Genomic DNA, 57,671 nt, shown 5'->3' on the forward strand with positions numbered 1-57,671 from the left:
TGCATTTTCCTTAAATTCCTTATCATACTGTTTACTCATTTCAATTCCTCCAATTCATCATATTTTTATTATAACTCTTTTTGAGAAATATCCACTTTTAACTTGTACTATTTATATTCTAGCTCCACTATGCCGCCAATGTTTTGAACTCTGTATAATCGTAAGTCTAGGGTGTCGTAATTATCTGAGATGTAACTTTGTACGGTAGCAAACATCTCATTATAGAATCTTTCTGCCACATAATCTTTAAATGAACGATTACCTGCCAAGACACTCCCCCCTCATCAACAATCAATTTGATATATAAGTTTGCATTACTTCCTTTACATTAAGATACTGTTCAATAATTTTTGTTCCTATTTTTCGGCCACCTAAATAAGCAGGAGATAATGAAAAGTGCAAGTTTGAACAAATAGAATTATTTGGTAGTATTAAGGCACTATATATTTTAGTGCTCTTCGAAATCCCACCTCTAAGTATCTCATTATATGAAAATTGTTTATAATTTAAATCCGAGACGTTGTAATAATATTTCGAATCAAAAATATAAATAGAATCATCTTGTTTTGCATAATGATCTAACCGTATTTTAAACCGGTGTGGAGAATCATCGATAGAAAATTCTTTAGCTTCAAATCTCAAGGGCGATGCTACTAAACTTTTATCAAATGTGATAGAATCGGAAACTTCGTCAACACATTTAAAATATTTATTCAGGTACTTTGAAACCATCTGCTCCCAAATTTTATCAAAATAATTAATTTTGATATGGATATTACCGCCTTTTGGCGATTTCTTATATTGTTCAAAAAAATTAATTAAGTGCGCTATCAATTTTTTTTGAGTATCTTTAAAGGTTTTACTATTAATTTGTCGCAATTGTTGCAATGTATATTCTCGATGTTTGATAAAGTCAAAAGAACTTATTTTGTAACCAGTTTTTGGTAAATGAATAAAATATGGAAAACTATTAATCGTATGATCGATAACAAACACCATGCATTCACTAAGGAAAACATTCTGTTGCCTTTTTTTCTTTCTATAAAGGGGAGAGAAAATTAAGTTACCATTACTAACTATCACCTGTGCCTTTTGAATAGTTTTTTTCCATGCTACTGATCCATTTGCATTGGGTTTAACTTCAATATTATTTTCACGATAAATACCATACTGACGAAAATATTTATAGACTTCGAAAAAAGAAGCAAAAGGGTAATCAGATACAAACTCAGGTTTTGCTCCGATGTACTTAGTCGCTTTGGCAGTAGTAGATACTTCCTTTGTATATTTTACAAACACGTCAAATAACAGCTTAATATCTTCTAAATTCGTCTTTTTATCACGATTCAAATCTTTTAACTCTAAATCACTGTAAAAATGTTTCGGGAAAACAGATAATAAATTACCTTCATCTAAAACAAACCCTACAAAATCAAACACTTCTTTATTAGCAGATTTTAAATATTTTGTATCACCTTTTTCAAGGCCAAAAGGTGATACATCTATGCCATCAACGTTATAATAATCTTGTCCATAATGAAATTTCATTAGATTAGCACCACCCCTATTCACCAAGAAATCATAAACTACCTCTTAGCCACAGCTCTATGCATTCTAAAAACTTATCGCTAAAAACCTTTTTATCATCTTCATAAGCATCATACAGTTCGGAAAAACTTGTAACTGATGAATCAAACAAACTAATTTCAGTGCTATAACTTGATTTATGAATATCACTCCATAAATAATGTAATAGTTTATTTTTAAATTGATTTTTATAATCGCTTGGTGTGCCACCAATTTTAAATTCTATAAAGAACTGGCCCAACTGCTTATCTTCACCAAGTCCTAAAAATCGTGAGTCCGAAATGAATTTATTTAAAGTGCCATAAATATCAACCCACTTAACAGTTTTTTTTGTACCTGCATTGTCTAAAACAACTTCGATGTCGATATTGTTTTTATATGGGCCCCCTATTGGTTCCGGCTTAGTACTTATATAATGCCATTCAAACCTTCTTTTAAAAGCAGTATCCATTACAAATACATTCTGATCACTCGTATTAACAGTTCCTAAAATATTGAATTTAGGTGGTAGTTTAATTTTATCATCAGTGATTGCTATTATGTCTTTAGCAATGATGTCGTTATTAATAAAGTATTTACTAAAACCTTTATCTACACCTTGAGATTCCCTATCCAATAATTGAAAAATATCCCCAAAAATGGCTGCACAGTCTCCTCTTGACATTTCTTCAATTATTAAAAATACCTCTTTTGCAGTATCTTCGTATGCTTTTTCTAATGCTATTGTAAATACTCCTTTTGTAAATTCATAGCTGATATTAGTGGCACCACTAGCTGTTTTCTCGACTTTAGGTAGCAATTGTCCTACGAAATCGTTATATGTATACTCTGGATGGAACGTAGTTCTAAAAATTCTATCATCACCAACACCAGATGCTTTTACCAGTTCATCTACACTATAACTTTTTCCTGTACCTGGGGCACCATAATAAATTATCTGCATTTATTTTACCTCCCAATTTTCTTGCGTTAAATTTTAGAAATATAGGTTCTAATGACATCAAACATACTCAAGTGTACATTATCAAAATCATCTATATTAACTTGGTACCCCGCATCAATTGCCATATAGATTGCTGGTAATACCTTCAAAAGATATCTATACATTTCAGCAGATGGATTTGATGACGTAGTAACTTTAGTTGAAAGTAGCTGCAATACCTTCTCCTCATCATTAACCACGAATAGTTCATTATTACCATTCGTTGCAAATAACTGATTAAAATCAGCTAAAGAAGATATCTGAAATTCATCATCTCCCTCATTGAGGCTCGTTATAACATCTTGGAACTCTCGTCCGAATATATCCAGATATTTAAACCCAAGTAATTCTGCACATATAAAACTTACTTTTACGGCTCTCTGTTCTGATCTATTTGTCTCATTTATATTTACAATATATACTGGTCTATTATTAAAATGTAAATCAACCATATCCTGAGATATTCCTTCATAGATTCCTAACAAACTAGGCATAACCTGTCTGGTTAGAAAATCATTTCCCGAGTTAAGTGAAGGTGGAATATAAAAAAACAGCCCGTCTACATTACCATCTTCAGTTTCGAAATATCCAGAATATATAGAATCACTCCATCTATTTCCAATAGTCTCTTTTATATTATCTTTATTATCAGCCCTATAATTGGTAATTTCTAATTTAGGAAATCTTTCGTTCAGTTCAGATATGACCCTATTTATCATATCTTGAACTGTGTCGACACCAATTTGAAGCCATTTTGCATGAATATCATTATCTGCATGTGCTTTATTCAGTTTAGCTTCAAATTCTTCTGGCAAAACAAGAATATGATTCATTAATATCCCCCTTAATAATTCACTATTAGGACTTCATTTTTTGCATAACGCCATCCACTTGTTCCTATATCAATCACGCGGTATTTATGCTCTTCGGCCCATTTTTGTAGTAAATGATTTGTTCTATCTTTGTGATGCATAACATTTGAAAGCATGAATTTATATCCTAATGAATCAATATGGCTTAGGATATTTAACAGCTCTACCTCTTCATCTGCAGACCAACCTTTCATTCCTCTCTTACCATCATTGTAAGCAGCACTTGTAATAAAGTAAGGTGGATCAAAATAAAAAACTGTGTCTGAAGGAAACTCGCTCCAATTTATTGATGTATAGTCATCATTCATCATTTTTAGATTTTTCGCTTTAACTTTAAAGTTAAGTATTCTTTGCTTTATATCTTCACTGTAACCTGCTACTCCAATCGGTGTATTAAATTTATGTTTTCCATTAAATCTGATCATATTTTGGAATGAATACATGTGGAGCAAATACAAATTTAATGGGGAATTATCCACTTCATTATAATCTCGTCGAAGTTTGTCAAATGGTTCCTTCTCTCCTTTTTCCAACTTATATTTAGCTATCCCTTCCTCTATAGCTTCTATGATTTCAGCTTTATCAGTTTTTAGAAGCCATTCAATAATTTCGTAAATAAAAGGGTTAAGTTCATTATAAACAACGCAGTCTGTAGCAATGATATTTGCCCCGACATTAAATGCGCCTCCCATAACATCAACAAAAGTATTAACAGAAGGAGGAAGCTCTTTGATTATAGCAGGAAGCAAAGTGTCCTTGCTGCCAGAATAATTAAGTGGGGACTTATTTAAAGACATATCTTTTTGAAAATATATTACTACTTCGTTGAGGGATTTACCGTTCCTCTTGTTGCTTGATCTATGATTCTGGTACTCCCTGTAATCGGTACTTTCTATGTATACCTTGCCGTCCTTAGCAAATATCTTTGCCAATTCAACCAGTTCGTCTATACTAACAAGTCCCTGATTACTATAGCTCACCAGTATATGCTTGTAATTAATCTGTCTAAATAAATCCTCAAAGGCTTGTAATGCCTTTGTTCTCTGAGCATATAATGAGTTTTTATTACCCCTTCCTCGTTTTCCACCTACGCCTTTTATTTCGGGTGAATCATACTTAGCGATAGTATCTAGCATATGATAAGCTGAAACATATTGAGTTACGGTATATGGAGGGTCAATATAAGCTATATCGCCTTCAATTCGCCTTACTAAACTATTCGTTTCTTCATTATAAACATCATTTTTAGCAAAAAGTTCTTGTTCATTCATTTCAAGTGGTTCCAAGACAAAGTCTTTTGTTGCTCTTGGGTCCCAGAATTTAAAGAATGCTTCGTAAGTGCCAGAAGTGTTTGAAAACCTAGTGGTACTTTCAATAAGAGACGCTAGTAAGAAAAAATACTCATTTTCAGAAATAATTTGTTCTCTATAAAGTTCCTCAATCTTTATTCTAATACCATCAATTTTTTTTCCGTTATCTTCCGTAAAAAACATTCTTTCACCAATCGGGGTATAATTGTTATAAATAAAATAATTGCTGTCTGCAGTAAATTCAAGGGAATTTAGCCAATCAAAAATGTTCCTTTTATACTCTTTAGTAAAGTTTGAAAAGGATGGAATTCTACTATTATTTAATTTTGCTTTGCTTATAACATAGGAGAAATATAGAAAGTCGTTGGCCTGAATTTTATACCTATCTTTGAAATAATCTCCAACGCAACTAGTCCCTGCAAATAAATCTCCAAATGTTTCCCCATCAATATCATACTTTTCAATAATATCTTCTATAGTATTCAGCAATTTTACTTTGCTGCCTAAATATCTCACTTTATCACCTTTTCTAGTTGTGCTATTTTTCTTCTTCATCGTCTGGTTGATATTCTAGTAGGTCACTTAGGTCACAACCGAGAACCTTACAAATATTATCAAGCAAATCCAAATCGACCCTTTTAACTTTCTCATGGTATAAATCACCAATTGTGTTTGGGCGTACACCAACTAACTCTGCAAGGGCTTTTCTTGTCATCTTGTTTTTACCTAATAACTCTGATAATTTTATTCTAATCAACAATATCACCTCAAGGGGATTAAATAACGGTTTTCGTTATAAATTAACATTTATCATTATATCATAACGATATTCGTTTCTCAATACAAGAAAAATTAATTCTAGTTAACATCTATCCTATCTCTACAACCCCACAAATTAATCTAATCTGTCAACTCAACCCTAAGCACTTTTTTAATGTCGACTTGTTTCCTCAATAAATAAAAATAAGGACTTCCAAGATTAAAAGGCACTGCCAGACATCGGGCAAAAAATCCTCCAACCTTTGAAATCCTTCATTTATCAGCGTTTTTAATACTCCTATTTATCAACCCTTGACATCAATACTACGGTCTCAACATGACTTGTCTGTGGGAACATGTCTACTGGCTGTACTTTCTTTGTTTTGTAGCCTAATGTATCTAATATTCCTAAATCTCTTGCAAGTGTTGATGGATCACATGATACGTAAACTATTCTCTTTGGTCCTACACCTGCGATAGCATGAAGCAGACTTTCTTCACATCCTTTTCTTGGTGGATCTACTACCACTACATCTGGTTTTATTCCCTTGTCTAATAATTGAGGAATCACTACTTCTGATTCACCAACAAAGAATTCTGCATTATCAACATTGTTAGCTGCTGCATTTTCATTAGCGTTATCGATAGCTTCCTTTATTATTTCAACTCCATAAACCTTCTTGGCTTTTCTTGAAAGGAAAAGAGTTATTGTTCCCGCACCACAGTATGCATCAAATACAGTTTCATTTCCGCTTAAATCTGCATATTCTAATGCTTTAGAGTATAATACTTCTGTCTGCACAGGATTGACCTGAAAGAATGATAATGGAGATATATTAAACTTAAATTCTCCAATATAATCACTGATTGTATCTTCACCCCATAAAGTTACACACTTCTGACCCATTATAACATTAGTCTTCTCAGTATTTATATTCTGAATTATACTGTGTATTCCATCAATATTATTCTTAATTTCTTCTACCCACTCTTCTTTATGAGGAATTTTACTGCCATTAGTTACAATTACAACCATGACTTCATTAGTTGTAAAGCCCCTTCTTACCATGATGTGTCTTACTACTCCGCTTTTATCGTATTCACCATCTTTAATATAAGGCTTAATTCGATACTTCTTTATCCAATTTCTTGTTATCTCAATTACCTTATCAGCAGTTTCATCCTGAATATTACATTCATTCATATCGATTATGTTATGTGATCTTGCAGCAAAGAATCCTATCTTAAGCTCACCATTAAAAACACCAACCGGTAACTGAACCTTATTTCTATATCTGTAAGGATTGCTCATTCCTAAAGTATCCTTTACAATACTTCCATCAAGCTTACCTATTCTTTCTATACAGTCAACAACTCTCTGCTTCTTAAACTGCAGCTGACTTTCATAAGAAGCATGTTGAAGTCTGCATCCTCCGCATCTGCTATATATTCCGCATACAGGTTTAGCTCTGTGTTCACTTTTTTTGATGACTTCTACAAGTTTACCATAAGCAAAACTCTTCTTAACCTTGATTATTTTAACCTTAACTCTTTCACCAGGAAGAGCGCCTTCTATAAAAACAGGATATGTATTATCAACCTTGGCAATACCTTCCCCCTCGTAACCCTGAGACACTATATCTAATATGTATTCTTTATTCTTTTCTAACAAATCAATCTCACCTTTATTCTTTAATAATAGTATATTAACTAAACGTATATGTTTTAACAATTAACATGCTTTGTAGTAACGCACTATTGTTTGCTTCTTAATTATAAAGTATATATAATTACTAGGCAATCGAGTATTTCTTAGCTTATTCATTATTTGATGATATATTCCTTTGTTATGTTATCACGCATACATAAATTTTATCATAATATATTGATGTATATAATCTATTTAAAGGAAGTAATATAATGGCTGGTAAAATAAAACACTATTTTGCATGTGCTAATACATCTAAAGGATTCAAAAACTTTTTCTCATCTAATCTTCAGAACATAAAAAAGGTTTTTATTCTTAAAGGAGGCCCTGGTACTGGTAAATCTACTCTTATGAAAAAGATTGGAAACCTTTATTGTGCTAAAGATTTTGATATAGAATTCATTCACTGCTCATCTGATCCTGACTCTCTAGATGGCGTAATAATACGTGGTATGGGTGTGGCAATTGTTGATGGAACTTCACCTCATGTTATAGAACCAACAGCGCCTGGAGCCTTAGAGGAGTATATAAACCTAGGTGTAGCTTGGAATACAGATGAACTTGCAAAATATACTGATGAAATTCTATATATAAACAAAAAAATTCACCCTCTTTATGAACTGACTTATAAAAAGCTTTCAGAAGCTCTTGATATTCATGACGAATGGGAGTCAGTATATATTTCAAATATGAGTTTTAAAAAAGCTAATACTTTGGCAAACGATATAATAAGAACTCTTCTAGGAACTGTATCTTATCCAAAACAAAGTGTAACTTATCATCGTTTCTTTGGTGGTTCAACACCAAAAGGTGCACTAGACTATGTCGAAAATATAACTGAGCCTTTAAAGAAAAGATATTTTCTAAAAGGAAGACCTGGTTCTGGCAAATCCACTCTTCTAAAAAAAATACAAGAGGCAGGAGAAGCCAAAGGACTTGTTACAGAAGTTTATCACTGTGGATTTGACCCAGATAGTCTTGATATGATTCTGTTCCCAGAACTTGAATTATGCATATTCGACAGCACTGCACCGCATGAATATCAAGTATCAAGACCATCTGATACAGTAATTGATCTCTATTCTGAACTGATAAATAAAGATACTGATCAGAAATTCTCTAAAAAGATAAATAATATAAAATCAAGATATGCAAAATGTACTTTTGAGGCAATATCATACCTTAAAAATGCAAAACAGCTTCATGATCAGCTTGAAAAATTCTACATCCAAAACACTGACTTTTCTATATTAGATAAAATTTACGATAATCTAGTAGAAAGAATAGATAAACTAAATAAATAACCTTACTTCTTTATATAAAAATGGCTGAAAGACATATTTTAATTCTAAATCTCTTTAATTTGGATGCCCTTCAGCCATTAATAATCATATAATAGATTATTTAAAATTATACTTCAGGTAGAAGTAAATCAAGCTGCATATCAATAAATTCAGTAAGTTGTTTCTCATCATTTATATCAATTCCTGCGTACCTATTAAACTCTTCATCTCTATAAAAAACTAATTGCAATAAACAAACTATATCAAAAGCAATAACTCTACATTCTTTATCGGTCTTTGTAGAATTAAAATGTTTTTTTATAAGCGATAATATTCTAAGTGGAATTTTAATTTCTTCTTGTAAAAGCAAATATGGCATTGATGCCTTAGTTAATTCCTTATACTTAACTGTTATCCTACTTGTATATATTAGCAGATTACGAAGCCTAATTTTTGCAGATCCATTGTCATCATTATGATAATATTCTTTAAATTCTCTAGAAATAATATTATCAACAGCAATCTTAATAAGTTCATCCTTTGACTTAAAACAGTAATTAATCATAGCAAGATTTGTCCCTGCTTCACTAGATATTCTTCTAGCTGTTAACTGCTTTACATTAACCCCATTTAAAAGCATCTTTTGTGTAACTTCAATTAATTTATTCCTAGTGTATTGATTTTCCATTTATAATCCCTTCTTACAATGTCTACACTTACGCATATTCATTATTATAACTACTAATGAAATTATAACAGATATTGCAGAAAAAACAGCATGAAAATGCACATTTCCTTTCGGATGCTTCTCAATCCATGCGCCGCATATCAAAGTACAAACTAATAAAATAATAGATATATAATTCATAAATTTCATTACTATAGCCATTTTAATTTCTCCTTTTTATATAATTATATTTTATACTTGCTATTTAACTTAGTTGTTATACAATAACCTCCTTGTTCTTATTAAACGTGTTTAATACATGTCTAATTTAACTCTAAAAAAAAAACAAAAGTCAATATCTTTTTATAAATTTTACCTTTTAGCACAATTTCCTGTGCATAAAAAAAACACCTCAAATGAGGTGCAAGTAATAGATTATTCTTAGAATCAGTTGCCATTGATTCCACATTATCATTGTTGCCACAACAACAATTGTAATATACATTATAATACAACTTTCGTATAAATAAATGTTAACATTTTGTTAACTTTATTTTTTTTTAGTTGTTAGAGACCTTTTTTTGTTTATTCTCACAACTTATTATTATTCAGTTATGCATTATTACATATTATTCATAACTCATCTGAGCAATATCACAGTCATACATAGCTACTATATTCTCTGCTGCATAAATAAATTTGCGTAAAAAAAGGACTGTTTCCAGTCCTTTTTATTAAAAGTTAAATTATTTAACTTCAGCAACCTTCATTAAGTTAGTAGAACCTGTCTTGTCAACTGGAACTCCAGCAGCAACAACAACAGTATCTCCAGCCTTAACAACTCCAGCCTTCTTAGCTATTTCTACTGAGTTTTCTAACATTTCGTCTGTTGACTTAAATTCGTCAGCAACTACTGGTAAAACACCCCATGAGAATGCTAACTGCTTAGCAACTCTTTCGTTTGGAGTAACAGCAACAACTGGGCAAAGAGGTCTGCACTGAGAAATTCTTCTTGCAGTAGCGCCTGATTGAGTTGAAGCTATAACAGCTGAAGCCTCTAATTCTTCTGCAGCGTTGCAAGTAGCTCTTGCAATAACTCCTGCTACAGCTGGTACGTGATGTTTAGCGTTTGAAACTGAAACTTTGTAAGTTAATTCTCTTTCAGCAGCTTCACATATTCTAGCCTGAGTCTTAACAGCTTCTACTGGGTAAGTACCGTTAGCACTTTCTCCTGAAAGCATAACTGCATCTGTTCCATCAAATATAGAGTTAGCTATATCTGAAACTTCTGCTCTAGTTGGTCTTGGGTTTCTAATCATTGAGTCTAACATCTGAGTAGCAGTTATAACTGGTATTCCTGCTTCGTTACACTTTCTGATTATCATCTTCTGAACAGCTGGTACTTCTTCTATTGGAATTTCAACACCAAGGTCTCCTCTAGCAACCATGATACCATCTGAAACAGCGATTATTGAATCTATGTTGTCAACACCTTCTTGGTTTTCTATCTTAGGGAAGATCATTATGTCTTCTCCACCGTTAGCCTTTAATACTTCTCTTATTGCTATAACATCTTCAGCTTTTCTTACGAATGAAGCAGCAACCATGTTTACTTTCATTTCGCATCCGAAGATTAAGTCTGCCTTATCTTTTTCAGTCATAGCAGGTAAGTTAACTTTAACTCCTGGTAAGTTAACTCCCTTATGAGTTCCAACTAATCCAGTGTTCATAACTTCACACTTAACAGCGTTTCCTTCGATTGACTTAACTTCTAATCCAACTAAACCATCATCTATTAAAATAGTGTTTCCTGGCTTAACGTCGTTAGGTAAATTTTCATATGTAACTGCACACTTAGTTGTATCACCTACAACCTCAGCCATAGCTTTTTCACCAGCATATATAGTGAATTCAGTTCCCTTTTGTAATTCAACCTTATTTGGTTCGAATTTACCAGTTCTTATTTCAGGTCCCTTAGTATCAAGAACTATAGCAACTTCTTTGCCACATTCTTTAGCTAATCTTCTAACACTTTCTATTCTTCCTCTATGTTCTTCATGATCACCATGAGAGAAGTTGTGTCTTGAAGCGTTCATTCCTGCTTCTATTATTTGCTTTAATATTGCTGGATCTTCACTTGCTGGTCCGATTGTACAAACCATTTTTGTCTTTCTCATTTAAATAACACTCCTTATTCTAGTTTTTTAATCCCAAAATATATTAATAATTTTAAATTACATAATTTAAAATTAAGAATAACTAAATTACAAATAATTTGTTGTTACTAATATGAAATAATCTTAGATATCTCATATAGCTTTTCATCAAATTTTCTTTTCATTGCTAGTGCATCATCAATATCATCATCAATTATCTTATTGTCTCTGATACCAACTACTCTTGATGTTTTTCCTTCTAATAGAAGTTCAACTGCCCTAAATCCAAGCTTTGATGCCAGTACCCTGTCACAAGCTGTTGGACTTCCGCCCCTTTGGATGTGCCCAAGAATTGTTGCTCTTGTTTCTATACCAGTTCTTGATTCGATATACTTTGCAAGTTCCTCGCTTCCACCTATTCCTTCAGCAACAAGAACCAGATTATGCATCTTACCACTAGCCTTTCCACTTTTTATCAATCCACATAATTCATCTTTGTCATATTCCTTTTCAGGTAAAAGTACTGATTCCGCGCCTCCTGCAACACTTGCATAAAGAGCTAAATCACCACAATTTCTACCCATTATCTCTACAACAGAAACTCTCTCATGTGATGTTGAAGTATCTCTTAATTTATTAATAGCATCAAGCGCTGTATTAAGAGCTGTATCAAATCCTATGGTATAATCCGTATAAGGCAGGTCATTATCAATTGTACCTGGAAGTCCTATAGTTTTTACTCCAAGCTTTGACAAAAGCTTGGCTCCCATAAAAGATCCATCGCCACCGATAACTACAAGTGCATCTACCCCATTTTTTTTAAGGATATCTGCCGCTTTTTTTCTATACTCTTCCTGCTTGAACTCCAAACATCTGGCAGTTCTTAGGATTGTACCACCTCTCTGAATTATATCTGATACACTACTTCTATTCATAGGCTTCAATTCATTATTCAAAAGTCCTGCATAGCCTCTTTCGACTCCCATGACTTTCAAACCATTATGAAGTGCAGTTCTTACAACCGCCCTTATAGCAGCATTCATACCTGGTGCATCTCCACCACTTGTCAAAACCGCAATTTTATTAATGCTCATAGATAAATACCTCCTATGCTTACCATGGACAAGTTTTGTCCCACGCTTAGTATTATTTATCCTACATTAATCTACCATATTGATTTTACAAAAACTACTGAAATTTTTCAACCTAATTTAGACTTTAAAATTAATTTTAGTACTTATTTGTACTTAATCACATTAAAAATTATTCCCCATTTACAATTTTATATGACCTTCATCATTAAAATAAGGTTTATTTTCAATGTACTATTTTTATTTTAACATTTATCTATGCAAAATACCATTACATTATTTTACATACCTTAATCTACCACTTTGACATTGCTTTCTCCAAATCTTTCCTTAAGCATATCGATGCCATCACTCTCAATGTCAAGCCACATTTCCTTACCCATTCTAAATTTCTGTTTCTGTTTTTCTGCATAAACATATAATGGACTAGATCCTCTGTAAGGCATAAGAAGTACCTTAAGTGCCGGTATTGCTTCTTTAAGCTTCTCAGCGCTCTCCACTCTAAGAAAAACTTTAGATGAATCAATCTTTTCAAGTGGTAGTATATCTTCGCATAAAATTTTAGGTTCTTCGTCTTCTCTTATGCTTACTCTTCCTTTTACCACAACTAGTTCATCCTCATTTACCATTGAATTAACCTTTTTTAAAGTTTTAGGAAAAACTATAACTTCCATTGATGCTGTAAGATCCTCCACTATCATAAAAGCCATTATGTCATTGCTTCGAGTGACTTTTCTATTAACAGCAGAAATAATTCCACCGATTATTACTCTCTGACCATCTGATACAGTATTATCATCAGTAATAAGCGCAGATTCTTCAGTTTCATCCATCATTTCTGATGTCTGTAGTATTTTTTCTATATCAACACTAGTCTGCATCTTTAAACTCTTTTTATAATCATCAAGAGGATGACCACTAAGATACAAACCAGTCATTTCCTTTTCTATAGAAAGAATATTCCTTTTATTAAACTCTTTTATATTAGGGTACTGTATTCTAGGTTCTTCTACTATTCCTCCAAAATCAGCCCCAAAAAGACTCATCTGTCCTTCTATATTTTTCTTTTTTTGATTTGTTGCACTATCAAGTAACTTCTCATAAACAGCTAAAAGTCTTGATCTAAATACGCCAAATTCATCAAAAGCCCCAACTTTTATTAGGCTTTCTACAGCTCTTTTATTTATAGTTGTAGTATCTACTTTATTGCAGAAGTCAGGAAGATCCTTAAATAATCCTTTTTCATTTCTGCATTTTACAATACTTTCAACCACATTTTCTCCAACGTTCTTTACAGCAGCTAAGCCGAATCTGATGGTATTACCACTTACTGTGAATTTTGAATAACTCTTATTTATATCTGGTGGAAGCACTTTTATTCCAGAGCTTTCAGCAAATCTTATATAATATGCAACCTTTTCGTTGATACCCATAACTGAATTAAGCATTGCAGCTGTAAACTCAACAGGATAATATCTCATAAGATAAGCCGTCTGGAATCCTACAACTGCATATGCAGCCGCATGCGATTTGTTGAATGCATATGAAGCAAAGTCCATCATCTGATCGAATATCTTGTTTCCAGCCTCTTCTGAAATGCCGTTTCTTATACATCCAGGTACTTCAATACTGCCATCATCATTAACAATTCCATGTATGAAGTTCTGTCTTTCCTGCTGCATTACCGCATGTTTCTTCTTTGACATGGCTCTTCTTACAAGGTCAGATCTTCCCAGTGAATATCCAGCAAGATCTCTAACTATTTGCATAACCTGTTCCTGATATACCATAACTCCATAAGTAACGTTAAGAATATGTTCAAGCTCTGGAGTTATGTACTGTATATTATCTGGATGATTTTTGTTCTGAATATATCTTGGTATTTCAGCCATTGGACCTGGTCTATATAGTGAAATTCCGGCGATAATATCTTCTAGTGAGTCTGGCTTAAGTTCCTTCATGAATGAAGTCATTCCTGGTGATTCAAGCTGGAATATACCAACTGTCTTACCTTCACCTATCATCTTATAAACTTCCTGATCATCAAAATCTATCTTATCTAGATCAATGTCAATGCCTCTATTCTGCTTAATCATCTCTACAGCATCTTTCATAACTGTAAGTGTTCTAAGCCCAAGGAAATCCATCTTAAGCAGTCCAAGCTCCTCAAGAGTTGTCATGTCAAACTGCGTTACTATGTTATCTTCATTTTTCTGAAGCGGTACATATTCCATAAGTGGTTTTGAAGCTATAACAACACCTGCTGCATGTGTTGATGAATGTCTTGGAAGACCTTCAAGACTCTTACTTATATCTATAAGTTCTTTAACTCTATTATCTGACTCATAAAGTGAGTTAAGTTCTGGATTTAATTCAAGAGCTTTTTCAATAGTAATATTCTTTCCTTGTAATGATGGTATCATTTTTGCTACTTTATCAACTTCAGCATATGAGTAATTCATAGCCCTGCCTACATCTCTTATACACATTCTTGCTGCCATAGTACCAAAAGTAATAATCTGTGAAACATTGCTGCTACCATATCTTCTGACAACATAATCAATTACTTCCTGTCTTCTTTCATAACAGAAATCTGAATCTATATCGGGCATGCTGACTCTTTCCGGGTTAAGGAATCTTTCAAAGATAAGATTGTACTTAATAGGATTTATCTTTGTTATACCAAGTGTATAGGCTACTATAGATCCTGCTCCTGAACCTCTTCCTGGTCCTGTAGGTATATCATGGTCATTTGCAAACTTAATAAAATCCCATACTATAAGAAAATAATCTACATATCCCATCTGCTTTATAACACCAAGCTCATATGTAAGTCTGTCTACATACACTTTTGCTTCTTCATTTTCATTTCCAAGCTTGATAACTTTATCTATGTCAAAATTATTTCCCATAAAATCTTTAAAAACATCATATCTCTCTACTAGCCCTGCAAAACATAACTTTTTTAAATATTCATATGGATCATGTTCATTTTCAGGCAGTGGGAATTTAGGAAGTTTTGAAACATGAAACTGATAATCAAAATTACACATTTCAGCAATCTTTTCTGTGTTCTCAAGTGCTTCCGGCACATATGAAAACATATCATACATTTCTTCCTGTGACTTTAAATAAAATTGATCTGATGGATATCTCATTCTCTTTTCATCATCAACAGTCTTACCTGTCTGTATACATAAAAGTACATCATGTGCCTTTGCATCTTCCTGTTTTATATAATGAACATCATTTGTAGCTACAAGAGGTATATCAAGTTCTTTTGACATCTGTACAAGTACTCCGTTTACTTTCCTCTCTTCATCTACTCCGTGATACTGCAGTTCAAGATAGAATCCATCTTTAAATGTATCCTTATAAAATAAAGCTGCTTCTTTTGCTTTTTCAATCTGTTCGTTAAGGATACACGACTGCACTTCTCCACCAAGGCATGCACTTAAGGCAATTATTCCTTCACTATGCTGTTTTAAAAATTCATGGTCAACTCTTGGCTTATAATAAAATCCGTCAATAGATGCTGTAGATACTATCTTCATCAGATTATTATATCCAGTCTCATTCTTTACAAGCAGAACAAGATGATGAGTTCCATTGCCATCTTCATTGCTCTTTGTCTTCATTGACTTTGCAACAACATAAACTTCACATCCAAGTATGGGCTTGATGCCAGCTTCCTTTGCTGCTTTATAGAAATCAACACAGCCATACATAACTCCATGGTCAGTTATTGCTATGCTTGACATCCCAAGTTCTTTAGCCCTTGCCACTACCTGCTTTATCTTACCTTCACCATCAAGAAGACTGTAGCCTGTATGCAAGTGTAAATGCACAAAGTTTTTTTCCATCAGATTTCACTCCCTTTCTCTCTTTTTCTATCTATTAATTATATCCTTACTACGGCATTTCTTCAACAATGTAAAATTTATAACGTATACATTCTACATTATATTTCAAACTTATTACTTTATATAAACAAAAAGATGATGGTCTCCCATCATCTTTCAATATAATCTTTTTAAGTTATTTATTTCTTTTTAAATGAGTTTATGCTTTCTTCAAGTGTTGCTGCCATCTCGTCAAGTTTTTTTGTATATGCACTTACTTCTTCAGAAGTTGCTGTAAGTTCTTCTACAGCACCACTTACTTCCTGTGATAATGATGCTATATTATTTGCTATAGCAGAAACTTTGTCTACATTTCCAACTATAGTATCCTTTTCATTCTTGAGCTTAATTACTGAAGAATTAACTTCTCCTATTCTAGGTGTAATATCATTTATACCGTCTGCTACAACATCAAATACAGCTATTGATTCATTAAGTACTTTATTTTGACCCTGAAGACCCTCCTCAATACCTACTGACTGCTCCTTCATTGCTGTAGCATTTTCAAGTATACTCTGTCCAATACCCTTTATGTTAGAACTTGCAACCTTGCTCTGCTCTGCCAGCTGTCTTACCTCTTCAGCAACTACCGCAAAGCCTCTTCCTGCTTCCCCCGCACTGGCAGCTTCAATTGCAGCATTCAGCGCTAAAAGATTTGTCTGTTCTGCAATCTTGTTAATCAATGCAATTATTTCATTAACCTGCTTTATGTTATCAACTGTTGCATCTACTTTCTTCTGAAACTCCTTAAAACTATCAATAATTTCGTTGAATACAGAAACAACATCTTTTGTTGATTTACTGCTCTTAATTGTCTTATCCTGGATGTTGTCTGAAAGAGATGATATACTACTAAACTTTTCAGTTATAGCATTAAGTTCATCGCTGAATTTATTTAGTGATTCAGTAATACTGTTTAATTCTGATGCCTGTTCATTTGTCCCATAAGCTATATCTGTAACAGAAGCTGCAATTCCACTTGTTGTGTCTGCAAATTCATTTGTTGCCTGATTTACAGTCTTAGATGATTCATAAATTTCCCTGCTTCCAGTATTAATGCTCTGAATTATTTCAACTATATGTTTTCTTGTTGACTCCACATTTCTAAATATCTGTCCTACTGCACTATTTTTAGCTGCAAGTTTTTCAAAATTTTTTGCTCTTTCATTATCAACTTCGTCATTTACATCTCCTATTGCTATCCTCTTAACAATTCCAGCTATGTTTTCAAGATTGCTAACTATAACTTTTGATACAATAAAAAATAGAACCATTACAACTAAACTAATAATCAGCCATTGAAGCAAATACATTGTTCCTAATGATAAAGATTTGCTTCCAGCTATAACATAGAAGATTCCATTCAATATGCCCACAACTACCAGGATTACAAGTAAAGCCAGTAGTCTTAATTTTGTTAATTTACCCTTATTAATCATATTTTATCCCCCTTTTATATTACTCTAGTATCATAATAGCACACTTTTCCTATTATCCACAAATTTAATTCAAAAAAGACGGCTTATAAACCATCTTTTTTTAACATATTAAAGCTGATAATCAACTGTTTTTGAACATTCAAGCATTGGCTTTAAGTTCTTTAACACCTTATTAACGTGAAAATCTGACACAGCGTAAACTTCGTAATCTTCTTTTGAATCAAATCTTGTAACTAGAGCTAAATCAAAGCTTCTTTCACTTCTTACAACATCTATTCCAACTTCAAGACCTTTAAGTTCAGCAATCTGTCCTTCCATGCTGTTTAAAATTTCACTTGCCTTTTCTACATTTTCATTTGTTGCTTCCTTAAGTTTAAAAAATACTATGTGTGTAAACATTCGTTCATCCTCCATTATTTTAATTTTTGTTCGCTTCGTATTTCATTAGCGATTTTTTCTATTTTTCTAAGTCTATGATTAACTCCTGACTTACCAACTGGCGGAACAAGCATTTCGCCAAGTTCCTTCAGTGATTCATCTGGATACATCATTCTAAGCTCTGCAATCTCTCTCAGATTGTCAGGAAGTCTTCCAAGCCCTAATTCCTTCTGTATAAGTTTAATACTTTCTACCTGCCTTACAGCAGCATTAACTGTCTTGCTTAAATTAGCAGTTTCACAGTTAACAAGTCTGTTTACATTATTACGCATTTCTTTCATTATTCTGATATTCTCAAGTTCAAGCAATGATGTATGAGCGCCAATAATGTTAAGAAGATCAACTATTTGTTCTCCTTCTTTTATATAGACTATATATGAACTCTTTCTCTGTATAACCTTTGAACTAAGGCCAAATCTGTTTATAAGCTTACATAAATCCTGAGCATATTCTTCCCTATGAGTTACAAACTCAAGGTGATATGTTTTTTCAGGATTACTTATACTTGCCCCGCCTAAGAATGACCCTCTAATATATGCTTTTGCATTGGCATCATCCTTGACCATCTCCTGATCTATTGTATAATCAAGAGATATGATTCCATCAATAACTTTAAGAATTCCAGTTGCCTCAAGCAGCTTTTTAACTCCCATATCTTCAGTAATTAATACCATATATATATTATTCTTTTTAAGTGAGTTGCTCTTTTTGACCATTAATTTTGAATGAATATCAAAATGATCCTTTAATAAAAGGAATACTAGTCTTGCAAGGGCAGGGTTTTCTGTAGTTATCCTAAAGCTAAGCTTTCTGCCGCTAAATGCTAGTGTACCACTAACTTTCATTATGGCTGAAAGTTCACACAGTGCTTCATCATATGACATTTCTGCGCATCTGCATACTTCTCTTTTAACCTTTGATGAAAAAGACATATTTACTCCTTTCAATTCTTCTTTTCTTTTTGTTTCACTCTTTGAGATAAATACATATATTCAAGTATTTTCTTTCTATCAAAAAGTAACTTTTTCTCCATTATTGTCTGAATTAATATTTCAGCTAAATTCTCTGAATCATGTCTTACAAGGCCATTCTTCAACTTAACAAGATTAGCCTCAACTATATTAATTCCCAGTTTTTCTATATTTTCTTTGTCGAGTTCTACTGGCTGAGCTCCATCTAATTCATACTGGTTTGCATTTTCCAGAGATTCCTTGTCTACATTTGCAATAACATAATCTACAATATCTCTTCCGCCATATTTTCTTAATGTTTTTAAATGATCTGAAACTGCAAAATTATCAGTTTCTCCCGGCTGTGTCATGATATTAGATATATAAATCTTTATAGCATTACTTTTTCTTACAGAAGAAGCGATATCCTTCACAAGTATATTGGGAATTACACTTGTATAAAGACTACCTGGTCCCATAACTATGGCATCTGCTTCTTTGATTGCCTGAAGCGCATCTTCAAGTGGCTTAGCATTTTCAGGTGTAATCATAAGTTTCTTAATTTTACTCTTCTGCTTCAATGCTTCCTTAGGTATATCAGATTCACCTTCAACAATATTGCCATTTTCAAGTTCTGCTTTTAAATGCATGTTTTCAAGTGTAACAGGCAGAACCTTTCCTGTTACAGCAAGTACTGAACTCATTTTCTGAACAGCACTTTCAAAGTTGTCTGATACTCCATTCATTGCTGCAAGGAACAGGTTACCAAAGCTTTGATTCTTAAGCCTACCATCTGTAAACCTATATTGAAGTAGTTCATCCATAAGAGGTTCTGTATCTGCAAGTGCAAGTATGCAGTTTCTTATGTCTCCAGGTGGAAGAATTCCCAGGTCTTCTCTTAACGCTCCTGAACCACCTCCATCATCCGCTACAGTTACAATTGCTGTGATATTAGAAGTATAATATTTTAATCCTCTAAGCATTGTTGAAAGGCCAGTTCCTCCACCAATTACTACAATTTTAGGTCCTTTTATAAGCAGTCTTTTTTCATAAATAAGATTCTCCATCTTTTTATTATCAATTGAAATTTTTATATAACCTTTATTAATAAGTGCGATAACCGATTTTATACCTTCAGTAACAGAAACATATATTACCAGTATTCCTGTTACATTTAAAAATATAAAAAATATAAGATAATATGCATTGTAAACTCTCTTTGTCACGAGTTCATTTAATCCAAAAGCTATCATCAGAATACCAAGTATTGCATAGCTAATCCATCTTTTAACCTTTATCCCTGGCTTAAGCCAGTCAATCATCTTCATAGTTTTCTTGCACCTCTGTTGACATCCTCATTTATATCTCTGTGTTCAATTGTAACTTCGTACTCTGTCTGCTTAAGTCTTTCATAAAGCGCATTTGCTATAGCAACAGAACGATGTCTTCCTCCTGTACATCCTATTGATATGATAAGCTGTCTCTTTCCTTCCTTAACATAATTAGGTATCAGGAACTTCAGCATATCTTCAAGTTTAGCTATAAATTGTTTTGTTTCATCATGATTTAATACATAATCCTGTACTGGTTTATCATTTCCTGAGAAAGGTTTCAATTCTTCAATATAAAATGGATTTGGAATAAATCTCACATCAAAAACAAGATCTGAATCTGTAGGTATTCCATATTTGAATCCAAAAGATAATACAGTTAAGTTAAGCTGCTTACCTGAAACTTTACCATTTCCATATAAAAGATTAATCTTAGCACGTAAATCCTTTATTGCATATTTAGATGTATCAATTATATTATCAGCCCTGCTCTTTAATTCTCTAAGCTTATTTCTTTCAGCTTCAATTCCTGTTATAACTCTACCGTTTGGTGATAAGGGATGACTTCTTCTAGTTTCCTTAAATCTTTTAACAAGTACTTCATCTGATGCCTCTAAAAATAGTATCTCATATGTAAAATTACTCTTCTTAAGTTCCATAAGACTTTCGAATAAATCATCAAAAAATACTCCGCCTCTTATGTCTATAACCAGTGCAACTTTATCAATTTTTCCATCACTCTGCATACATGCCTCAGCAAATTTTGAGATAAGTTTCGGTGGAAGATTGTCGACACAAAAGTATCCTAAGTCCTCCAAACTTCTAGTTGCCTGTGTTTTTCCTGCTCCTGATAACCCTGTTACTATTACAAAACGCATAAATATCACTCCCAATTACTCGTAACACTATATACTTATTATATCAACTAAAAACATTTTTGAATAGAACCTTTAGTTTTTAATAAAACATTAGAAAGTCCGCAGCTAAAATAACTACGGACTCATATCTAATCTTCACCAACTATTCGAACTTCTGTCTGTAACTCAACATTAAATTTTTCTCTAACTGTATCTTGCACATGTTTTATAACATCCAGTACATCCTTAGCAGTAGCACCACCCTTGTTAATCACAAAACCTGAATGTTTTTTAGAAACAGCTGCTCCACCAATACAAAATCCCTTAAGGCCTGCTTCCTGAATAAGTTTTCCAGTAAAATGTCCTTCTGGTCTTTTAAATGTGCTTCCAGCTGATGGATATTCTAGTGGTTGCTTTTCTTCCCTTCTCTTTGTAAGATCATTAACTCTATCTTCTATCTTCTGATGCTCACCTTTTTCAAGGGTAAATGTAGCAGATACTACTACATATCCTTTCTTCATAACTATACTTGTTCTATATCCAAGTTCTAGTTCATCACAGCCTATATTAATGATATTTCCATTGTCATCTATTACTTCTGCTTCTTTAATCACATATGAAATTGCACCATCATATGCACCAGCATTCATAAAAACAGCTCCACCTACAGTTCCTGGTATACCACACGCAAATTCAAATCCTGTAAGATTATTTTCAAGTGCCTTCTTTGATACATCTGCAAGTAATGCTCCACATTGTGCCTTTATCTCATTATTTTTAACGACTATATTATCAAGTGAACATAATTTAATTACGACGCCTCTTATGCCCCCGTCTTTAACTAACATATTAGAGCCATTTCCAAGTATTAAGTATGGGACATTATTTTCTTTGCATAAATCTATAGTTCTCTTTATCTGCTCTACGTTTCTAGGATTAACTAAAATATCTGCAGGTCCTCCTACTTTAAAATATATATGTTTGCTCATAGGCGAATTTAGCTCTATCTGCTCTTTTCCATATACATTTAACAATACGTTATAGAATTCTTTATAATTCATTGTTTAGCTCCTCATTCATATTTTATAAATATAAGCAGGCAAAAATTACCTGATTTTTTAAATAAAAACAGATATTTGTCGCTACGTCTATTTACTCCTTAATAAGTATATGATAACTTTGCTTTCATTATCAAGTGAAAATTTATTTTTTATTGACCATAATTTGCTTTAACTTTTTTTGCTCTCATTAAAATATGAAATTATGCTCTCTGCTGCTTTTCTATCAATGGATTCTGTATCAAGCAGTTCCTCCATAGTCGCATTTTTGATATTTTCTACACTACCAAACTTAATTAAGAGATTTCTTCTTCTTTTCTCTCCTACATTGGGAATGTCCTCTAGGATTGAATGAAGTGTTTTCTTATCTCTCAAACTCCTATGATATGTTATTGCAAATCTATGAACTTCATCTTGTATTCTTGTTATCATATGCATCAGGTTACTTCCCCTATTGATGATTATTTCCTTATTATTGTAAATCAAACCTCTTGTTCTATGCTTATCATCCTTTACCATACCACAGACAGGTATATTTATATCTAATTCTTCAAGTACTTCAAGTGCAATATTAACCTGACCCTTACCGCCATCCATCATAATAAGATCTGGAAAGAATGAAAACTTTCCTTTTGACAGTTCAAGATTTCTTTCTGCTATTGCCTTTACTTCATCAAGTCCTCTTTTAAATCTTCTTTGAAGTATTTCTCTCATACTGTCATAATCATTTGCACCTTTTACTGTTTTTATCTTAAATCTTCTGTAATCAGAATTCTTAGGCTTACCATTTTCAAATACAACCATAGATCCAACCGAATCTACTCCTTGTATATTAGAAATATCATAAGATTCAATTCTTAATGGTATTTCTTCAAGTTCAAGAAGTTCAGCTAATTCATTTAAGGAAGTCTTATTGATTTCCTTATCCTGAAGTATTTTCACTTTAAAATTCTCCATAGTGATTTTAGCATTCTGTGAAACCATATAAAGCATATCTTTCTTTTCGCCTTTTTGTGGTATCTTAATCCATACTTTAGAACCTCTTCTTATTGTCAGGAAATTCTCCAGCAGTTCTGAATCAGAAACTTCTGGAACATATATGTTTTTAGGAATATTGGCAGTTCCACTATAAAATGATGAAATAAATTCTGATAATATGTCTGCCCTGTCATCTCCCGATCTGTCTTCAATAACAAAATGTTCTCTGCCAGATACTTTTCCGTCTCTTACAAAGAATACCTGTACACAGACATCCTTATCATCAGAGTACATATTGATAAAGTCTTCATCGTCTTCTTTTGCAGTAAACATCTTCTGCTTCTGAACTATGCTCTTGATTGCCATGATTTTATCTCTATATTTTGCAGCCTGCTCAAACTCTAAGTTTTCAGATGCTTCTTCCATCTGCTTTTTTAAGCCTGCAATAATATCATTATCTCTACCTGTTAAAATTCCTATTATATTCTTTATGTAGACACCATAATCCGCCTTAGATATATAGCCGGCACATGGAGCACTACACAGCTTCAGATAATAATTAAGACATGGTCTTGAAGTTGTCTGCCCTTCAACTATATTTTTTCTGCATGTTCTAAGTGGATATAGTTTTTTTATAAGATCAATTGTTTCATAAACTGCTCCTGCATTTGTATAAGGTCCAAAGTATTTGTTGCCATCCTTTGCATAATTTCTTGTAACAAATACTCTTGGGAAATCTTCGTTTGTAGTTATCTTAATAAATGGGTAAAACTTATCATCTTTTAATGCTATGTTATATTTAGGGCTGTACTTTTTTATCAGATTACATTCCAGCAAAAGAGCTTCCATTTCAGAATCTGTCACAATATACTCAAATTCTGCAATATTTCTCACCATAGCCTTTACTTTTTCAGAATGATTTTTTGAGTTCTGAAAATACTGTCTTACCCTATTTTTTAATATCTTGGCTTTTCCTACATATATAACTTCGCCCAGGGTGTTTTTCATAATATACACCCCAGGCTTATTAGGAAGAGTTTTTAGTTGTAATTCAAAATCAAACATCTATAGGCACCTCCTATTTAGATAGTGCTGATCTTAAAATCTGCCCAGCTATAGGCGCTGCTACCTCTCCACCATTTCCACCGGCTTCAACTATAACAGCAATAGCATATTGTGGATTGTCTACTGGCGCGAAACCAACAAACCATGCATGAGGCGTTCCATCCTTACCATTAGGAAGTACATAATCAGCAGTACCTGTCTTTCCTGCTGCATTAAGTCCTCTGAACACTCCCCAATCTCTCTTAGCTCTATTGTCAACAAGTGTTGTCATATAATCCTTTATAGTATTAGCAACACTTTTTGAAATAACATCACTTCTTATTGCTTTTGATGATCCCTTTGATACAAAATCATTATCTTTATTTACTACTTTACTAATCACAGTAGGCTGCATCATTGTACCTTCATTTGCTATTGTTGATGCTACAAGTGCCATCTGCATAGGTGTTGCAAGATCTTTACTCTGTCCGATACCTGACTGTGCTATACTTCCAGGCTCACTTTTACTTAGAGTAGGGAACTCACTTGTTTCAACGGCAAGACCTTCTGCCGGAACTTTATTATTAAAACCATATTTTTCAGCAGTAGCTTTAAGTTTTTCATTTCCAAGCTCTCCAGCAAGAGTACCAAATACAACATTGCTTGATACTTCAAGTGCTGTTCTTAAATTAATTTTTCCATAAGAAGTGCCATGCTGGTTTCTTAATGACTGTTTTGAGTTAAAGACAATCTTACCATTATCATTAAATGTTCTGTTCTCAACACCAGGAATATTTTCAAGTGCTGATGAAAGTGTTATTAACTTAAATGTTGACCCTGGTGGATACATTCCTGAAACAACTTTATTCATCAAAGGATGACCTTTTATTTCACCTGCATTAGCCTTTTTCATTACTTCTTCAAGGTCTTCAGGATTATATGAAGGCTTTGATACCATCGCTAGTACTTCTCCTGTCTTAGGATTAAGCACTACTGCAGCTCCATCATGATCACCTAATGCATCATATGCAGCTTTTTGTATTTTATTGTCAAAAGTAGTAAACACGCTGTTTCCAACTTTATCTTCCTTTTGATTTCTATTTTTAATAGCATCTTTAAAATTTAATGATCTTAATAGTTTCCCTAAAGTTATGCTATTATATTCTATAAGTGTTTTATCTAGTGTTCTCTCAAGACCAGATACTCCATATTTAGTATCTACGTATCCGAGTATATTTGCATAATACTTTCCTTCAGTATAAGTTCTTTTTTGTGTTGTAGCATTTACCTTTTCACTCTTAGTAAGTGCCACACCATTTCTATCATAAATAGTTCCTCTCAAAACTTCATTTCTTTTAGCTGCAATTCGTATATTACCTGGTTTTTCAGCTATCTCAGGTGCCTTGAACACTTGAAAATAAGCAATATATGATATTAGCCCTATAAGTAAAAATACAAACACTATCATAACACGTTGTATTGACACACTTAATTCTGTCTTCTTCATCTAAGCACCCTCCTCTGATATCTTCTGCAGTATTCCTAATGCAAAGAACATAGTAAGCATAGATGTACCACCATAACTTATAAGTGGCAGAGTTATACCTGTAAGTGGGATAATTGTGAATATACCACCAACTATAACAAGTACCTGCATTACTATCATGGTACTAAAACCTACAGCTGCAAGCTGTGAGAACTTATCATCAGTAGCAAGTGATGCTCTCATTCCTCTGTAGAATAAAAGGAAATATACAAGCAATATACCTATAGCAAAAACAATCCCATACTCTTCACATATAACTGAATAAATATAATCTGTAGATCTTTCTGGAACACTTGAAGGCATTCCATTTCCTACCCCTACGCCTAATATCCCACCTGATGATATTGCATATAATCCTTGAACAAGCTGATAGCTTTTAGTGCCTGCATACTGCCATACATTTCTCCAAACAAGTATTCTCAAACGCACATGTGCAAATAACTTATAACTAATATATGCGCCTGCACTAAATAGTCCAAGGCAAGTAATAAGATATTTTGCTTTTGATGTAGATATATAAAGCACGGTCATTGATATACCAAAAAATATAAGTGCTGAACCTAAATCTCTTTGAAGTACAAGCAGTCCAAGACAAATCATTACTATGACTGCTGGCTCTATAAGCTGCTTAGTATCTTCTATAAAATCCCCTTTATCTTCATAATGGCATAAAGCTGATGCTAAATATAAGACGAATAAAATCTTACCAATTTCTGAAGGCTGAAAACCAAAGCCAGCGATTCTTACCCAGTTTCTTGATCCATTAACCGTTTTACCTATAAAAGGTATAAACGGCATAGCCATAAATATAACTGTTCCTATCATATATACCTTCTTATACTTAACAAATGACTTTAAATCCGGTATTAGAACAACTATTAATATGTAGGCAGTTATTCCTGCCGAAAACCAAACAAGCTGCTTTAAATATTTACCCTGATCTGCTTTTATGACATTTAATCTGTACAAAACAGCAATGCTTATTATTGATAATACAGCTGCAAATATAAGAAGATACTTATCACCATCAGGATAAAATTTTCGTATTACAAAGTATCCAAAAGTAATAAGAACAATAAGTACTCCGCCTAAGACTAATGGAACCTTATCTATAGGATCTTCTTTTATAGACAGATTTATAAATAAGCACATACAGAATAAAAAGATTAAGTACATTAATCTTCTTTCATACTTACTTCTTGAATCCATATAATTCACCTCATTAATCTATAACCTTAAAAACTATGTTACCTAATCTCACCTCATCATTAACACTCAGTTTTACTCTGCCATCAATCTTTGTGCCGTTAACAAATGTTCCATTCGTACTACCTAAATCTTCAATAAAAAATATATTGTTTTTAGTGTATATCTTTGCATGATATCCAGACACAAATTCATCATTTAAGACTATTGAATTATCCTCTTTTCTACCAAAAGACAAAGTTTCTCTTACTGGAATAATTGATCCATTTTTTAAACTTTCTTTTGGCGTAGACTTTATTATCTCTAAACCATGTGCCTGTATAACCCTTCTTCTTTTACCTTTCTTCCCAGTTCTAACGTCTTTATACATTACCTTTAACGCATAATAAATAATATTATACAATATAACAATGAAAATTATGCCAAATATAAAGCTTGTTATTCTATTAAGACTCATAACTTCACCTCATAAAAAATGTTTATCTTCTTCGTCAGTATAAAACTAACTACTACTGATTATACACTAAAATACAATTCTGGACATACCCTATTAATTTTTATTCATCTAATCTTAAGAATTTAATAGACTAGAGATTAGAGAAAAGGATGAAACTCCCCTTGGGAGTTTCAAAATTATATCTTATAATTGCTTCCTGTTCTCTTATCTCTGCTCTCATATCTCTAATCTTCTTTGAATTTTATTGTTCAAGAAACTTCTTTAAGTATTGTCCAGTATATGACTCTTGTACTTTAACTATTTTTTCTGGTGTTCCTGTTGCTACTATAGTTCCACCCTTATCTCCGCCTTCTGGTCCAAGGTCTATAATATTATCTGCACACTTTATCATATCCAAATTATGCTCAATAACTACTACTGTATTACCTGCATCAACAAGTCTTTGAAGAATATAAACAAGTCTATTTACATCATCAACATGAAGACCTGTTGTAGGCTCATCAAGAATATATAAAGTCTTTCCTGTGCTTCTCTTTGAAAGTTCATAAGCAAGCTTAATTCTCTGTGCCTCTCCACCTGAAAGCTGTGTAGACGGTTGGCCAAGTCTTATATATCCAAGTCCAACATCATATAAGGTCTGAATCTTATTCTTTATTCTTGGTATGTTTTCAAAGAACTCAAGAGCTTCTTCTACTGTCATATTAAGAACATCATCTATATTCTTACCTTTATATTTTACTTCAAGAGTTTCTCTGTTATATCTCTTTCCTTTACATACATCACAAGGAACATAAACATCAGAAAGGAATTGCATTTCGATTTTAATAATTCCATCTCCTGAACATGCTTCACATCTACCTCCTTTAACATTAAAACTGAATCTTCCCTGCTTATATCCTCTCATCTTTGCTTCTGGTGTTGATGCAAATAATTCTCTAATAATATCAAATGTTCCTGTATATGTAGCAGGATTAGATCTTGGAGTTCTTCCTATAGGGCTTTGATCAATATTTATCACCTTATCTATATTTTCACAGCCAAGTATTTCTTTATGTCTTCCTGGTATTGCTTTTGTTTTGCTGACGACTTTTGAAACACCTTTATATAGGATTTCATTTACAAGCGTACTCTTACCAGAACCAGAAACTCCAGTTACAATATTAAATACTCCAAGTGGGAATTTTACATTTATATTCTTAAGGTTATTTTCTTTTGCTCCTTTTACAGTTATAAAGTTTCCGTTACCCTTCCTTCTCTTCTTAGGAACTTCAACTTTCTTTTCTCCTGTAAGATACTGCCCTGTTATAGAGTTTTTACATTTCATTATATCGTCAACAGTACCTGCAGCAATTATTTCACCGCCTCTTTCTCCAGCACCTGGCCCTATATCAACAATATAATCAGCTTCTTTAATAGTATCATCGTCATGTTCAACAACAACTACTGTATTTCCTATATCTCTAAGATGCTTTAAAGTTGCTATAAGTTTATCATTATCCCTCTGATGAAGTCCTATACTAGGTTCATCAAGTACATAAAGTACTCCCATAAGCTGAGAACCAATTTGTGTTGCAAGCCTTATTCTTTGTGATTCCCCTCCTGATAATGTACCAGAGCTTCTTGCTAAATCAAGATATTCAAGTCCAACATCAACCAGGAACTGTAATCTTGAATTTATTTCTTTAATTATTTGTCTGCTAATAATCTGATTCTTTTCTGAGAATTCTAATGATTTAATAAATTCAAGTTCATCTTTTATAGACATTTGAGTAAATTCATTAATATTTTTCCCACCAATTGTTACAGCTAAAGCTTCCGGCTTTAATCTAGCTCCTTTACATTTAGGACATGGATTATCATTCATGTATTGTTCAATTTCTTGTTTTATGTACTCAGAACCAGTTTCCACATATCTTCTTTTCAATGAATTTATTTCACCATCATATGTATAATTGTATTTTTTCCCAATTCCATCTTTTATATAATGTACTTCAACAGCCTCACCATTAGTACCATAAAGAAGTATATCAACAATATTTCTAGGGAGATCTTTGATTGGTGTATTAAGGCTAAAATCGTATTTCTCACTTAATGCTGTTAATACTGCATAAGTCCATGAATCTTCTTTAAGTCTGCCATCTCCCCAGGATGAAATTGCTCCCTGCATTATACTCAAATCTTTATTCGGTATAACAAGATTTTCATCTATCTCCATTAAAGTTCCAAGCCCATCACAATGGTCGCATTTTCCCCAAGGAGAGTTAAATGAGAATAATCTTGGTGCAATTTCTCCTATACTTATACCACAGTCAGGACATGCAAAATTTTCACTAAATAAAGTGTCACCCTTACCTATAACATTAATAATTACAAGACCTTCGCCAAGCTTTAAAGCCGCTTCTATTGAATCAGTAAGCCTTACTTCTATACCCTCTTTAACTACAAGTCTATCTATAACTACTTCTATGTTATGCTTTTTATTCTTTTCAAGTGTAACTTCTTCCTCAGTAAGGTCGTAAATCTCACCATCTATTCTTGCTCTTACATATCCGCTTTTCTTAATATGCTCAAGTGTCTTTTCCTGAGTTCCTTTTTTACCTCTTACAATAGGAGACATTATCTGAAACTTAGTCTTTTCATCTAGCTGCATCACTCTGTCAACAATCTGATCAACTGACTGCTGTGATATCTCCTTGCCGCATTTTGGACAATGTGGAGTACCAACTCTTGCATAAAGAAGTCTTAAATAATCATATATTTCTGTTACAGTACCTACTGTTGATCTTGGGTTCCTGCTTGTTGTCTTTTGTTCAATTGATACTGCTGGTGATAATCCTTCGATATACTCAACGTCTGGTTTATTCATTTGTCCAAGGAACTGTCTAGCATAAGCACTAATAGACTCCATATATCTTCTTTGTCCTTCAGCATATAATGTATCAAATGCTAATGAAGATTTTCCTGAACCTGAAAGTCCTGTAAATACTACAAGCTTATTTCTTGGTATCTCAACACTTACATTCTTTAAGTTATGTACTTTCGCACCTTTTATAACAATTTTATCATTCATTATTTTTCCCCCTTCTCTTTTAATTTCTGAATTTCATCTCTAAGTTCGGCTGCTCTTTCAAATTGAAGATTCTTAGCAGCATCTTTCATTTCATTTTCAAGTTTCTTAATCATCTTTTTAATATCTTTAACTGGTAGTTTTTCTTCAGTTGCAATATTATATTCTTCTTTATCTTCCGCAACTGTAGTAATTTCTATAACCTCTCTGACATCTTTAATAATTGTCTGAGGTGTTATACCATTCTTTTCGTTATACTCAATTTGTATTTTTCTTCTTCTATTTGTTTCAGATATAGCTTTATCCATAGATTTTGTTATAGTATCAGCATACATTATTACCCTGCTTTCAGAGTTTCTTGCAGCTCTACCTATTGTTTGTATAAGTGATGTCTCTGATCTTAAGAAACCTTCTTTATCAGCATCAAGTATTGCTACAAGTGCTACTTCTGGAATATCAAGCCCTTCTCTTAAAAGATTGATTCCTACCAGTACATCATCTTCTCCAAGTCTTAATGATCTTATTATCTTCATTCTTTCTATAGTGTCTATATCTGAATGCATATAAGTTGCCTTTACGCCTAAATCCTTAAGATATTTTGTTAGATCCTCTGCCATTCTCTTTGTAAGTGTTGTAATCAACACCCTGAATCCTTTCTTTATAGTTTTCTGTATTTCACCATAAAGATCATCAATCTGGCCTTCTACTGGTCTAACTTCTATCTGTGGATCAAGAAGCCCTGTTGGTCTTATTATCTGCTCAGCAACATTTTCTGACCTTTCAAGTTCGTAATCCCCAGGCGTAGCAGAAACAAATATAACCTGGTTTATCTTCTTCTCGAATTCATCAAACTTCAATGGCCTGTTATCATATGCACAAGGAAGTCTGAATCCATATTGAACAAGCGAGTCTTTTCTTGATCTGTCGCCGCCATACATAGCTCTGACCTGTGGCAGAGTAACATGACTTTCGTCAATAAATAACAAATAATCTGCCGGGAAATAATCTATAAGAGTTTCTGGTGGAGTTCCAGGTGCTCTTCCATCAAATATTCTTGAGTAATTTTCAACACCAGGACAATATCCTACTTCCCTTATCATTTCAATATCATAATTTGTTCTCTGTTTTAATCTCTGTGCTTCTAGAAGTTTTCCTTCAGCATTAAGTTCCTTTAGTCTGTCTTCAAGTTCATCTTCTATAATTCTGATAGATTTATCTATCTTTTCTGCTGATGTTGCAAAGTGGGAAGCTGGGAATATAGATACATGCGTTCTGCTTCCTAAAATCTTACCAGTAAGAACATCAAACTCCTTTATCTTATCTATTTCATCACCAAAAAACTCAATTCTTATTCCAGTATTAGATTTTGATGCGGGTATAACATCAAGAGAATCTCCTCTTACTCTAAAAGTTCCTCTTGAAAAATCAATATCATTTCTTTCATAATGAATATCTACAAGTTTCCTCATTATTTCATTTCTGTCTATTTCCATTCCTTCCCTTAAAGAAACAGTCAATTTCTTATATTCTTCAGGATTACCTAGTCCATAAATGCATGATACAGATGCAACTATAATTACATCACGTCTTTCAAGCAGTGCTGATGTAGCAGAGTGACGAAGCTTATCTATTTCATCATTTATTGATGCATCTTTCTCTATAAATGTATCAGTCTGAGGAACATAAGCTTCAGGCTGGTAATAATCGTAATAAGAAACAAAATATTCAACTATTGCATCAGGAAAGAACTCTCTGAATTCACTACACAATTGTGCTGCAAGAGTTTTATTATGAGCTAAAACAAGTGTTGGTTTTTGAACTCTTTCTATAATATTAGCCATTGTGAAAGTCTTACCTGAACCAGTAACTCCTAAAAGTGTCTGACACCTTTCTCCCTTTTCAATACCTTCAACAAGACTATTAATAGCTTCAGGCTGATCACCTGTAGGTTTAAATTTTGACACTATTTTTAATTTACCCATAAAAACCTCCTTATTCGCCTAACCAAATGTATGTTCTCATTATACTCTTTTGGTCATATATAATCAACGTCCTCTTTTACATAATATCTACTTTTTTAACATTGATCAATGATCATTACCTTTTTGTATTCTTTCCAAAAAAACAAGACGGTAGACAGTTCAAATCTTTACTTCTGTCCCCCGCCTTGTATTTATATAGTTTAGTGATTTTCTTTTTTCTTTTTACTTAATATCTCTTGAAAACTGTCTTTTTTTGCTGAAATAATATTATTTAATTCCACAGCTTTGGGAACTACCACTATCCCAAATCTTCTTCCATTAAGATTATCACAGCTGATAGTTTTTATTTCGCCATTAATACTTCTGATTAAGAAGTCCATTTTTATATATCTCTTTCTCAGAGTTGCAAAAAGACTTTTTTCATTATCAACTATTTCACCGTTAATTTCTAAAATTTTATCTCCACTTTTAATCCCAATCTTCTCAGCAGGTGAATCCCTCATAACATCAAGAATACATATTCCATCATCGCTTACATAGATATAATCTTTTTTCGCTTCTATTACTCTCTGAATATATAACATAAATTCATGAGCAACAGGCGCAAAAATAATTACTGCAATCTGAGAAATAATATTTATTTCACCAAATTGAGCGACTCCAGTAAGCACCAATCCATATATCAGTATACATATACCTGAAAACCTTGTTTTTTGTTTTTTATTCATTTTAAAAGTATAAGATGAATAACCAATAACACCATATAAGGTCATCATCTGTATAGCTGCTGTTGTCAATACCGTGTACATAATTCCATGCTGTATTAAAGGCCACCAACCAGGCCAACTTGTAAGTTTAACTGAAAAATCAGCATTTCCACTCATTATTATAATCAGAGCTACAGGCAGAGGCCAGTACCTTTTCAAGGCAAACCCTCCTGCAACATTGCCATCCTTACTTGTAAAAACCGGCATTGCTCCCTTAGCGCCATCAAACATAACAAGAAAACCTTCTAAAACATGCATAATACCAACAAAAGTCATAAGTGAAACTATATTTATACTTATAGGTATTTCACTCATGGTATCTTTATAAAAGATATTTATAATCACAGATACAAAACCCAGTATAGAAGCTGAATAAGAAAAGCAGAAAAATCTCGGATTATAAAGCATCAGTATTATGGATATTATGAACAATATCCATATGCCTGAATTCCCATCAAACGCCACACCTAAATATGCCAGTATAGAGCTTCCTATTGAACCAAATACAATTCCAATCACCATCTGTGATAACGTAAGCTCTAATGGAGAATGTATATATTCTCCCATAATCATTTTCTGCATTAAACTTATTTTTTTATTCTTAGCATATAAAATAATACTTAAAACTACAAGCATTATAACTGAACCAGGTTCTGTAACTGCAGCAGCTATGGATTTTAAAATATATCTTGATAAATCCATAACCTATTTTTCCTCCTATTTTGTTTTCTCCTCAATTAACTCTAAAGCCTTTTTAAACTGAGGATCTTTACTTCTATCATATTTCTTTCCAATAAGTTCCTTAGGGTATTCCACTGTTACATCAGGCTGTATACCTTTTTTATGAATATTAATACCTAAAGGACTATAATATTTTGATATTGTCATCTTTAATGCTGAACCATTTGTTTTATTCTCAAAAGTTGTCTGAACAATACCCTTTCCAAATGTCTTTACTCCTACAAAAGTAGCTGCCTTATAATCTCTAAGTGCTCCTGAAACAACTTCTGATGCACTTGCAGAATTACCATTAACTAGTACTACAAGCGGCATTCCTATTGCATCACCGCCTTTCGAGAAACTTTCTTGCTTATTTTTATATTTATCTATTGTAGACACTACTAGTTTGTCTTTTTGTATGAAATTTGATACAAGATCTACGCTGACATTTAAATATCCACCACCATTATCTCTTAAATCCATTATCAACCCCTTCATACCTTTAAGTTTAAGCTCTTTAAGCTTTGCATTAAAATCTTTTGCTGTATTAAGCTCAAAGCCAGACACACTTATATAACCTATATTATTATTCAGCATCTCACCTTCTACAGAAGGATTGATTATCTGCCCACGCACAACATCTATATTAAAAGTCTTACTGTTTCTTTCAATAGTAAGTGTCACTTTCTCTCCAGGTTTTCCCTTCATAACAGATATAGCTTTTTCTTTATCTTTTTCTTCTCCACTATACTCTTTGCCATTAACTTTTATAATGTAATCGCCAGCTTTTATTCCTGCCTTTTCTGCAGGAGATCCCTTTATAGGTTCAGCAACATAAATCTTGTTATTTTTTGTTGAAATTCTTATTCCTATTCCAACAAAACTTCCATCAACCTCTTCCTTATACTGTTTATATTCATCTTTGTTCATATAATAAGTATACTTATCATCAAGTGCTGCTGTCATGCCTTTTATAGCACCTTCAACAAGTTTTGAATCATCAATATCGCCATCAAACCTTTTTATTAATGTTTCCCTTACTGCAAACAATTCTTTATATTTACCTATATCTTTTATCTGACTAAATTCCTTTGCAAACTGTGTACTGCTGATCCATGGCATTATCTTGTTGAAACTCAGCATACCACCAGCAAAAAAAGATGCCACATTAGTAATGACAAATAGCAGAACTATAAATACTACTTTTGTAACTTTACCTTTTGGTGACTTTTTATCGTTCTCCATATAAACCTTACTTCCCTTCTATAAAAATGTGCTAATTCCATTAATATAATCACAATAGATTAGAACTAAGAGAGCAGAGAATCGGATTAAACTCCTTAAGGGAGTTTCGATATAAAGAGACAAATCCCCATTCTCTAATCTCTGATTTCAAATCTCCGATCTTTTTAATCTTGCCACTTATCTAAAATGATATAACATTTATCAATAATTTTGTAACAATTTCTATACTATGATAAAAGACAAATATTCCGAAAAATATTTGCCTTTCTATCGTTTATTTTATAAAATTCATCAACTACACTGCTAGGAATTTTCTTAATGCTATAACACTACCAAATACACCAATTACTATTCCAGCTAATCCAAACTGCCAAGACATTGTAGTTAACATATAAGTAGGCTTAATTATTTGAACAGATATAAACTGAGTAGCTATTTTTCCATATAACCACTTATATGATCCATATAATACTAGTTCAGAAATAACTGCACCAACAAGTCCAATTATTATACCTTCTATAATAAAAGGCCATCTAATAAACCAGTCTGTAGCACCAACAAACTTCATTATACCTATTTCTCTTCTTCTTGAGAAAACTGTAAGCTTGATAGTATTTACTATTAAGAAAACTGATATAAATGCTAATATTGCAAATAACACAACTATTACCCATCTTATTGTTTTTGCAATTCTAGATATCGTATTTACTATTTCCTGATCATTTCCAATAGATTCAACACCATCTGCTTTTTCAAAATTCTTAACTATGTTTTTAGCATCACCTGGTGAATTTAATTTTACTATGTAAGATGATGGTAATGGATTTTTAGTTGCATCTTCATATCCTTCAAGTACACTTGAATATTCTCCAAGCTGCTTCTTTGCATTTTGAAGTGCCTGTTCTTTTGATTCAAATACGACTTCCTTTACTCCTGTTGAACTTGAAAGTTTTTCTCTAAGCTGATTTTTTTCAGTTATTGAAATATCTTTATTCATATAAACTTTAACTTCAATCTTATCTTCTACACTCTTAACTCCGCTATCAATATTTAATCCAATCAAAAGAAATATACCGAAAACAAAAAGTGTTGCAAATATTGTTATAATAGATGCCAAACTCATTGTCTTATTTCTTTTTAGACTTTTAAACGCATCACCTAAAAAATAACTAAATATACTCATTCTCATGTTCGTACCTTCCCTTTTCTTCGTCTCTGGCTATTTCTCCCTTTTCTATAGCAATAACTCTCTTCTTCATTGTATTAACAATATCCTTAGCATGAGTTGCCATTAGGATTGTAGTACCAGCCTTATTTATATCACTTATTAATGCCATTATTTCTTTTGCAGTATCAGGGTCAAGATTTCCTGTAGGCTCATCTGCAATTAAGACCTGAGGATTATTAACAAGTGCTCTTGCTATTGATACTCTCTGTTGCTCTCCTCCTGAAAGCTCATTAGGGAACATCTTATATTTATGTGATAACCCTACCAATGCTAATACCATTGGCACTCTCTTTCTTATTTCTTTGGCTGATGCACCAACTACTCTCATTGCAAACGCAACATTTTCATACACATTAAGTGTCTGAATAAGTCTGAAGTCCTGAAATACCATACCTATTTTTCTTCTATAATATGGAATCTCATTTCTCTTAAGCTTTTCAAGCTTAGTGCCATTAACTACTATACTTCCTTCGCTAGGTTCTACCTCTTTTAAAAGCATTTTAATAAAAGTAGATTTTCCAGCTCCACTCGGTCCAACTAGGAACACAAATTCGCCTCTTTCAATAACAACATTTATATCATTTAATGCTTTTACATTATTGTCATAGACTTTGCTGACACCTCTAAATTCTATCATTCACTATACTCTCCTTAAATATTTTGTTTCACATATACGTGTTTATATACTTTATAATTATACCATAACATGTATATCAATAAAATTTTAATTTTTTAATAGTTTATTAATTTTACCTTTTATGCTTGCTATAAAAATTATATCCTCAATATTAAATTGCTTTCAAATCCATGAATCCTTCGCCGAGAACTTCATGTACTTCGTTAACTGTAATAAATGCATTTGTATCTTCTTCTTTTAGAAATTCTCTTAGCCTTATAAATTCATTTCTTCCAAGAATAGCATAAACAATCATCATATCCTTGTTACTGTATGCTCCAACCCCCTTTAAAAAAGTACATCCTCTTCCTAATTCATTCATTATGAATTCGCTGATTTCTTTGCCCTTAACACTAACAATTTTCACTTCTTTAACTGTATTAATACCTTCAATAAGTCTGTCTATAGTTATACCTAGCCCTATAACTGAGACAAGTGCATATAGTCCTATATCAAGACCAAATGTAACAGCAGCAGCCAATGTGATAATCATATCAACTATAAGGAGTGACTTTCCAATTGCTATATGAAAAAACTTATTAAGTATTTTTGCAAGTATATCCGTACCTCCTGTAGAAGCATTGTAATTAAATACAATAGCCATACCTACTGCAGATACAAGTGTTCCAAAAACAGTTGCTAAAATCAAATCACTTGTCAAAGCAAATGGCTTAAAGAACTTTTCTATAATCCACATAACAAGTGAAAGTCCATATGATGCATAAATTGTCTTTGCTCCAAAATTCCCACCGATAACAATAAACGCAACAACAAATAACACTATATTAACTATCATTACTATCATCCCATTTGAAATAAAAGGAAAATAGTGATTGATAACTATCGCAAGCCCAGTAACTCCGCCTGCAGCCAGATTATTAGGAGCAAGTAAATACTCAAATGCCAATGCAACGAGTATTATTCCGAATGTAATAAATATATATTCTTTAATTTCTTTTCTACCCATAATAAAAAATCTCCTTTTTAAAAAAATTCTATTTTATTTTTCCACTATTTTCTCCAATTTATTTTATACAAAAACTTCATGTCTTGTAAAGGATCATCAAAGAATTTAAGAGTAAACCAAAGGCCGATATTTTTCTTTCGAGAATACAAGCCTACGCTAAGATTAGCTAATATGCATCTTCGCTTACATAATTAAATACTACTATATCTAATTTATATAGTTACAATTTTATATGAAATTATGCCCAGTAATTTCACAGGAGGCTTGGAGGATCTGCCTCCATTAAATTCAGAAATTCATAAGCACAACGATATGAATTTCCTCCTTCATTGATCATCGATCATTGATTATTTTCTATAATAATCTTTAGAATTCAAATTCACTCTATAGAAAAAATCTCCACAAATATATTGCTGTGGAGATTTTTTAAGTAGCAATTACTAATATTTTATTATTTATTTAATCCTTCTTTTACTGCCTTAACTATATCATCTGCAGTTAATCCATATAATTTTAATAGTTCATCTGGCTTTCCGCTCTGACCAAATTCATCTTTTATGCCGATTCTTTTCATTTTTACCGGGCATTCTTCACATACAACTTCAGCAACTGCTGAACCAAGTCCACCAATGATACTGTGTTCTTCAGCTGTAACTATTAATCCAGTTTCTTTAGCTGCGTTTACAATAATTTCTTTATCTAAAGGCTTAAGAGTATGAATGTTAATAACTCTTGTATTTATTCCTTCAGCTTTTAGCATATCATGTGCCTTTATAGCTTCCTGAACCATTATTCCTGTTGCTATGATAGCAGCATCAGAGCCTTCTCTAAGTTGCACACCCTTACCTATTTCAAACTTATAGCCTTCAAAATCATTAACGACATCAACTGCAGCTCTTCCAAGTCTTACATAGCATGGTCCGTAATATTCTGCTACAGCGTTGATTGCTGCCTCAGCTTCTACTGCATCAGAAGGGTTAATAACGGTCATATTAGGTATGCTTCTCATTAATGATAAATCTTCAACTGACTGATGTGACGCTCCGTCTTCTCCAACAGTAAGTCCTGCATGTGTAGCACAAATTTTCACGTTAAGGTTTGGATAACATACTGAGTTTCTTATCTGCTCAAATGCTCTTCCTGCAGCAAACATTGCAAATGTGCTTACATAAGGTATCTTTCCGCAAGTTGACATTCCTGCTGCAACACCAACCATATTAGCTTCTGCTATTCCCATATCAAAGAATCTGTCTTCACATACTGCTTTAAAATCAGCTGTCTTTGTTGATTTAGACAAATCCGCATCAAATACAACAATTTTCTTATTTTCCATTCCTAATTTAGCAAGAGCTTTTCCATATGCTTCTCTAGTTGCAATCTTCTTTCCCATTAGTTATCCCCTCCAATTTCACTTAATGCCTGTGTACATTGTTCTTTGCTAGGTGCAGTTCCATGCCATGAAGCCTGATTTTCCATAAATGATACACCTTTGCCCTTTACTGTATGGCATACGATCATAGTAGGTTTTTCTTTAAAGTTTCTTGCCTTATCTACAGCTTTAATTATTTCTTCTATATTATGTCCGTCTATATTTAGTACATTCCATCCAAAAGCTTCGAATTTTTTATCTATTGGACCTGGATTCATTACATCTTCTATCTTTCCATCTATCTGAAGTCCGTTAAAATCAACAAAAGCTGTAAGATTATCAAGACTGTAATGTGCCGCTGACATTGCAGCTTCCCATACCTGTCCTTCTTCTAGTTCACCATCACCTAGAAGCGCAAATACTCTATAATCTTTATTATCAAGCTTTCCTGCTAAAGCCATTCCTACTGCAGCAGAAATTCCTTGTCCTAATGATCCAGTAGACATATCTATTCCTGCTACATCATTCATATTAGGATGACCCTGAAGATCTGATCCTAATTTTCTTAATGTATTTAACTTGGCAGGATCAAAAAATCCTCTCCTTGCAAGCGCACTATATAATGCTGGAGCAGCGTGTCCTTTTGATAACACGAATCTGTCTCTGTCTTCCATCTTTGGATTCTTTGGATCTATATTCATTTCCTTAAAATATAGAGTAGTAATAATATCAGTTGCTGAAAGAGATCCGCCTGGGTGACCTGAAGCCGACTCTGTAAGCATAGTAACTATATCTCTACGAATTGTCTTTGCGGTATTTTGTAATTCACTAACATTCATTATGTATAATTCCTCCTGAATTTTATATACTAAATAATCTAAAATTTTCACTAAACTAATGTTAACATATCTTTTTAAATTTGTATAGTCTATTTAATTATTTGTGTTATACTTTTTAGTTTATATGTATAATATTGTATTTTATATTGTTTCTTTAGGATAAAATATATTAATATCTTAACTAACACTAGTTTATCCAAACCAAAAATTAGAATTTATAGATTACTAAATCACAAACAATTTATAAGCTAAACTGTTTATGCTAAAAAAATAAGTTAAGAAACAATCTTAACTTATTTTATATATTAATATTTTTTTTATTCACATTATAAATTCAAACTAAACCTAAACTTATAAGAAGACTTTTGTTAACTTTGTTCATGTCTTCTTCTGTCATATGTCCAATTTTTTCTTTTAATCTTTTTTTATCAATTGTTCGTATCTGTTCTAATAAAACAACAGAATCTCTATTAAGTCCATACTCTTCTGATGATATTTCTACATGTGTAGGCAGTTTTGCCTTATTTATCTGAGAAGTTATAGCCGAAATAATAACTGTAGGGCTATATCTATTTCCTATATTATTCTGTATGATAATAACCGGCCTGATTCCCCCTTGTTCGGATCCTACTACAGGGCTTAGGTCAGCATAGAAAATATCTCCTCTTTTTACATTAGATATTATTGCCATATTAAACTCACTCTCCGCTAAGCCAATTGACATACTCATTAAATCCTATGCCGTCTGATCCCATTTCTGCGTATTCAAGATTTAAAGATGCCATTTCCTTATATCCTTTTGCCATTTCATCATATTCATCTTCATTTATGTCTTTACTATATGATATTAATGATTTCTCGATATGTTGCATTTTTTCTTCATTTTTATAATTTTCTTTTCCAAACGCTTCTATATACATTGCATATGACATAATTTCACACCTTCCTAATGTAAAAAGTTTATGTATATTTACATTATATAGCAAATCATGTCGATATGTCAAAGGCATCTCTTCAGTTTTCTACTTTTTATTTTACTTTCTTCCTTTTTTTGATTATTTTATATGTTGGACTGTGTTTTATTATTACTATGTAGCACATTTCCACAAAAAACAAGTAAAGTCTATTTTCTTAATCACCCCCCTTAGTCTCAGCTTGCTTATCTCACAAGTTTTGACACAACAAAATTACTGTAATCAACTTTAATTCTCTCTTCTCCAGTATCATCAAAAATAATCATTTCTACTGGTATGCTATTCTCGGTATTTATAAATAATTTGCATTTATTTAGTTCCTTATTATTATCATATAACTGATATTCAATTTCTAAGTAACCAAGACTTTTTTCTTTATTATAGATAACTTTCATATTTTCTCCATTAAGAAGCAATAGTTCTCTTATATTTTCCATGAATGACAACTTGTAGAATTTATCGAACTCTTTACTCAGAGTAAATTTTTCCTTAGTATTCTCATTACTTAACACAATATCCTTATTACTGTACTTAAATATTCTGCCATCATCAAATTTTAATTCAATATTGCCCTGTCCTTCAGATTTTAATGTGGCCTTCTGAACTGTAGTGCATCTTGGATTTTTAATAGTATACTCAACATTACAGCTATATGACTTCATCTTTTTAAATCGTGTCATTATGTTCTCCGGTGTCTCTTTAAATAACTTCTGATAAAAAGCCAAGCAGGATATTATTCCTACTATTACTAGAATAATAATTAATGGGATTTTAATTTTTTTCATACTAACTCCATATAAAATTTTTTTCTAATAATAGTAATATTATTTTGTTATTTAAAATATTCTTAAATTATTTAACTTTCAAATTCCTTTAAATATAAAGAAATCTTATTAATTATATCTGTAGCAGTAACAGAATACATTTGCTTCGATAAAGAATCTCCTATAAATCCATGTATATAAACTCCCAATACCGAAGCTTTAAATGGATCTAAACCTTGAGATATCAGTCCTGTTACAATGCCAGTAAGGCAGTCTCCCATACCTCCTGACGCCATCGCACTACTGCCAGTAGTATTTATAAATATTTTTTCTCCGTCTGTAATAACTGTATTATATCCCTTCAACACTATGATGCAGTTGGTCTCAATAGCAGTATTTTTAGCTATTTCGATTCTCTTATTATTAACGTCTTCTATGCTACAACCACAGAACCTTGCCATCTCACCTGGGTGAGGTGTTAATACAATATTCTTCTCCTTTCTTCCAAAAAGAAGCTCTTTGTGGGCAGATAAAACATTAATAGCATCAGCATCAAATACTATCGGGCATTCTGAATTAGTAATTACTTCTTCAACTATCTTAAGACTACTATCATTACTATCAAGGCCTGGTCCACATGCAACAACATTGCTTTTTTTGATAATCTCTACAAAATACTTATCTTCATAGTCACATATCATAGCTTCTGCAAGTTTTGACTGCATTATAGGTACCTGCTCTTTAGAAGTAGCAAGAGTAACAAGACCTGCACCTGTTTTTACAGCGGCCTGTGCCGCAATATATGCGGCACCTGTATACTTTTCACTTCCAGCAGCAATTGTTGTTCGTCCAAAAGTACCTTTATGTGAATATTTATTTCTTTTTGGAAGAATTTTATCTGTAATCTCATCAGATGTATATACTTTTTCATCATATTTCTCACTTATTTCTTTTGGTATACCTAATGACTCAACTACAACATCACCAGTATAATTTTTTGCTTTATCGCAGAAAAAACACTTTTTATAAAACTGAAGAGCTACAGTCTTATTTGCTTTTACACATTCACCCATTATATATCCATTTTCACCATTCATACCCGATGGTATGTCAATTGATAATACATATTTGCTATATGTATTAATACTTTTAATAATATCAGTATAATAGGTATCCAGCTGCCTTGATAATCCTGTTCCAAAAAGTCCATCTATTACGACATCACTTTCAGATATACTTTTATTAAGAGAATTTAAATCTTCAGTTTTTCTTATAAATTCTATTGAAGCATTCATTTTATATAATATGTTCATGTTTTTTATGCAGTCTCGTGACAATTCCCTTCCATTACTGCATATAAAAATCTTAACTATTTTATGTAATACTATTAAGTGCCGTGCCACACCAAGTGCATCACCTGCATTATTGCCAAAACCACATACAACTACAATATTTCTATCTTTGATATTAACATGTTTCATTATAGAAATTACTGCTGTCTCCATAAGAGCAAAACTATCCATCCCATATCCATTTATATATTCATCTTCAATTTTTCTCATGGCATCTGGTGTAACAATTTTCATTATTCTGCTCCTTCCATTATTACGTATGCTATTGCATTTGTTCTATTATGAGAAATAGATACAAATATTTCTTTTACCCCCAACTCATCCGCTTTCTTTTTACATTCATTATAAAGATTAACATATGGCTTTCCAAGTTCATCTCTTAATACTTCTATATGATTGATAGAAAATTTTCTAAAACCAGTCCCTAATGCTTTACTTACTGCTTCTTTGACACAAAAATTCCCTGCTATCACTTCAGATCTCATATTTTTAATCTTAAATAATTCGTTTTCTTTTGCTGTAAAACACTTCTTTAAAAAAGCATCATTTCTTTTAATGTTTTTTTCTATTCTATCAATTTCAATAATATCAGTTCCTATTCCAATTATCATATTTATACTCCTGCTGCATATTTCTTATATATTATCATATCACAATAAATATATTTTACAGCTCAGCTGGCACAATATCAAAATCTCCTGCATATTCATCTATATATTCTCCAAGAACATCTATAAAATGTATTGGCGAAACTTTATTGTCTGCCAAAATATTTAAAAGTTTTTCAACTTTAGCCTTATTATTTGAAATTACATTAATTCCATCTCTTTCAATGTCCACAACTTGTCCATCTTTTACTTCATTCATTTCTGCTTCAATGCCATATGAAACAATTCCTTCGTATTGACCTTTTATTAATCTATAAGTATAATTAAATATCCTATCAGCATCTGATAATCTTGTCTCTAATATTTTTTCTACTTTCATACAAATTCCTCCAAAAAACATTATTCAAAACTAAAACACAAATCTTCTATTCAATACATCAATTTACAAATATCATATTATCACTTTATCAACAACTTTTTTGTCGTTTTGTGGATAAGCTGTGTATTTTTTTTTATTCATTTTGCGACATATCTCCTTAAATACAGTAAAAGTACTACTTTTTTTCAACCCTTCTGTGGATAACTTCCTGTGGATAACTACAAATAGTAAATTTTTCTTGTCGATATTAGTTCTAATATGATGATTTTATTTCAATAAATAAATTTTATATTTATGGTCAAAATTGCATCATACCATTATTGGGATTATTCCATAAACTCTTTTATTTCATTGCTTCATATCATTAAACTTATACCTATTTCCATGCAATTTACAATAAATCAAAAAAATAAGAGTCAGCACCCTTCCCTGACTCTTATTCATGACCATATTACTTAATTTAATTTCTCAAAATACCATAGTTGAAATAGAATACGTTATCATTACAATAATTATTATAACAACTTACATAAACGTTTTCAATATTTTTTTACTTTTTTATAACGCTTCTTCTGTTGAATGATTTTTGTTTCCTATATTTATGAATTTAAAGTCGTCTGCAACAACTTCTGCTACATACTTTCTGGTCCCATTAGCATCTTCATATCCATAAGCACTCAGTCTCCCGCTTACTGAAAGCAAACTGCCTTTTGTTAAGTACTTGCAGATAATCTCAGCTTTCTTTCCCCATACTATTATTGGTATAAAATCAGCCTTTATAGTACCATCCTTAGATTTAAAGTTTCTTTCCACAGCCATAACGAATCTAGTATATGTTTTTTCTCCATCTAGTGTTGTCTTAAGTTCTGGATCCTTAACTAATCTTCCCAATATAATTATTTTATTCATAAAAAACAACCTCCTGCTATGGTCACGTTATGAATTATATCCACAATAACCACGTTTATACAGAAGGTTGATATTTTATTTTAATTTAGCTGCTAAACTATCAGTAAAATTTAAAATGTATATTTTATAATGTATAATTCAGGATAAAATTCATGAGCATAGCTGCATGAATTTCTAAAATAAATGGAGACTTGCCTCCAAACCTCCACAATCATTCCTCCAAAAGAGTTATTAAGAGGATTTTGTCCTCTTATTCTGAAACTCCACAAAAGGAGTTTCGTCCGAAATTATACATTATACCTTATAAATTATATATTACTCAAAGTATATAAACTTATGAAGTTTTTCTACATTTTTATCCTGATCCCATTTCATATAGTATATACCCTTTATAGTTGCATCAGACTTAAGTCCATCATAAGGACATCTTGTTTCGGCAATTCCATTCTTGCCATATAAAGAAGCATTTACTCCAAGCTCTATTAATTCAAGCTGTGATAGGCTTGTCTCTAAATTAGGAAGTATGTTTGCCGCAGTGTCCGGATATGATGTTACGGGTATTTCCTTAAACTTATTAAACAGCTTAAACAGCACATCTCTCTGTCTCTTTGTTCTTCCATAATCGAAATTATTATCATATCTAAATCGGCAGTACGCTGTAGCCTGCTGGCCGTTAAGCAGCTGCTTTCCAGGTGCACTTATCGGTGTATACTTTGTATTTGTTATTTTAGCTATATCTTTTGCATAACTATTTAAGTATTTAAACTCTTGCTCATTAACGTTGATTTCCAGGCCGCCAACATAATCAATTATCTTCATAAGTCCTTCAAAGTCTACTTTTACATAGTCAGTTATATCAAGTTTGAATAACTCATTTACTGTCTTAACAGATAAATCACAGCCACCATAATGGTATGCATAGTTTAACTTTGTTATTGGTCGCCCTTCACCCAAATCAACATATGTATCCCTCATAAGTGAAGACATCTTAATCTTTTTTGCAGTAGAATCTATACTTAATACAATATTGGAATCAGAAGCATTCTCCTGATTATCAACACCCATTAAAAGTATATTTTTGACTTTATGCTTTCCTTCTACATTATTAAATGGCATCTTGCTTTCTTCTGTAACACCAAGATTTTTATCATTAATCTTTACAGTTTTTATCTTATTAAGATAACTGAAAGCTGTCACACCAAAACATACTATAATAAATAATATTATCAGCAAAATTACTGGTAATATCTTCCTCTTTTTCTTCTTCCTTGCCCTCATTTTGTCATCTCCCTTATCAAATATAGTATAAGTTTACTACTATTTACTTTTATTTTCTACTTACTTATTCATTTTTTCTGAAATCATGGCATTTACTTCTCCTCCAAGTAGTATTATAAATGATGATAAGTACAACCAGGTCATAAGTATAAATATAGCTCCCAAACTACCATAAAGCCTTGAATAATTTGAAAATGTATTTACATAGAATGCAAAACAACTTGAAAATATCAACCATCCTAAGGAAGTTAAAAACGCACCTGGAAAAGCCTCAACCCAAGAAACCTTCTTTGCTGGTGTATATTTATAAATTGTAACAAATATGACCACCATCATAAATACAAGAATTATATATCTCATAAGATCCCACAACATTGTAATAAAGTTACTTACGGGAATATAAGTTATTACAAAATTCTTTATAACATCACCAAACACAAGCAAAACCATTGTTAATATAATAAGCAGTGCCAGTATAACAGTAGAAGCAATAGATCTTACAACTCTTGAAATATATCCTCTCTTTTCTCTTACACCATAAGCCCTATTCATGCCTCTTATAACAGCACCAAATCCATTTGACGCAGCCCATATTGCGAGAAAAATAGTTATCCACACTATGCCTGTACCCTGTCCTTTCAAAACCTCTATGACTGTATATTTAATAAGATCATAAGCTTTTATTGGCAGTATATAGCTTAATGCTTCCAGTACCTGATTTACATCTAGATTGCTTAATCCTATAAGAGTCAGCAAAAACATAAGAAAAGGTACAAATGCCAGCATTAAGTTATAAGCAAGAAAACCTGCTGTTGCAGTAATATCATGATCAAAAATTCTTTTTATTAGTTCTATTACAAAAAGAATAATTCTATTTTTTCTTTTTCTATTTTTATTTTCTGAAGAGTTCATAAAGCAGCTCCTTATTATTTTTTTTATTTACACTATATTTATTATCCTCTATGATTAATATAATATTTATTATTTAATACTAAAATGCATTTTATCTTTCCATAAGCTACCACACTGTTACCTTTTCGATATTTATTTATAAATACTTTAGTAGTATAATATTATTGCTAATAATGTTGAAAGGAGTCACATTTTATGGGAAAACATTCATCTGGAAAACATATACAGAAAAAAGATACTCGAAAGAAAGGGAAAAGCAAATCAAAAGTAATACTTTTATCAGTTTTAGCAATAATCTTATTTATCATTGTTGCTGCGGGTTCATACGTATTTTCTTCTTTAGGCAAAATGAATAAAGTATCAATTAAAAAGGATACAGCTTCTTTAGGAATAGATAAAAATTTATCTTTTGATAAAGACATAATTAACATTGCCTTCTTAGGTGTTGATTCAAGAGAAGGAGATGTTGGACGTTCAGATGCTACAATGGTACTAACTGTAGATAAAAAACATAACAAAGTAAAATTAACTTCTTTATTTAGAGATTCATATGTTTCTATTGATGGTCATGGTCAGACAAAACTTAACCACGCTTATGCTTATGGAGGCCCTCAACTTTCAATAAAAACTATAAACCAGAACTTTGGTCTTGATATTAAAGACTTTGTAAAAGTTGATTTTGCACAGCTTTCTCAAGTAATTGATGCTTTAGGCGGTGTTGAAATAACTATAAAAGATTACGAAGTTAATCAGGTTAATAAATATATTAACGATGTAGCAAAAGAAACAAAACAGACAGCCCAATCAGTATCAGTAGGCAAGCAGCTTCTTAATGGTGTTCAGGCTGTTGGTTATTCAAGAGTAAGATATGCTGGAAATGGTGATATTGAAAGAACTGAAAGACAACGTACAGTTCTTAATGCAATATTTGAAAAAATAAAATCTGCTGGTGTTTCACAATATCCAGGCATAGTAAGCAAACTTCTACCTTACGTTACAACAAGTATGAGTTCAACTGATATAATAAGTCTTGGTATAAGCACACTACAAAATGGTCTTGGAAATCTTGAACAAATGGAATTCCCTCTTCCAGACAAAGCAAAGGGACAAATAATAAACAAAGTCTGGTACTGGGTATTTGATATTGAAGCTAATAAGAAGTTAGTTCGTGACTACATCTTTGATGACGTAAAACCACAATAATAAATAATATATTAAATAAAAAGTGCATTTCAACATGCGCTTTTTTATTTAATATATTAGAGATATAAGAAAATAGGATTAATTTTTTTTCCAAAACTCTTCTACTTTCTTCTTAAGTTCCTTCTTATCTCTTACAAAGTTCATGTTTTCCCACTCTCTCGGCATCATCATTTTATACTTATTTGTAAAGAACCTGTCATCTATAAGTACTGCTATGCCTCTATCTGTTTCAGTCCTTATTACTCTCCCTACAGACTGCAGCACTTTGTTCATTCCTGGATATGTGTATGAATAATCATATCCCTGTCCATTAAAGTTATTATAGTAATCCTTTATTATCTCTCTTTCAAAACAGACCTGAGGCAGCCCAACTCCAGTTATGATTGTTCCTATAAGAGAATCTCCTCTGAGATCTATTCCCTCTGAGAAAATACCTCCCATAACACAAAACGCCAGTATATTTTTTTCTTTATCCTCAAACTTGCTCAAAAATTCTTCACGTTGCTTTTCATTCATATCATTATTCTGAATTTCTACATTAATATCATCATATTTTTCTAGGAAAAGCTTATATGCATTTTCCATATATTTATATGAAGGAAAGAATGCTATATAATTACCCTTTTTTAAAGAGACTGTATCATGAATAATCTCTACTATATCACCAATTGTATTTTCTCTGTCTTTATACTTAGTAGATAACGGCACTGCCGAAATACCTAAATTACTGCTGTCAAATGGTGACTTGAGAAACATTCTGTAGCTGTTCTCATCACCTCCTAAAAGCGAAATATAGTAATCCATGGGCGTCATTGTTGCCGAGAACAGCACACAGCTTTTTGCCGCATTCATCTTATACTTTATTCTTGTACTAGGATCTATACAAAAAAGTTTTATAATTACATCCCGATCAGAAGTATCTACATAATTAATATAACAGTCATCAACCTCTGCCAATGTATTGAGGAATCCATTAATCTCAAAATAAAGATTCATTACTTCATCTATTCCCTCTACACCCTGATTCTTAGCAATAAACTCATCACCTTCTTTGATAAATGATTTCAGCATCTTGCTTAAATCTTTAGGTACAGAAGTTATTATCTTCTGAACAATCTGATCATCTTCCAATTCTCTTCTATAGGAAACCATAATCGAATTTATTTTACCTAAAATACCTGAAAGCTTAGGAGCTTTTCCTGTCATAAGTTTTTTAACTTTATATATGTCGCTTTTTCTTATCTCTGCAGAATACATTTCTCTTGCTCTAGGCACAAGATTATGAGCTTCATCTATAAGAATACTAATTCTATCTGTACATTCTTCAAATATATATTTAAGTGCAGCTGTAGGATCAAAAATATAATTGTAATCACATATTACAGCATCACACCATTTAGCTATTTCAAGACTCAGTTCAAAAGGACATATTTTATACTTTTCAGCTATTTCTTCTATAGTCGTTCTTGAAAACTCATCATTATCCTTCAGTATATGGTAAAGAGACCCTTTAAGCTTATCATAATAATCCTTAGCATATATGCAGTCATCAGGGTTACATTTAGGTTCATCCTTAAAACATATCTTTTCCTTGGCAGTAAGCGTAATTGTCTTGATATTCATCTTATTCTTTCTCAATATCTTAAAGGCTTCTTCAGCCACAGTTCTTGTAATAGTCTTAGATGTGAGATAAAATATTCTATCAATTTTGTCCTGTCCAAGTGCCTTAACTACAGGGAAAATAGTTGATATTGTTTTGCCTATTCCAGTTGGCGCCTTTATAAAAATCTTTTCTTTTTCCCTAACTGTATTATAAACAGCCACAGACAGCTCTCTCTGGCCCTTTCTATATTCTTTAAAAGGGAAACCAGCCTCATCAATAGACCCGTTTCTTCTATCTTTCCATTCAATATTATAGTCAGCGATATCTTTGAACTGCTTGATAATGAAGTCTATATACTCTTTAAGTTCATCTTTTGTATATTTTTTTTCAAATGTTTTAGTTTCATCATTTAATAAGCAATAATAAATAAGCCTTACTGTTATGTTCTTAAGATTTTTCTGTTCACATAATATGTAAGCATAAAACTTAGCCTGCGCCCAGTGCAGTTCATTGAAATTTTCATCTATATATACAAGGTTAGTGTTAGTAGATTTTATCTCTTCTACAATTACTCCACCATCTTCAATCACTCCGTCAGCTCTTCCTTCAACTTTTAAAGTGAATTTATCAAAATCAAAATCCATTGTAAGGTATACTTCTTTACTGTATCCTTTAATTAACTTTAAATTTTCTTCCTGAATTTTTTTATGAATCACTGTTCCTTGCATAGCACGAGAATGACTAACATATCTTGTATCAATGCTGCCACTGGATAGCGCAAAACTTACTATTTCTCTTACAGATATCGCTATAACCATCTTTATTTCCCCTTTAAAACTAATAATTTATAATTTTAAAATTCTTTACGATAATTAATTATAATCTAATTTTATTTTATAGAAAGGTTCAATTTTAATTATGTTATTTTTAAAAGATGTAAAACATATTATACTAGCAATCCTGGTCAGTTCTTTTGCTGTTTTTATTGGACTAAGTTCAGCAGAAATCTACTATAAAAAGACAGCAGTTCAATTACTGACTACAACTTATAACCTGCCATTAAGCCATAAAACTAACATATATAATAAGCCATCATCATACAATGGTCTCGTAGCAGTTGCTGATGTTGATGCAAGCTTTGTAATAGATCTTCATTATGCAAAAGATACTAACTTCACAGGAAAGAAAATATATCCCAGTGAAACATGTCTTCTACAGAAAGATACCTTAAGAAAATTAATAAATGCAAATAACGAATTCAAACAATATGGCTATAGAATAAAAATATGGGACGCCTACAGACCTTATGATGTTCAAAAACACTTATGGAGCATCGTAAGCGATAGTAGATTCATAGCCAACCCATATTATCACGGTTCTCGTCATAATAGAGGTGCAGCTGTTGATATAACACTTGTTGATGGACAGGGGCATGAATTAGAAATGCCTACAGGCTTTGATAACTTCACCACTGCTTCCTACAGAAACAGTACTTCTATGAGTTCCACAGCAAAAAAAAATATGGACTTGCTTACTTCAGTAATGGTAAAACACGGTTTCAAAACAATAGAAACAGAATGGTGGCATTTTGATGATTCTAATGCAGACAGTTACCCTCTGCTAAATGTCCAATTTGAAGATATAAAATAAAAAAGGTTGCAGGATATATTGCGAAGCCTCCGTCGTTCCCAGCGGTCTCTCCAAGTCGTTTCTTCATATGTCCTGCAACCTTCAGATTACTGAAGGCTGAAATTGCCTCCTACCATTCTTTTATACAAATGTGTAAACCCTTTGTTTTCAACGCTTTACAGCATTAAAACCCCACCTTTTTCAATGCAATTTCCTAGACATTAAAAAAGAAGCTTGCCGATAGCAGTTTTTAACTACTAATCCGGCAGGCTCTTTTGCTATTCTTCAGTATTATAATCATTAACTATTTTTTGTACAAGCTTCTTTATAACAGATGCCTGTGATATAAGAGTCATTACCATAAGAAAAATTCTTATTCTCTCTTCATCTTTTTCATCAAGATTAAGTGACTTAACTCTATGTTCAAGTTTTTCTTGATTAAATAATGGCGCTGTTAAAAAGTCTGAAAAACTTTCGGTCTGTATTTCTGCAAAAATCTTATACGCATCCTGCCATGATATTATGTCATCGCTTCTATCATTGATATCATTAAATGCTAATCTTATTACTTTCTTTATTTCTTCAGTTGTAAGAATAGGCCTCATGTAACTTAATAATACAAGCTGTGCAAGATGAATTTTTGTGTATCCTCTTTTTTTACCATCTTCCGGTTTTGAAATAACATCACTCTTAATATAATTCTGAACTATATTATTAGTGTATTTTTCATCAGTAAACTTATCATTTAAGTAGTCTATAACTTGAGACAAAAATAAGTCATACTTAGGAAGATCTTCATATGGTATTAAATTATTATTAGATATCTCTTCTGCTAATTTCATAAAGTCTCTAGTTGTAAAAGTATCGTTCATATTATCGCCTCTCGTTATTAATATCTCTTATTTTATATTATATAGTATGCATAACCATTTTACAAGTTATTTTAATCTTTTCATTTATAATTACTATTAGAATCATGTATAGTTATCAACATATTGTGCACAATTGTTGTTGATAACTATATATATTATGTTGATTTTTATGCATAGAACTTAAAATACATATAACTTGTACACATTATCCACAGACTCCTGTGAATAAGATGTTTATACCTTGTGCAATACTTTATATTTTTTGCACATATTCCAAACAATCATATTATTTTTTGTCACAGTAATATTATACACATGTTCTTAATTTCTTATACTTGTCTATATTTTCGACATTCAATATTTTATTGTCCATTTTATTACTATTTTTTTATTTTTTTTTGATTTCCATTTTTATTCCCGTATGTCTTTAATAATTTGTCATTTAAAAGGTGTACAAACTACTAAACTGCACAGTTAAAAACAAGATTTCTAATTTTTTTTCACTTGACTTTACAAAATAATGGTAGTATATTTTATTTGTAAACTTTAATGAATAAAAATAATGTAATAAGTTGAAAGTTTTATATTGACTTTAAATTACAGGTTTGTTAATATTGTATTATGTTTTGTCGAAACATGTAAATCAAGGAGGAAGAAAAAAAATGAAATCAACAGGTGTAGTAAGAAGAGTAGATGAATTAGGTAGAATAGTTATTCCAATAGAGTTAAGAAGAACTCTTGATATCGCAGAAAAGGATGCTTTAGAAATATATGTAGACGGAGAGCAGATCATATTAAAGAAATATGAACCAGCTTGTATATTCTGTGGAGATGCTAGAGATGTTATAAACTACAAAGGTAAAAACATCTGCAAGAACTGTCTTCACGAAATCAAAGAAGGAAGATAATAATTTAAAAAAGATGCTTATCAGCATATTGTTACTGATAAGCGTCTTTTTTTATATATTTATCATGTAAATTTTTAACTATTTTTGTGTTCGAAAAATATTACTTATTTTTACAATAAGATTTAAAGTTCTATGGAATGTTTATACACTTCTGATTTTTGCATATTTCTATCCTTCGCTACTTTTTTCACAGCTTCTTTTTTGCTTAAGCCTTCATTAATATATTTTCGTATATGTTCAGCTATACTCATATTTTCCCATGAAGATCTCTGTTCCATTTCAATCTCTTCATCAGTCTTACCTTCTACTACCAATACAAACTCACCACGTGGATTTTTATCCTTAAAATATTCTATTACATCTTTTATATTATTTCTGTATATCTCTTCATGAATCTTAGTTAACTCTCTACATGTAGCCATTCTTCTGTTACCAAGGTTATCAAGAAGAAACTGTAGAGTATTTAATAGCCTGTGAGGTGCTTCATAAAATATAAGTGTTTCCTGTGAGTTTTTTAATTTTTCTATTACAGCTGTACGGTCTTTATTTTCTCTTGGAAGAAATCCCTTGAAAGTAAAACCTGTTGTATCTAAACCAGAATTAACAACTGCTGTAGTAATGGCTGTAGCCCCGGGAAGAACTTCAAAATTCAAATTCTTTTTAATGCATTCTCTAATTACAACACATCCCGGATCAGATATGCCAGGAGTTCCCGCATCACTTACAAGTGCAATGTTTTTACCCTGTTCAAGAAGATCAATCAAATCCTGACTCTTGCCGTTTTCATTATGCTGATGATAGCTTATAAGACTTTTCTTTATTCCAAAATGATTTAGTAACTTTAGTGTCTGTCTTGTATCCTCTGCTGCAACAAAGTCAGCTTCTTTTAATACTTCAAGTCCTCTTAAAGTCATATCTTTTAAATTTCCTATTGGTGTAGGAACTATATATAATTTTCCCATCATTCTATCCCCTTCCGTATATTTCATCTATTTCTTTTGTATAGCATCCTTTATCATCATAGACATATAAAGGCTCTTCAAATTTTAAGAATGAACCTCCATCTCTCTGACCTTCTACAAGCACTATATTAGGAGCCTTTTTCGCACTAGGATGCACAAATTGTACTCTTTTAGGTTCTATTTTATACTTCCTCATAAGACAGAATATATCTGCTAACCTTTCAGGTCTATGAACCATATAAAGTCTTCCATTATCCTTCAGCAGTATTCTTGAGGCAGCTATAACATTTTCAAGGTTACATAGAACCTCGTGTCTTGCTATAGTAAGTTTATCTGTGGCATTCTTTATGCCAGCATTCATAAGCTTATATGGTGGATTCACCGTTACCACATCAGCTCTTTCAAGCTTTTTAAGTACCGCTGTATCCTTTAGGTCTGCACACATAAAATCAACTCTATCCTGCAGATTATTTATTTCAACACTTCTATGAGCCATTTCTACAAATTCATCCTGAATTTCTATTCCTAATACTTTTTTTGCTTTAGTCTTTCCTGCAATTATAAAAGGTACAATACCTGTGCCTGTGCAGAGATCAATAACTGTATGATTATTCTTCACGTTTGCATAGTTTGCCAGCAGAACAGCATCTATTCCAAATCTGAAGGCTTTCTTTTTCTGAATTATATTTATGCCATTCAGCTGTAAATCATCTAATGTTTCATCTTCTCTTACTAAATCCATTGTAAATCCAACCTACTTCTTTATAGTTTTCTATTCTATTATAAACTAAAGTTTAAATTATATATATCTATAATTTTAAAAAAGCGGATTCTGCATACAAAATACAGAGTCCGCTTTTTATTATTTATTGTGCTTTTAGTTTTTTCATAACTGAAATAATATAGTCTCTCTTTATAAATACTATAATAGCAATTATAAATATAATTACATATCTTATTATAAAATGTTCATAAAACGCCATCATCACAAACGAACTTAATGTTAATGCAATTGAAACTAATACAATAAACTTAACATCATATATTTTAGCTTTCTGGGCCTTTTTCATAAAGAAGTAATGTGCTACACTTAATGCAATATAACCCGCAAGTGTCGTATAAGCTGCTGCAATGTACCCAAAGACAGGTATAAACATAATATTAAGTACGATGTTTAAAACCGCAGCACAGCTTGTAGCAATCATGATAAGCTTAGTTTTCTTATAGAAGAATTCAATATTAGAAAATAATGAGTATATAAATATAAAGAATACTCCTAATATTATCGGAGGCATACACCATATAGCATCTTTATACTTTGGATCAGCCAGTATATGTAATATCTCTGGTGCAAAAATTACAAATGCAAAACATGCTAATGCAAAAACAATAATTATAGGCTTAGATAATTTACCTATATCATCAAATTCCTTTTTATCAAGCTTTTGATATGTCCATGGTATCCATGATGCATTAACAGAGCTTGATACAATCTGGATTATTGTTGCAGCTGAATATGCAACTCCATATAAACCTGCCGCTTCATTACTTACCATTTTACTTATTATTATTCTATCTGATGATGATAAAACCTGATTTGATAAAAAATGTGGTATAAGTGGAATGCTAAATACAAGAGCATACTTCCAGTATTTTTTATTGATTCCTATCTTTCCTCTCTTAATCATCATAATATATAGATATAAACATACTATAAATGTTAAAAGAGATCCACCCAAAGTTTTACTAAACGCTTTATTAAAAGGCATATATACTACAAATAAATATGCAAGTGCCGCACCACCAACGGCAGTAAACAAACTTATAAATACAGATTTTTTATATTTATAGCTAAACTTCTGCTGTACAAACCAAAAATCCAATGCCGGATTTAACCAGATTGAAAGGAACAGCAGATATACCATTGATGTCGGAATATTCAGCAGTCCTATAAGCTGAGCCTTGAATACACAGAATATAATCGCAGCAAACGCAGTATTGATTGTAATCAAAGTCAGCATCGATGATGTAAACTCATCAAGTTCATCCTTATAATCTATCATGGCATTGCTGTATACACCTATTGGAATACAAAGCGTGACTATTACATTCAGAACACCGTACCAAGCCTGAAATGTATTCATTATTCCGTAATCGCCTTTAGTCAGTACTCTAGTAAATATCATTGTTGTTATGACACTTATTGCCTTCTGTGCAATGTTAGCAAACATAAACCAGAATGATGCCTTTACAGGCGCAGAAGCATCTTTATACATTGCTTTTAATTTCAATTCTACACATCCTATCTAATAATTTATTAACTTTTTATAAAAATATCAAAATACATTTAACGAATAAATTATATTCCTATTTTCTAAATTTACAATAATCTTTTTGTAAATATCCAATATAAATTATACATCATAAAACAAAAGGCAGAAATATCAAATAATATTTCCGCCTCTGTATTTTTAAACTTTTATTATTTTCTCGCTTATTAACCAATTACTCTTCTTGCACTTGAATAATGATATATTGGTCCTACCTTAACAACATCGCCTGTTCTTGGAGCATGTATCATCTGTCCACCGCCAACATATATACCAACGTGTCCTCCACCATTAGTGAAAACTAAATCTCCTGGTTGAAGTTCTGAATATGAAACTGATCTACCTGTTCTTAACTGTTCTCCTGTCCAGCCTCCTATTTCTATGCCAGCTGCATTTCTATAAACATATGATGTAAAACCTGAACAATCAAATACATTAGGCCCTTTTCCACCTGAAACATATGGTCTCCCCCTGAATTGATATGCATATGCTATTATTGATGAAACA

The 57,671-nt window shown here is 32.1% G+C and carries 50 protein-coding genes (1 of these 50 running past the window's edge); 4 read left to right on the plus strand and 46 right to left on the minus strand.

Annotation, left to right across the window (positions count from 1 at the left end; genetic code table 11):
- Positions 1-107: 107 nt before the first annotated feature.
- The 7 genes from FYJ33_RS10230 to rlmD all read right to left on the minus strand — a co-directional run bounded on the left by FYJ33_RS10230 (position 108) and on the right by rlmD (position 7,182).
- Positions 108-269 carry a hypothetical protein gene (locus FYJ33_RS10230; protein WP_154531642.1) on the minus strand — a complete coding sequence of 54 codons (162 nt, stop codon included), beginning with the start codon at positions 267-269 and terminating at the stop codon, positions 108-110.
- 22 nt (positions 270-291) lie between these two features.
- Complete coding sequence (locus tag FYJ33_RS10235) at positions 292-1,548, minus strand: LlaJI family restriction endonuclease (protein WP_154531643.1); 1,257 nt, start codon at positions 1,546-1,548, stop codon at positions 292-294.
- 31 nt (positions 1,549-1,579) lie between these two features.
- Positions 1,580-2,530, minus strand: a complete 951-nt coding sequence (locus FYJ33_RS10240; protein WP_154531644.1) for an AAA family ATPase — start codon at positions 2,528-2,530, stop codon at positions 1,580-1,582.
- A gap of 26 nt (positions 2,531-2,556) precedes the next feature.
- Positions 2,557-3,402: a hypothetical protein gene (locus FYJ33_RS10245; protein ID WP_154531645.1), complete on the minus strand. Its 846-nt coding sequence runs from the start codon at positions 3,400-3,402 to the stop codon at positions 2,557-2,559.
- 11 nt (positions 3,403-3,413) lie between these two features.
- Entirely contained in the window at positions 3,414-5,306 is a 1,893-nt protein-coding gene (locus tag FYJ33_RS10250) for a Dam family site-specific DNA-(adenine-N6)-methyltransferase (protein ID WP_154531646.1), read from the minus strand.
- The gene (locus tag FYJ33_RS10255) at positions 5,290-5,508 is read right to left on the minus strand and encodes a helix-turn-helix domain-containing protein (protein WP_154531647.1); all 219 of its coding nucleotides are present in this window, start codon (positions 5,506-5,508) and stop codon (positions 5,290-5,292) included. The genes FYJ33_RS10250 and FYJ33_RS10255 overlap by 17 nt, the downstream gene beginning before the upstream one ends.
- 300 nt (positions 5,509-5,808) lie before the next feature.
- On the minus strand, positions 5,809-7,182 hold the full coding sequence (rlmD, locus tag FYJ33_RS10260) for a 23S rRNA (uracil(1939)-C(5))-methyltransferase RlmD (protein WP_154531648.1): 1,374 nt from the start codon (positions 7,180-7,182) through the stop codon (positions 5,809-5,811).
- Positions 7,183-7,430: 248 nt separating this feature from the next.
- On the opposite strand from rlmD, the gene FYJ33_RS10265 reads away from it, so the two are divergent.
- Positions 7,431-8,522: a PRK06851 family protein gene (locus tag FYJ33_RS10265; protein WP_154531649.1), complete on the plus strand. Its 1,092-nt coding sequence runs from the start codon at positions 7,431-7,433 to the stop codon at positions 8,520-8,522.
- Between the two features lie 106 nt (positions 8,523-8,628).
- Here the strand turns inward: FYJ33_RS10265 and FYJ33_RS10270 are convergent, their stop codons facing one another.
- The 33 genes from FYJ33_RS10270 to FYJ33_RS10430 all read right to left on the minus strand — a co-directional run bounded on the left by FYJ33_RS10270 (position 8,629) and on the right by FYJ33_RS10430 (position 47,657).
- Positions 8,629-9,189: a TetR/AcrR family transcriptional regulator gene (locus FYJ33_RS10270; RefSeq protein ID WP_154531650.1), complete on the minus strand. Its 561-nt coding sequence runs from the start codon at positions 9,187-9,189 to the stop codon at positions 8,629-8,631.
- Positions 9,190-9,390, minus strand: coding sequence for a hypothetical protein (locus tag FYJ33_RS10275; RefSeq protein ID WP_154531651.1), 201 nt, complete (start codon positions 9,388-9,390; stop codon positions 9,190-9,192).
- Between the two features lie 524 nt (positions 9,391-9,914).
- Positions 9,915-11,345 (minus strand): pyruvate kinase, encoded by a 1,431-nt coding sequence (gene pyk / locus FYJ33_RS10280; RefSeq protein WP_154531652.1) that lies wholly within the window; start codon positions 11,343-11,345, stop codon positions 9,915-9,917.
- A gap of 107 nt (positions 11,346-11,452) precedes the next feature.
- Positions 11,453-12,412 carry a 6-phosphofructokinase gene (pfkA, locus tag FYJ33_RS10285; RefSeq protein ID WP_277643165.1) on the minus strand — a complete coding sequence of 320 codons (960 nt, stop codon included), beginning with the start codon at positions 12,410-12,412 and terminating at the stop codon, positions 11,453-11,455.
- Between the two features lie 293 nt (positions 12,413-12,705).
- Positions 12,706-16,278, minus strand: coding sequence for a DNA polymerase III subunit alpha (locus tag FYJ33_RS10290; RefSeq protein WP_154531654.1), 3,573 nt, complete (start codon positions 16,276-16,278; stop codon positions 12,706-12,708).
- A 179-nt stretch (positions 16,279-16,457) separates the two neighbouring features.
- Entirely contained in the window at positions 16,458-17,756 is a 1,299-nt protein-coding gene (locus FYJ33_RS10295; RefSeq protein WP_154531655.1) for a methyl-accepting chemotaxis protein, read from the minus strand.
- Positions 17,757-17,864: 108 nt separating this feature from the next.
- Complete coding sequence (locus FYJ33_RS10300; protein ID WP_154531656.1) at positions 17,865-18,155, minus strand: Dabb family protein; 291 nt, start codon at positions 18,153-18,155, stop codon at positions 17,865-17,867.
- A 14-nt stretch (positions 18,156-18,169) separates the two neighbouring features.
- Entirely contained in the window at positions 18,170-19,126 is a 957-nt protein-coding gene (gene whiA / locus FYJ33_RS10305; RefSeq protein ID WP_154531657.1) for a DNA-binding protein WhiA, read from the minus strand.
- 11 nt (positions 19,127-19,137) lie between these two features.
- Complete coding sequence (locus tag FYJ33_RS10310) at positions 19,138-20,472, minus strand: gluconeogenesis factor YvcK family protein (protein WP_154531658.1); 1,335 nt, start codon at positions 20,470-20,472, stop codon at positions 19,138-19,140.
- On the minus strand, positions 20,469-21,353 hold the full coding sequence (gene rapZ / locus FYJ33_RS10315) for an RNase adapter RapZ (protein ID WP_154531659.1): 885 nt from the start codon (positions 21,351-21,353) through the stop codon (positions 20,469-20,471). Before rapZ ends, FYJ33_RS10310 begins: the two co-directional genes overlap by 4 nt.
- 128 nt (positions 21,354-21,481) lie before the next feature.
- Positions 21,482-22,393, minus strand: coding sequence for a UDP-N-acetylmuramate dehydrogenase (murB, locus tag FYJ33_RS10320; RefSeq protein WP_154531660.1), 912 nt, complete (start codon positions 22,391-22,393; stop codon positions 21,482-21,484).
- Between the two features lie 168 nt (positions 22,394-22,561).
- A complete protein-coding gene (uvrC, locus tag FYJ33_RS10325) occupies positions 22,562-24,433 on the minus strand; it encodes an excinuclease ABC subunit UvrC (RefSeq protein ID WP_154531661.1) in 1,872 nt (623 codons plus the stop codon).
- Positions 24,434-24,446: 13 nt separating this feature from the next.
- Complete coding sequence (locus tag FYJ33_RS10330; protein WP_154531662.1) at positions 24,447-25,919, minus strand: peptidoglycan D,D-transpeptidase FtsI family protein; 1,473 nt, start codon at positions 25,917-25,919, stop codon at positions 24,447-24,449.
- On the minus strand, positions 25,920-27,167 hold the full coding sequence (locus tag FYJ33_RS10335) for an FtsW/RodA/SpoVE family cell cycle protein (RefSeq protein ID WP_154531663.1): 1,248 nt from the start codon (positions 27,165-27,167) through the stop codon (positions 25,920-25,922).
- 13 nt (positions 27,168-27,180) lie between these two features.
- A complete protein-coding gene (locus FYJ33_RS10340) occupies positions 27,181-27,621 on the minus strand; it encodes an FHA domain-containing protein (protein ID WP_154531664.1) in 441 nt (146 codons plus the stop codon).
- 241 nt (positions 27,622-27,862) lie between these two features.
- Entirely contained in the window at positions 27,863-30,691 is a 2,829-nt protein-coding gene (uvrA, locus tag FYJ33_RS10345; protein WP_154531665.1) for an excinuclease ABC subunit UvrA, read from the minus strand.
- Entirely contained in the window at positions 30,691-32,670 is a 1,980-nt protein-coding gene (gene uvrB / locus FYJ33_RS10350; protein ID WP_154531666.1) for an excinuclease ABC subunit UvrB, read from the minus strand. Before uvrB ends, uvrA begins: the two co-directional genes overlap by 1 nt.
- 200 nt (positions 32,671-32,870) lie before the next feature.
- A complete protein-coding gene (locus FYJ33_RS10355) occupies positions 32,871-34,139 on the minus strand; it encodes a PDZ domain-containing protein (RefSeq protein ID WP_154531667.1) in 1,269 nt (422 codons plus the stop codon).
- Positions 34,140-34,154: 15 nt separating this feature from the next.
- Positions 34,155-35,402: a S41 family peptidase gene (locus FYJ33_RS10360; RefSeq protein ID WP_154531668.1), complete on the minus strand. Its 1,248-nt coding sequence runs from the start codon at positions 35,400-35,402 to the stop codon at positions 34,155-34,157.
- Positions 35,403-35,697: 295 nt separating this feature from the next.
- Positions 35,698-36,585, minus strand: a complete 888-nt coding sequence (gene ftsX, locus FYJ33_RS10365; RefSeq protein WP_235900828.1) for a permease-like cell division protein FtsX — start codon at positions 36,583-36,585, stop codon at positions 35,698-35,700.
- Entirely contained in the window at positions 36,572-37,267 is a 696-nt protein-coding gene (gene ftsE / locus FYJ33_RS10370; protein WP_154531670.1) for a cell division ATP-binding protein FtsE, read from the minus strand. The genes ftsX and ftsE overlap by 14 nt, the downstream gene beginning before the upstream one ends.
- A 151-nt stretch (positions 37,268-37,418) precedes the next feature.
- Positions 37,419-38,273 carry a YitT family protein gene (locus tag FYJ33_RS10375; RefSeq protein ID WP_154531671.1) on the minus strand — a complete coding sequence of 285 codons (855 nt, stop codon included), beginning with the start codon at positions 38,271-38,273 and terminating at the stop codon, positions 37,419-37,421.
- 451 nt (positions 38,274-38,724) lie between these two features.
- Positions 38,725-39,663 (minus strand): transketolase family protein, encoded by a 939-nt coding sequence (locus FYJ33_RS10380; protein WP_154531672.1) that lies wholly within the window; start codon positions 39,661-39,663, stop codon positions 38,725-38,727.
- Positions 39,663-40,502, minus strand: coding sequence for a transketolase (locus FYJ33_RS10385; protein WP_328598685.1), 840 nt, complete (start codon positions 40,500-40,502; stop codon positions 39,663-39,665). Before FYJ33_RS10385 ends, FYJ33_RS10380 begins: the two co-directional genes overlap by 1 nt.
- Positions 40,503-40,815: 313 nt before the next feature.
- On the minus strand, positions 40,816-41,172 hold the full coding sequence (locus FYJ33_RS10390; protein WP_154531674.1) for a type II toxin-antitoxin system PemK/MazF family toxin: 357 nt from the start codon (positions 41,170-41,172) through the stop codon (positions 40,816-40,818).
- Between the two features lie 7 nt (positions 41,173-41,179).
- The gene (locus FYJ33_RS10395) at positions 41,180-41,413 is read right to left on the minus strand and encodes a hypothetical protein (protein ID WP_154531675.1); all 234 of its coding nucleotides are present in this window, start codon (positions 41,411-41,413) and stop codon (positions 41,180-41,182) included.
- 227 nt (positions 41,414-41,640) lie between these two features.
- Positions 41,641-42,240, minus strand: coding sequence for a germination lipoprotein GerS-related protein (locus tag FYJ33_RS10400; RefSeq protein ID WP_154531676.1), 600 nt, complete (start codon positions 42,238-42,240; stop codon positions 41,641-41,643).
- A gap of 71 nt (positions 42,241-42,311) precedes the next feature.
- Positions 42,312-43,805: an NAD(P)H-hydrate dehydratase gene (locus FYJ33_RS10405; protein WP_154531677.1), complete on the minus strand. Its 1,494-nt coding sequence runs from the start codon at positions 43,803-43,805 to the stop codon at positions 42,312-42,314.
- Positions 43,805-44,182, minus strand: a complete 378-nt coding sequence (acpS, locus tag FYJ33_RS10410) for a holo-ACP synthase (protein ID WP_154531678.1) — start codon at positions 44,180-44,182, stop codon at positions 43,805-43,807. The genes FYJ33_RS10405 and acpS overlap by 1 nt, the downstream gene beginning before the upstream one ends.
- Positions 44,183-44,237: 55 nt before the next feature.
- A complete protein-coding gene (locus FYJ33_RS10415) occupies positions 44,238-44,558 on the minus strand; it encodes a DUF6514 family protein (RefSeq protein WP_154531679.1) in 321 nt (106 codons plus the stop codon).
- Between the two features lie 558 nt (positions 44,559-45,116).
- On the minus strand, positions 45,117-45,467 hold the full coding sequence (locus tag FYJ33_RS10420) for a single-stranded DNA-binding protein (RefSeq protein WP_154531680.1): 351 nt from the start codon (positions 45,465-45,467) through the stop codon (positions 45,117-45,119).
- A 315-nt stretch (positions 45,468-45,782) separates the two neighbouring features.
- Positions 45,783-46,745 carry an LCP family protein gene (locus FYJ33_RS10425; RefSeq protein WP_154531681.1) on the minus strand — a complete coding sequence of 321 codons (963 nt, stop codon included), beginning with the start codon at positions 46,743-46,745 and terminating at the stop codon, positions 45,783-45,785.
- A 60-nt stretch (positions 46,746-46,805) separates the two neighbouring features.
- Positions 46,806-47,657 carry a YihY/virulence factor BrkB family protein gene (locus FYJ33_RS10430; RefSeq protein WP_154531682.1) on the minus strand — a complete coding sequence of 284 codons (852 nt, stop codon included), beginning with the start codon at positions 47,655-47,657 and terminating at the stop codon, positions 46,806-46,808.
- Between the two features lie 195 nt (positions 47,658-47,852).
- Here FYJ33_RS10430 and FYJ33_RS10435 point away from each other — a divergent pair, with 195 nt between their 5' ends.
- Complete coding sequence (locus FYJ33_RS10435) at positions 47,853-48,860, plus strand: LCP family protein (protein ID WP_154531683.1); 1,008 nt, start codon at positions 47,853-47,855, stop codon at positions 48,858-48,860.
- Positions 48,861-48,938: 78 nt separating this feature from the next.
- Here the strand turns inward: FYJ33_RS10435 and FYJ33_RS10440 are convergent, their stop codons facing one another.
- The gene (locus FYJ33_RS10440) at positions 48,939-51,281 is read right to left on the minus strand and encodes a helicase C-terminal domain-containing protein (RefSeq protein WP_154531684.1); all 2,343 of its coding nucleotides are present in this window, start codon (positions 51,279-51,281) and stop codon (positions 48,939-48,941) included.
- A gap of 100 nt (positions 51,282-51,381) precedes the next feature.
- Between FYJ33_RS10440 and ddpX the strand changes: the two genes are divergently transcribed.
- A complete protein-coding gene (ddpX, locus tag FYJ33_RS10445; protein WP_154531685.1) occupies positions 51,382-52,113 on the plus strand; it encodes a D-alanyl-D-alanine dipeptidase in 732 nt (243 codons plus the stop codon).
- Positions 52,114-52,370: 257 nt separating this feature from the next.
- Here the strand turns inward: ddpX and FYJ33_RS10450 are convergent, their stop codons facing one another.
- Positions 52,371-52,964, minus strand: a complete 594-nt coding sequence (locus tag FYJ33_RS10450) for a DUF1836 domain-containing protein (protein ID WP_154531686.1) — start codon at positions 52,962-52,964, stop codon at positions 52,371-52,373.
- A gap of 662 nt (positions 52,965-53,626) precedes the next feature.
- On the opposite strand from FYJ33_RS10450, the gene FYJ33_RS10460 reads away from it, so the two are divergent.
- Complete coding sequence (locus FYJ33_RS10460) at positions 53,627-53,872, plus strand: AbrB/MazE/SpoVT family DNA-binding domain-containing protein (protein ID WP_154531687.1); 246 nt, start codon at positions 53,627-53,629, stop codon at positions 53,870-53,872.
- Positions 53,873-53,994: 122 nt separating this feature from the next.
- Here the strand turns inward: FYJ33_RS10460 and rsmI are convergent, their stop codons facing one another.
- The 4 genes from rsmI to FYJ33_RS10480 all read right to left on the minus strand — a co-directional run.
- Positions 53,995-54,837: a 16S rRNA (cytidine(1402)-2'-O)-methyltransferase gene (gene rsmI, locus FYJ33_RS10465; protein WP_154531688.1), complete on the minus strand. Its 843-nt coding sequence runs from the start codon at positions 54,835-54,837 to the stop codon at positions 53,995-53,997.
- A 1-nt stretch (position 54,838) separates the two neighbouring features.
- Positions 54,839-55,576: a tRNA1(Val) (adenine(37)-N6)-methyltransferase gene (locus FYJ33_RS10470; RefSeq protein WP_154531689.1), complete on the minus strand. Its 738-nt coding sequence runs from the start codon at positions 55,574-55,576 to the stop codon at positions 54,839-54,841.
- Positions 55,577-55,700: 124 nt separating this feature from the next.
- Positions 55,701-57,125, minus strand: a complete 1,425-nt coding sequence (locus FYJ33_RS10475) for a lipopolysaccharide biosynthesis protein (RefSeq protein ID WP_154531690.1) — start codon at positions 57,123-57,125, stop codon at positions 55,701-55,703.
- A gap of 206 nt (positions 57,126-57,331) precedes the next feature.
- Positions 57,332-57,671: the final stretch of a C40 family peptidase gene (locus FYJ33_RS10480; protein ID WP_154531691.1), read on the minus strand. 911 nt of this gene lie beyond the right edge of the window; only the last 340 of its 1,251 coding nucleotides appear in the window; the start codon falls outside the window, past its right edge; its stop codon occupies positions 57,332-57,334.

The organism is Inconstantimicrobium porci (genome assembly GCF_009696465.1).
Classification (GTDB): domain Bacteria; phylum Bacillota; class Clostridia; order Clostridiales; family Clostridiaceae; genus Inconstantimicrobium; species Inconstantimicrobium porci.

Excerpts from the sequence above, each read along its gene's own strand:
- FYJ33_RS10235 (WP_154531643.1), bottom strand. The coding sequence starts at position 1,548 with ATGAAATTTCATTATGGACAAGATTATTATAACGTTGATGGCATAGAT.
- FYJ33_RS10240 (WP_154531644.1), bottom strand. The coding sequence starts at position 2,530 with ATGCAGATAATTTATTATGGTGCCCCAGGTACAGGAAAAAGTTATAGT.
- FYJ33_RS10245 (WP_154531645.1), bottom strand. The coding sequence starts at position 3,402 with ATGAATCATATTCTTGTTTTGCCAGAAGAATTTGAAGCTAAACTGAAT.
- FYJ33_RS10250 (WP_154531646.1), bottom strand. The coding sequence starts at position 5,306 with ATGAAGAAGAAAAATAGCACAACTAGAAAAGGTGATAAAGTGAGATAT.
- FYJ33_RS10265 (WP_154531649.1), top strand. The coding sequence starts at position 7,431 with ATGGCTGGTAAAATAAAACACTATTTTGCATGTGCTAATACATCTAAA.
- FYJ33_RS10270 (WP_154531650.1), bottom strand. The coding sequence starts at position 9,189 with ATGGAAAATCAATACACTAGGAATAAATTAATTGAAGTTACACAAAAG.
- FYJ33_RS10275 (WP_154531651.1), bottom strand. The coding sequence starts at position 9,390 with ATGGCTATAGTAATGAAATTTATGAATTATATATCTATTATTTTATTA.
- pyk (WP_154531652.1), bottom strand. The coding sequence starts at position 11,345 with ATGAGAAAGACAAAAATGGTTTGTACAATCGGACCAGCAAGTGAAGAT.
- FYJ33_RS10290 (WP_154531654.1), bottom strand. The coding sequence starts at position 16,278 with ATGGAAAAAAACTTTGTGCATTTACACTTGCATACAGGCTACAGTCTT.
- FYJ33_RS10295 (WP_154531655.1), bottom strand. The coding sequence starts at position 17,756 with ATGATTAATAAGGGTAAATTAACAAAATTAAGACTACTGGCTTTACTT.
- FYJ33_RS10300 (WP_154531656.1), bottom strand. The coding sequence starts at position 18,155 with ATGTTTACACACATAGTATTTTTTAAACTTAAGGAAGCAACAAATGAA.
- whiA (WP_154531657.1), bottom strand. The coding sequence starts at position 19,126 with ATGTCTTTTTCATCAAAGGTTAAAAGAGAAGTATGCAGATGCGCAGAA.
- FYJ33_RS10310 (WP_154531658.1), bottom strand. The coding sequence starts at position 20,472 with ATGAAGATGATTGACTGGCTTAAGCCAGGGATAAAGGTTAAAAGATGG.
- rapZ (WP_154531659.1), bottom strand. The coding sequence starts at position 21,353 with ATGCGTTTTGTAATAGTAACAGGGTTATCAGGAGCAGGAAAAACACAG.
- murB (WP_154531660.1), bottom strand. The coding sequence starts at position 22,393 with ATGAATTATAAAGAATTCTATAACGTATTGTTAAATGTATATGGAAAA.
- uvrC (WP_154531661.1), bottom strand. The coding sequence starts at position 24,433 with ATGTTTGATTTTGAATTACAACTAAAAACTCTTCCTAATAAGCCTGGG.
- FYJ33_RS10330 (WP_154531662.1), bottom strand. The coding sequence starts at position 25,919 with ATGAAGAAGACAGAATTAAGTGTGTCAATACAACGTGTTATGATAGTG.
- FYJ33_RS10335 (WP_154531663.1), bottom strand. The coding sequence starts at position 27,167 with ATGGATTCAAGAAGTAAGTATGAAAGAAGATTAATGTACTTAATCTTT.
- FYJ33_RS10340 (WP_154531664.1), bottom strand. The coding sequence starts at position 27,621 with ATGAGTCTTAATAGAATAACAAGCTTTATATTTGGCATAATTTTCATT.
- uvrA (WP_154531665.1), bottom strand. The coding sequence starts at position 30,691 with ATGAATGATAAAATTGTTATAAAAGGTGCGAAAGTACATAACTTAAAG.
- uvrB (WP_154531666.1), bottom strand. The coding sequence starts at position 32,670 with ATGGGTAAATTAAAAATAGTGTCAAAATTTAAACCTACAGGTGATCAG.
- FYJ33_RS10355 (WP_154531667.1), bottom strand. The coding sequence starts at position 34,139 with ATGGATTTATCAAGATATATTTTAAAATCCATAGCTGCTGCAGTTACA.
- FYJ33_RS10360 (WP_154531668.1), bottom strand. The coding sequence starts at position 35,402 with ATGGAGAACGATAAAAAGTCACCAAAAGGTAAAGTTACAAAAGTAGTA.
- ftsX (WP_235900828.1), bottom strand. The coding sequence starts at position 36,585 with ATGAGTATATTTAGTTATTTTTTAGGTGATGCGTTTAAAAGTCTAAAA.
- ftsE (WP_154531670.1), bottom strand. The coding sequence starts at position 37,267 with ATGATAGAATTTAGAGGTGTCAGCAAAGTCTATGACAATAATGTAAAA.
- FYJ33_RS10375 (WP_154531671.1), bottom strand. The coding sequence starts at position 38,273 with ATGGGTAGAAAAGAAATTAAAGAATATATATTTATTACATTCGGAATA.
- FYJ33_RS10380 (WP_154531672.1), bottom strand. The coding sequence starts at position 39,663 with ATGGGAAAGAAGATTGCAACTAGAGAAGCATATGGAAAAGCTCTTGCT.
- FYJ33_RS10390 (WP_154531674.1), bottom strand. The coding sequence starts at position 41,172 with ATGGCAATAATATCTAATGTAAAAAGAGGAGATATTTTCTATGCTGAC.
- FYJ33_RS10395 (WP_154531675.1), bottom strand. The coding sequence starts at position 41,413 with ATGTCATATGCAATGTATATAGAAGCGTTTGGAAAAGAAAATTATAAA.
- FYJ33_RS10400 (WP_154531676.1), bottom strand. The coding sequence starts at position 42,240 with ATGAAAAAAATTAAAATCCCATTAATTATTATTCTAGTAATAGTAGGA.
- FYJ33_RS10405 (WP_154531677.1), bottom strand. The coding sequence starts at position 43,805 with ATGAAAATTGTTACACCAGATGCCATGAGAAAAATTGAAGATGAATAT.
- acpS (WP_154531678.1), bottom strand. The coding sequence starts at position 44,182 with ATGATAATTGGAATAGGAACTGATATTATTGAAATTGATAGAATAGAA.
- FYJ33_RS10415 (WP_154531679.1), bottom strand. The coding sequence starts at position 44,558 with ATGAAAGTAGAAAAAATATTAGAGACAAGATTATCAGATGCTGATAGG.
- FYJ33_RS10420 (WP_154531680.1), bottom strand. The coding sequence starts at position 45,467 with ATGAATAAAATAATTATATTGGGAAGATTAGTTAAGGATCCAGAACTT.
- FYJ33_RS10425 (WP_154531681.1), bottom strand. The coding sequence starts at position 46,745 with ATGAGGGCAAGGAAGAAGAAAAAGAGGAAGATATTACCAGTAATTTTG.
- FYJ33_RS10430 (WP_154531682.1), bottom strand. The coding sequence starts at position 47,657 with ATGAACTCTTCAGAAAATAAAAATAGAAAAAGAAAAAATAGAATTATT.
- FYJ33_RS10435 (WP_154531683.1), top strand. The coding sequence starts at position 47,853 with ATGGGAAAACATTCATCTGGAAAACATATACAGAAAAAAGATACTCGA.
- FYJ33_RS10440 (WP_154531684.1), bottom strand. The coding sequence starts at position 51,281 with ATGGTTATAGCGATATCTGTAAGAGAAATAGTAAGTTTTGCGCTATCC.
- ddpX (WP_154531685.1), top strand. The coding sequence starts at position 51,382 with ATGTTATTTTTAAAAGATGTAAAACATATTATACTAGCAATCCTGGTC.
- FYJ33_RS10450 (WP_154531686.1), bottom strand. The coding sequence starts at position 52,964 with ATGAACGATACTTTTACAACTAGAGACTTTATGAAATTAGCAGAAGAG.
- FYJ33_RS10460 (WP_154531687.1), top strand. The coding sequence starts at position 53,627 with ATGAAATCAACAGGTGTAGTAAGAAGAGTAGATGAATTAGGTAGAATA.
- rsmI (WP_154531688.1), bottom strand. The coding sequence starts at position 54,837 with ATGATGGGAAAATTATATATAGTTCCTACACCAATAGGAAATTTAAAA.
- FYJ33_RS10470 (WP_154531689.1), bottom strand. The coding sequence starts at position 55,576 with ATGGATTTAGTAAGAGAAGATGAAACATTAGATGATTTACAGCTGAAT.